At 71.8% G+C, this 57671-nt stretch carries 42 protein-coding genes and 1 pseudogene (2 of these 43 cut by a window edge); 21 read left to right on the top strand and 22 right to left on the bottom strand.

Annotated features, from left to right (window positions below; genetic code table 11):
• Positions 1-2152: pseudogene (gene pta / locus QMF80_RS00920) on the bottom strand (phosphate acetyltransferase) (it extends 11 nt beyond the left edge of the window).
• A gap of 268 nt (positions 2153-2420) precedes the next feature.
• Here pta and QMF80_RS00925 point away from each other — a divergent pair.
• Complete coding sequence (locus QMF80_RS00925) at positions 2421-3446, top strand: ATP-dependent 6-phosphofructokinase (protein ID WP_283448634.1); 1026 nt, start codon at positions 2421-2423, stop codon at positions 3444-3446.
• A 227-nt stretch (positions 3447-3673) separates the two neighbouring features.
• On the opposite strand, the gene QMF80_RS00930 is transcribed toward QMF80_RS00925, so the two are convergent.
• Positions 3674-4297: an XRE family transcriptional regulator gene (locus QMF80_RS00930; RefSeq protein WP_502962734.1), complete on the bottom strand. Its 624-nt coding sequence runs from the start codon at positions 4295-4297 to the stop codon at positions 3674-3676.
• 395 nt (positions 4298-4692) lie between these two features.
• Here QMF80_RS00930 and QMF80_RS00935 point away from each other — a divergent pair, with 395 nt between their 5' ends.
• The gene (locus tag QMF80_RS00935; protein WP_283448637.1) at positions 4693-5091 is read left to right on the top strand and encodes a MerR family transcriptional regulator; all 399 of its coding nucleotides are present in this window, start codon (positions 4693-4695) and stop codon (positions 5089-5091) included.
• A gap of 57 nt (positions 5092-5148) precedes the next feature.
• Positions 5149-5508, top strand: coding sequence for a thioredoxin family protein (locus tag QMF80_RS00940; RefSeq protein ID WP_283448639.1), 360 nt, complete (start codon positions 5149-5151; stop codon positions 5506-5508).
• On the opposite strand, the gene glgB is transcribed toward QMF80_RS00940, so the two are convergent.
• The 4 genes from glgB to QMF80_RS00960 all read right to left on the bottom strand — a co-directional run bounded on the left by glgB (position 5498) and on the right by QMF80_RS00960 (position 13154).
• Positions 5498-7786 carry a 1,4-alpha-glucan branching enzyme gene (glgB, locus tag QMF80_RS00945; protein ID WP_283448641.1) on the bottom strand — a complete coding sequence of 763 codons (2289 nt, stop codon included), beginning with the start codon at positions 7784-7786 and terminating at the stop codon, positions 5498-5500. The two genes, QMF80_RS00940 and glgB, sit on opposite strands and share 11 nt — an antisense overlap.
• Positions 7783-9267, bottom strand: coding sequence for a maltokinase N-terminal cap-like domain-containing protein (locus tag QMF80_RS00950; protein ID WP_283448643.1), 1485 nt, complete (start codon positions 9265-9267; stop codon positions 7783-7785). Before QMF80_RS00950 ends, glgB begins: the two co-directional genes overlap by 4 nt.
• 183 nt (positions 9268-9450) lie before the next feature.
• Positions 9451-11166 (bottom strand): maltose alpha-D-glucosyltransferase, encoded by a 1716-nt coding sequence (gene treS / locus QMF80_RS00955; RefSeq protein ID WP_283448645.1) that lies wholly within the window; start codon positions 11164-11166, stop codon positions 9451-9453.
• Positions 11163-13154 carry an alpha-1,4-glucan--maltose-1-phosphate maltosyltransferase gene (locus QMF80_RS00960; RefSeq protein WP_283448646.1) on the bottom strand — a complete coding sequence of 664 codons (1992 nt, stop codon included), beginning with the start codon at positions 13152-13154 and terminating at the stop codon, positions 11163-11165. Before QMF80_RS00960 ends, treS begins: the two co-directional genes overlap by 4 nt.
• Before the next feature lie 451 nt (positions 13155-13605).
• On the opposite strand from QMF80_RS00960, the gene glgP reads away from it, so the two are divergent.
• A complete protein-coding gene (gene glgP / locus QMF80_RS00965; protein WP_283448648.1) occupies positions 13606-16254 on the top strand; it encodes an alpha-glucan family phosphorylase in 2649 nt (882 codons plus the stop codon).
• A gap of 99 nt (positions 16255-16353) precedes the next feature.
• Here glgP and QMF80_RS00970 read toward each other — a convergent pair whose 3' ends face one another.
• Positions 16354-17370, bottom strand: coding sequence for an Lrp/AsnC family transcriptional regulator (locus tag QMF80_RS00970; protein WP_283448650.1), 1017 nt, complete (start codon positions 17368-17370; stop codon positions 16354-16356).
• Between the two features lie 171 nt (positions 17371-17541).
• On the opposite strand from QMF80_RS00970, the gene QMF80_RS00975 reads away from it, so the two are divergent.
• Entirely contained in the window at positions 17542-19089 is a 1548-nt protein-coding gene (locus QMF80_RS00975) for an MFS transporter (RefSeq protein ID WP_283448652.1), read from the top strand.
• A 169-nt stretch (positions 19090-19258) separates the two neighbouring features.
• Positions 19259-20071: a hypothetical protein gene (locus QMF80_RS00980; RefSeq protein ID WP_283448654.1), complete on the top strand. Its 813-nt coding sequence runs from the start codon at positions 19259-19261 to the stop codon at positions 20069-20071.
• On the opposite strand, the gene QMF80_RS00985 is transcribed toward QMF80_RS00980, so the two are convergent.
• Together QMF80_RS00985 and QMF80_RS00990 are read right to left on the bottom strand one after the other, a co-directional pair.
• Positions 20017-21567, bottom strand: a complete 1551-nt coding sequence (locus QMF80_RS00985) for a nitronate monooxygenase (RefSeq protein WP_283448655.1) — start codon at positions 21565-21567, stop codon at positions 20017-20019. The genes QMF80_RS00980 and QMF80_RS00985 overlap by 55 nt on opposite strands.
• A 234-nt stretch (positions 21568-21801) precedes the next feature.
• Positions 21802-24069 carry a M4 family metallopeptidase gene (locus QMF80_RS00990; RefSeq protein ID WP_283448656.1) on the bottom strand — a complete coding sequence of 756 codons (2268 nt, stop codon included), beginning with the start codon at positions 24067-24069 and terminating at the stop codon, positions 21802-21804.
• A 380-nt stretch (positions 24070-24449) separates the two neighbouring features.
• Between QMF80_RS00990 and QMF80_RS00995 the strand changes: the two genes are divergently transcribed.
• Positions 24450-25925 carry a sugar transferase gene (locus tag QMF80_RS00995; RefSeq protein WP_283448658.1) on the top strand — a complete coding sequence of 492 codons (1476 nt, stop codon included), beginning with the start codon at positions 24450-24452 and terminating at the stop codon, positions 25923-25925.
• Positions 25926-25943: 18 nt separating this feature from the next.
• Here the strand turns inward: QMF80_RS00995 and QMF80_RS01000 are convergent, their stop codons facing one another.
• Positions 25944-26933, bottom strand: a complete 990-nt coding sequence (locus tag QMF80_RS01000) for a GDP-L-fucose synthase family protein (RefSeq protein ID WP_283448659.1) — start codon at positions 26931-26933, stop codon at positions 25944-25946.
• Between the two features lie 146 nt (positions 26934-27079).
• On the opposite strand from QMF80_RS01000, the gene gmd reads away from it, so the two are divergent.
• The 3 genes from gmd (at position 27080) to QMF80_RS01015 (ending at position 31924) form a co-directional block, all read left to right on the top strand.
• On the top strand, positions 27080-28093 hold the full coding sequence (gmd, locus tag QMF80_RS01005; protein ID WP_283448662.1) for a GDP-mannose 4,6-dehydratase: 1014 nt from the start codon (positions 27080-27082) through the stop codon (positions 28091-28093).
• 248 nt (positions 28094-28341) lie between these two features.
• The gene (locus QMF80_RS01010; protein ID WP_283448664.1) at positions 28342-31122 is read left to right on the top strand and encodes a CBM96 family carbohydrate-binding protein; all 2781 of its coding nucleotides are present in this window, start codon (positions 28342-28344) and stop codon (positions 31120-31122) included.
• Positions 31123-31249: 127 nt separating this feature from the next.
• Entirely contained in the window at positions 31250-31924 is a 675-nt protein-coding gene (locus QMF80_RS01015; protein WP_283448666.1) for a hypothetical protein, read from the top strand.
• Between the two features lie 67 nt (positions 31925-31991).
• Here QMF80_RS01015 and QMF80_RS01020 read toward each other — a convergent pair whose 3' ends face one another.
• Together QMF80_RS01020 and QMF80_RS01025 are read right to left on the bottom strand one after the other, a co-directional pair.
• Positions 31992-33116: a glycosyltransferase gene (locus QMF80_RS01020; protein WP_283448668.1), complete on the bottom strand. Its 1125-nt coding sequence runs from the start codon at positions 33114-33116 to the stop codon at positions 31992-31994.
• Between the two features lie 10 nt (positions 33117-33126).
• Complete coding sequence (locus tag QMF80_RS01025; RefSeq protein WP_283448670.1) at positions 33127-33666, bottom strand: WcaF family extracellular polysaccharide biosynthesis acetyltransferase; 540 nt, start codon at positions 33664-33666, stop codon at positions 33127-33129.
• A 75-nt stretch (positions 33667-33741) separates the two neighbouring features.
• Between QMF80_RS01025 and QMF80_RS01030 the strand changes: the two genes are divergently transcribed.
• On the top strand, positions 33742-35262 hold the full coding sequence (locus tag QMF80_RS01030) for a hypothetical protein (protein WP_283448671.1): 1521 nt from the start codon (positions 33742-33744) through the stop codon (positions 35260-35262).
• A 179-nt stretch (positions 35263-35441) separates the two neighbouring features.
• On the opposite strand, the gene QMF80_RS01035 is transcribed toward QMF80_RS01030, so the two are convergent.
• From QMF80_RS01035 to QMF80_RS01045, 3 genes are read right to left on the bottom strand one after another with little or no spacing between them, the layout of a single operon-like run.
• Positions 35442-36689: an MATE family efflux transporter gene (locus QMF80_RS01035; protein ID WP_283448673.1), complete on the bottom strand. Its 1248-nt coding sequence runs from the start codon at positions 36687-36689 to the stop codon at positions 35442-35444.
• The gene (locus QMF80_RS01040) at positions 36686-38452 is read right to left on the bottom strand and encodes a lipopolysaccharide biosynthesis protein (RefSeq protein WP_283448674.1); all 1767 of its coding nucleotides are present in this window, start codon (positions 38450-38452) and stop codon (positions 36686-36688) included. Before QMF80_RS01040 ends, QMF80_RS01035 begins: the two co-directional genes overlap by 4 nt.
• Positions 38449-39654: a glycosyltransferase family 4 protein gene (locus tag QMF80_RS01045; RefSeq protein WP_283448824.1), complete on the bottom strand. Its 1206-nt coding sequence runs from the start codon at positions 39652-39654 to the stop codon at positions 38449-38451. The genes QMF80_RS01040 and QMF80_RS01045 overlap by 4 nt, the downstream gene beginning before the upstream one ends.
• A 172-nt stretch (positions 39655-39826) precedes the next feature.
• On the opposite strand from QMF80_RS01045, the gene QMF80_RS01050 reads away from it, so the two are divergent.
• A complete protein-coding gene (locus QMF80_RS01050) occupies positions 39827-40321 on the top strand; it encodes an FAD synthase family protein (RefSeq protein WP_283448675.1) in 495 nt (164 codons plus the stop codon).
• Here the strand turns inward: QMF80_RS01050 and QMF80_RS01055 are convergent.
• The gene (locus tag QMF80_RS01055) at positions 40302-41024 is read right to left on the bottom strand and encodes a CDP-alcohol phosphatidyltransferase family protein (RefSeq protein ID WP_283448676.1); all 723 of its coding nucleotides are present in this window, start codon (positions 41022-41024) and stop codon (positions 40302-40304) included. The genes QMF80_RS01050 and QMF80_RS01055 overlap by 20 nt on opposite strands.
• Before the next feature lie 154 nt (positions 41025-41178).
• Positions 41179-43506: a glycogen debranching protein GlgX gene (gene glgX, locus QMF80_RS01060; protein WP_502962728.1), complete on the bottom strand. Its 2328-nt coding sequence runs from the start codon at positions 43504-43506 to the stop codon at positions 41179-41181.
• Positions 43507-43703: 197 nt separating this feature from the next.
• On the opposite strand from glgX, the gene QMF80_RS01065 reads away from it, so the two are divergent.
• The 8 genes from QMF80_RS01065 to QMF80_RS01100 all read left to right on the top strand — a co-directional run bounded on the left by QMF80_RS01065 (position 43704) and on the right by QMF80_RS01100 (position 53441).
• Positions 43704-44891, top strand: a complete 1188-nt coding sequence (locus tag QMF80_RS01065; protein WP_502962735.1) for a L,D-transpeptidase — start codon at positions 43704-43706, stop codon at positions 44889-44891.
• A gap of 142 nt (positions 44892-45033) precedes the next feature.
• The gene (locus tag QMF80_RS01070) at positions 45034-47205 is read left to right on the top strand and encodes a choice-of-anchor A family protein (RefSeq protein ID WP_283448678.1); all 2172 of its coding nucleotides are present in this window, start codon (positions 45034-45036) and stop codon (positions 47203-47205) included.
• Positions 47206-47387: 182 nt separating this feature from the next.
• Positions 47388-48086: a L,D-transpeptidase family protein gene (locus tag QMF80_RS01075; protein WP_283448679.1), complete on the top strand. Its 699-nt coding sequence runs from the start codon at positions 47388-47390 to the stop codon at positions 48084-48086.
• A 128-nt stretch (positions 48087-48214) separates the two neighbouring features.
• Positions 48215-49456 (top strand): L,D-transpeptidase, encoded by a 1242-nt coding sequence (locus QMF80_RS01080; RefSeq protein ID WP_502962729.1) that lies wholly within the window; start codon positions 48215-48217, stop codon positions 49454-49456.
• Between the two features lie 87 nt (positions 49457-49543).
• Positions 49544-50311 carry an enoyl-CoA hydratase/isomerase family protein gene (locus tag QMF80_RS01085; protein WP_283448682.1) on the top strand — a complete coding sequence of 256 codons (768 nt, stop codon included), beginning with the start codon at positions 49544-49546 and terminating at the stop codon, positions 50309-50311.
• A 274-nt stretch (positions 50312-50585) separates the two neighbouring features.
• Positions 50586-51089 (top strand): ATP-binding protein, encoded by a 504-nt coding sequence (locus QMF80_RS01090; RefSeq protein WP_283448683.1) that lies wholly within the window; start codon positions 50586-50588, stop codon positions 51087-51089.
• A 388-nt stretch (positions 51090-51477) separates the two neighbouring features.
• A complete protein-coding gene (locus QMF80_RS01095; RefSeq protein WP_283448684.1) occupies positions 51478-52257 on the top strand; it encodes a polysaccharide deacetylase family protein in 780 nt (259 codons plus the stop codon).
• On the top strand, positions 52254-53441 hold the full coding sequence (locus QMF80_RS01100; protein ID WP_283448686.1) for a YncE family protein: 1188 nt from the start codon (positions 52254-52256) through the stop codon (positions 53439-53441). Before QMF80_RS01095 ends, QMF80_RS01100 begins: the two co-directional genes overlap by 4 nt.
• Positions 53442-53575: 134 nt before the next feature.
• Here the strand turns inward: QMF80_RS01100 and QMF80_RS01105 are convergent, their stop codons facing one another.
• Together QMF80_RS01105 and QMF80_RS01110 are read right to left on the bottom strand one after the other, a co-directional pair.
• Positions 53576-54802: a cytochrome P450 gene (locus tag QMF80_RS01105; protein ID WP_283448687.1), complete on the bottom strand. Its 1227-nt coding sequence runs from the start codon at positions 54800-54802 to the stop codon at positions 53576-53578.
• Positions 54783-55589: a tRNA-dependent cyclodipeptide synthase gene (locus QMF80_RS01110; protein WP_283448688.1), complete on the bottom strand. Its 807-nt coding sequence runs from the start codon at positions 55587-55589 to the stop codon at positions 54783-54785. Before QMF80_RS01110 ends, QMF80_RS01105 begins: the two co-directional genes overlap by 20 nt.
• Before the next feature lie 253 nt (positions 55590-55842).
• On the opposite strand from QMF80_RS01110, the gene QMF80_RS01115 reads away from it, so the two are divergent.
• Positions 55843-56055, top strand: a complete 213-nt coding sequence (locus QMF80_RS01115) for an EF-hand domain-containing protein (protein ID WP_283448690.1) — start codon at positions 55843-55845, stop codon at positions 56053-56055.
• Positions 56056-56098: 43 nt separating this feature from the next.
• Here QMF80_RS01115 and QMF80_RS01120 read toward each other — a convergent pair whose 3' ends face one another.
• The 3 genes in view from QMF80_RS01120 to cbiQ are tightly spaced (at most 9 nt apart) and all read right to left on the bottom strand, a layout consistent with a single transcriptional unit that may run on beyond the window.
• Entirely contained in the window at positions 56099-56656 is a 558-nt protein-coding gene (locus tag QMF80_RS01120; protein WP_283448691.1) for a PadR family transcriptional regulator, read from the bottom strand.
• A gap of 9 nt (positions 56657-56665) precedes the next feature.
• Positions 56666-57541 carry an ATP-binding cassette domain-containing protein gene (locus QMF80_RS01125; protein ID WP_283448692.1) on the bottom strand — a complete coding sequence of 292 codons (876 nt, stop codon included), beginning with the start codon at positions 57539-57541 and terminating at the stop codon, positions 56666-56668.
• A protein-coding gene (gene cbiQ / locus QMF80_RS01130) for a cobalt ECF transporter T component CbiQ (RefSeq protein WP_283448693.1) crosses the window boundary here: on the bottom strand, positions 57538-57671 show its 3' portion. It continues 616 nt past the right edge of the window; only the last 134 of its 750 coding nucleotides appear in the window; the start codon falls outside the window, past its right edge; it ends in the stop codon at positions 57538-57540. The genes QMF80_RS01125 and cbiQ overlap by 4 nt, the downstream gene beginning before the upstream one ends.

Below are 57671 nucleotides of genomic sequence, written 5' to 3' on the forward strand. Positions count from 1 at the left end.
CCGGCTTGGTCTGGGCCTGGATCGCGGTGATCGCCACGGTGGTGACGATGTCCTGGACCAGTGCCCCGCGCGAGAGGTCGTTGACCGGCTTGCGCAGGCCCTGCAGGACCGGGCCGACCGCGACGGCGCCCGCGGAGCGCTGCACGGCCTTGTAGGTGTTGTTGCCGGTGTTCAGGTCCGGGAAGATCAGTACGGTCGCCCGCCCGGCCACCTCGGAGCCCGGCAGCTTGGTCGCGGCCACGGACGGCTCGACGGCGGCGTCGTACTGGATCGGGCCCTCGACGGCCAGGCCGGGGCACCGCGCGCGGACGAGCTCGGTGGCCTTGCGGACCTTGTCGACGTCCGCGCCGGAGCCGGAGGTGCCGGTGGAGTACGAGAGCATCGCGATCCGCGGCTCGACGCCGAAGGCGGCGGCGGTGGCGGCCGACTGGACGGCGATGTCGGCGAGCTGCTCGGCGTTGGGGTCCGGGTTCACGGCGCAGTCGCCGTAGACGAGGACCTTGTCGGCCAGGCACATGAAGAAGACCGAGGAGACGATGGACGCCTCGGGCTTGGCGCTCCCGTCGCCCGCCGCCACCCCGCCTGACGCTCCCCCAGACTCCGTCCGGGGGGACCCCCTGCGCGCGGCTGCGTTGGTCTTGATGATCTCGAAGGCGGGGCGGATGGTCGCGGCGGTGGAGTGCACCGAACCGGAGACCATGCCGTCGGCCAGGCCCTCCTGGACCATCAGGGTCCCGAAGTAGTTGACGTCGGTGACCACGTCGTTGGCCAGCTCGACGGTCATGCCCTTGTGGGCGCGGGCCTTGGCGTAGTACTCGGCGAACCGTTCCCGCAGCGGGGAGGTGGCCGGGTCGATCAGCTGCGCGGCCGAGATGTCGATGCCGAGGTCGGCGGCCTTCTTCAGGATCGCCTGTTCGTTGCCCAGCAGGGTCAGGTCGCACACGCCCCGGCGCAGCACCACGTCGGCGGCGCGCAGCACCCGGTCCTCGGTGCCCTCGGGCAGCACCACCCGGCGCCGCTCGGCGCGGGCCTGCTCCAGCAGCTCGTGCTCGAACATCATCGGGGTGACCCGGGTGGAGCGGGCCACCGAGATCCGGTCGCGCAGCTCGGCGGTGTCCACGTGCCGCTCGAAGAGGCCGAGCGCGGTCTCCAGCTTGCGCGGGGTCGCGGAGTTCAGGCGGCTCTGCAGCGCGAAGAGTTCGGCGGCGATCGGGAAGCTGTTGCCCGCGACGGAGACCACCGGGGTGCCCGGCGCCAGCTTCGAGGCCAGGGTCAGGATGTCCTAGCCGGGGCGCTCGCCCAGGGTCAGCAGCACCCCGGCGATCGGCGGGGTGCCGGAGGTGTGCGCGGCGAGCGCGCCGATGACCAGGTCGGAGCGGTCCCCGGGGGTGACGACCAGGCAGCCCGGGGTCAGGGCGTTCAGGAAGTTCGGCAGCATCGCGCCGCCGAAGACGAAGTCCACGGCGTCGCGGGCCAGCCCGGCCTCGTCGCCGAGCAGCACCTCGCCCCCCAGCGCCCGGGTGATCTGGGCGACCGTGGGCGCGGCGAGGGTCTTGTCGTCCGGCAGGACGTAGCAGGGCACGGGCAGCCGGGCGGTCAGCCGCTCGGCTATCACCTCGCGGTCCTCGGCGGCCACCCGGTTGACGACCACGGCCACGACCTCGCAGCCGAGGCTCTCGTAGGCGCGGTAGGCGTTGCGGGTCTCGGCGCGCACCGATTCGGCGGTCTGCTTGGTGCCGCCCACGACGGGGACGACGACCGCGCCGAGTTCGTTGGCGAGGCGGGCGTTGAGCGCCAGTTCGTCGGGGAGGTTGGTGTCGGCGTAGTCGGTGCCGAGGACCAGCACGACCTCGTAGTCGCGGGCCGCCCGGTGGTAGCCGTCCACGAGCTGGGAGACCAGTTCGTCGGCGCCCTTCTCGGCGAGCAGTGCGGAGGCCTCGTGGTACTCCATGCCGAAGGCGGTGGAGGGGTCCTGGTCGAGCCTGTAGCGGGCTTTGAGGAGGTCGAAGAGCCGGTCGGGTCCGTCGTGCAGCAGGGGGCGGTAGACACCCACCCGGCCCGTCTGGCGGGTCAGCAGCTCCATGAGGCCGAGCTCGATGACCTGTCGGCCGTCCCCCCGGTCGATGCCGGTCACGTACACGCTGCGCGTCACGCGTGCTCTCCGTCCATGTTCGGTCATTTTACCCATTTAGTACGGGCTTGCCCTCTTGACAATACCTCTGCTGATGGATAGGGCACCCGCCAGGAAAAGGGCCCGTCCGTAAGGGTCCAAAGGCCTGACGGGGGGCACGGCTGGTAGCGCGCCCCGCTCGCGGCCCGTGGAACAATCGGACAGGCTTCATCAATACGCCCTTCATATGTACGACGGTCCGCCCGCACGCGGACCGTCAGGTACGACCAGGAGCAGGAGACACAGCACGATGCGTATCGGAGTTCTCACCGCAGGCGGCGACTGCCCGGGCCTGAACGCTGTCATCCGGTCGGTCGTACACCGTGCCGTGGTCGGACACGGCGACGAAGTCATCGGCTTCGAAGACGGCTTCAAGGGCCTCCTCGACGGTCATTACCGCCCCCTCGACATCAATGCCGTCAGTGGCATTCTGGCGCGCGGCGGAACGATTCTCGGCTCAGCCCGGATGGAGCGCGCCCGGCTGCACGAAGCCGCCGAGAACGCGGCGGAGCTGGCGCAGCGGTACGAGCTCGACGCGCTCATCCCGATCGGCGGCGAAGGCACCCTGACCGCCGCCCGGATGCTCTCGGACGCGGGCATGCCGGTGGTCGGCGTACCCAAGACCATCGACAACGACATCTCCTCCACGGACCGCACCTTCGGTTTCGACACCGCCGTCATGGTGGCCACCGAGGCGATCGACCGCCTCAAGACCACCGCCGAGTCCCACCAGCGCGTGATGGTCGTCGAGGTCATGGGCCGGCACGCGGGCTGGATCGCCCTGGAGTCCGGCATGGCCGGCGGCGCCCACGGGATCTGCCTGCCGGAGCGCCCCTTCGAGGTGGACGCCCTGGTGAAGATGGTGGAGGAGCGGTTCGCGCGCGGCAAGAAGTTCGCGGTCGTCTGTGTCGCCGAGGGCGCGCACCCGGCCGAGGGGTCCATGCCGTACGAGAAGGGCGCGATCGACCAGTACGGTCACGAGCGCTTCGCCGGGATCGGCAACCGCCTGGCCGTCGAGCTGGAGCGGCGCCTGGGCAAGGAGGCCCGCCCGGTCATTCTCGGCCACGTCCAGCGCGGCGGCACCCCGACGGCCTACGACCGCGTCCTCGCGACCCGTTTCGGCTGGCACGCGGTGGAGGCCGTCCACAACGGCGCCTTCGGCAACATGACCGCCCTGCGCGGCACCGAGATCGTGATGGCCCCGCTGGCCGAGGCCGTCACCGAGCTGAAGACCGTCCCGGACGACCGGATGTACGAGGCCGAGTCGGTCTTCTAGTGCCGCGTCGGGCAGTGTCTGCCCGTCAAGGGCGCGTGCCGGACGCCGCGACGCGGCGAACGTTGCCCGACGCGGCACCAGGAACGCGGCCCGCGGCCCCGGTCCTCCGGCCGGTCCCACGGGACCTGCGTCCCCGGTCCCGCCGCCGAAAGGCCCCGATCGAGTCCTCCTCCGGGGACCCGGCCGGGGCCTTTCGCGCGTGCAGGCCGCCGACGGGCGGCTCGTGGCTACCGGCCCTCTTGGACCAGGCCCCAGAAGCGGTCCACGATGTCCGCCAGGAACTCGCGCCCGGCGTCCCCGCTGCCCGCGTCCCCGCCCGCGCCGCCCCAGCTCAAGGTGGCCACCATCCGGGACTGGTAGTCCTGGTGCAGCAGCTCCAGGGCCCGCTCCAACTGGGGCTTGGCCACCGGGAGCAGCTTGGCCAGCGGTTTCACGTACGCCTGCCAGCGCGTCGTCACCGCGTTGCGCAGCAGCTCCGCCAGCTCGTCCTGCTTGCCGGTGGCGGTCACGAACTGGGCGGCCGTCAGCCCCAGGACCTGGGCGAGGGTGCTGGACTGGCGGTCGTTGCCCTTCCAGCGGCCGGTGTCCTCCATCTTCTGGTAGGCACCGGCCTCCAGCCCGATCCGCCGGGCCAGCTCCTCGGGCGCGACGCCGCGCGCGATGCGGTGCTCCCGCAGGGTGACGGGCTCGGCCAACAGCTCGGCGGGGGAACACCACAGCACGCCCGCGAGGGCGGTCAGTTCGGCCGAGTTCGGCGGGATCTCGCCCCGCTCCCAGGCCATGACGGTCTCGGGAGCGACGAGCAGTCCGTACTGGGCGCGCAGGCCGTAGGCGACGTGGCCGGGCGCCATGCCCAGGGCAGCCCGCAGGCGGCGGGCGGCGGGGGCATTGAAAGGGGGGCTGGAGTGCACGAGCCACACCGTAGGAGCCGAAAGGGGTTGGCGACTACAGACCGTTCAAACAAGCCCACAACTCGTAGGATCCTCCTACGATGTTCGGGTATTACGTCCGGTTTTTGGGCGACCGTCCGGTAATCGGATAGTGCGAAGGCCCAAAAACAGGGGTCTGGTTCAAGCCAAGCCTACGCGCCCTTCCGAAGTGAAACCCGTCACACCCCGTCACGTCTCATGAACCACTTCAGCCACACCGTCGTGAACCAGACGGGGGCCCTCGTACACGGGGGTGACGAGGGCCCCCGACACCCCTCCCTTGCCTTGACGTCGGCGTCAACCCTTACGGTCGGCCCATGCGAATCGGCGAACTGGCGGAGCGGGCCGGCACCACGACCCGGGCCCTGCGCTACTACGAGGACCGGGGGCTGCTGCCCGCCCGGCGGACCGGCAACGGGTACCGCACCTACGGCGAGGACGACCTGCGGCTGCTGCGCGAGATCCGGGTGCTCCAGGACTTCGGCTTCGAGCTGGAGGAGACCCGTCCCTTCGTGGACTGCCTGCGCGCCGGCCACCCGGCCGGGGACGCCTGTCCCGCCTCGCTCGCCGTCTACCGCCGCAAGCTCGCCGAGCTGGACGGGCTGATCGGCAGGCTCGCCGATGTGCGCGACCAGGTCGCGCGGCAGCTGGCGACCGCCGAGGAGGCCGCCGGTGAGGCGGCCGCCCCGCGCTGCGAGACCACCGCCGGAAACTGACGGCCCGCGGCGGCCGAGGACGGCCGCCGGTACCCGAACGAACAGGGGGAGAAGAAGATGCTGCACGCCCAGGGAGTGGACGAGGTGACCGACGCGACCTTCGCGGCGGAGGTGCTGGCCGAGCGCGGGCGCCCCGTGCTGGTCGAGTTCACCGCCGACTGGTGCGGGCCCTGCCGCCAGCTGGCGCCCGTCCTGTCCGCCATCGCCGCCGAGGAGTCCCACCGCCTGAAGGTGGTGCAGATCGACGCGGACAGCAACCCCGAGACCATGGTCACGTACGGGGTGCTGTCCATGCCCACCCTGCTCGTCCTGCGCGACGGCGAACCCGTCAAGACCCTCGTCGGAGCCCGCGCCAAGCGCAGGCTCCTCCAGGACCTGGAGGAGCACCTGGCACCGGCCCCTCAGGTCACGGCCTGAACCACACCGTCGACAGCGGCGGCAGCGTCAAGCGCAGACTCGCCGCCCACCCCTGCGCGGGCACCGGCTCCGGCCGCAGCGGCCGCAGGTGCCGCACGCCGCTGCCGCCGAACCGCTCCGCGTCCGTGTTGAGCACCTCCTGCCACACCGGTACCTCCTCGGGCACCCCGATCCGGTACCCGTGCCGCACCACCGGCGAGAAGTTCGAGACCGACAGCAGCTGCGAGCCGTCCACCGCGTAGCGCAGGAAGGCGAAGACGTTGTCCTCCGCCGCGTCCCCGGCCACCCAGGCGAACCCCTCCGGCACCGTGTCCCGCTCCCACAGCGCGGGCGCCGCCGCGTAGGCCCGGTTCAGCTCGCCCACCAGGCTGCGCACCCCGCGGTGGTCGTCGGCCGCGGCGTACGAGGAGTCCAGCAGCCACCAGTCCGGCCCGTGCGCCTCCGACCACTCGGCGCCCTGCGCGAACTCCTGCCCCATGAAGAGCAGTTGCTTGCCGGGATGGGCCCACATGAACCCCAGGTACGCCCGGTGGCAGGCCCGCTGCTGCCACCAGTCCCCGGGCATCTTCCCCACCAGTGAGCGCTTGCCGTGCACCACCTCGTCGTGCGAGATCGGCAGCACGTAGTTCTCGCTGTAGGCGTAGACCATCCCGAAGGTCATGTCGTGGTGGTGGTACTTGCGGTGCACCGGCTCGTGCGCGACGTAGCGCAGGGTGTCGTGCATCCAGCCCATGTTCCACTTCAGCCCGAAGCCCAGCCCGCCCGAGTCGGTCGGCCGGGTCACCCCCTCCCAGGCCGTGGACTCCTCGGCGATCGTCACCACGCCCGGGCAGCGCCGGTAGACCGTCGCGTTCATCTCCTGGAGCAGCGCCACCGCGTCCAGGTTCTCCCGTCCGCCGTGCTCGTTCGGCGTCCACTCGCCCTCGGCGCGCGAGTAGTCCAGGTAGAGCATCGAGGCCACCGCGTCCACGCGCAGCCCGTCGATGTGGAACTCCTGGCACCAGTACACGGCGTTCGCCACGAGGAAGTTGCGGACCTCCTTGCGCCCGTAGTCGAACTCCAGCGTCCCCCAGTCCGGGTGCGCCGCCCGCTGCGGGTCGTGGTGCTCGTACAGCGGCCGCCCGTCGAACTCCGCGAGCGCCCACTCGTCGCGCGGGAAGTGCGCGGGGACCCAGTCGACGATGACCCCGATCCCGGCCCGGTGCAGGGCATCGACCAGAGCGCGGAACTCGTCGGGCGTGCCCATCCGCGAGGTCGGCGCGTAGAAGCCGGTCACCTGGTAGCCCCAGGACCCGCCGAAGGGGTGCTCGGCGACCGGCATCAGCTCCACGTGGGTGAAGCCCAGCTCCTTCACGTACGCCGGGAGCTGCTCCGCCAGCTGCGGATAGCTCAGCCCGGGCCGCCAGGACGCCAGGTGCAGCTCGTACACCGAGAACGGCGCCTGGTGCGGGGGCCGCAGGCCCCGGGTCGCCATCCAGTCGGTGTCCTGCCAGGTGTAGTGCGAGGCCGTCACGATCGACGCGTTCGCGGGCGGTACCTCGGCCCGGCGCGCCATCGGGTCGGCGCGCACCGTGTGGCTGCCGTCCGGCCGCGTGATGTCGTACTTGTACAGGGTGCCCTCGCCCACGCCGGGCAGGAACAGCTCCCACACCCCGGTCCCGCCCAGCGAACGCATCGGGTAGGCGACCGCGTCCCAGTACGAGAAGTCACCGGTGACCCGGACCCCCTGGGCGTTCGGCGCCCACACCGTGAACCGGGTCCCGGCGACGCCCTGGTGCTCCATCGGCTCCGCGCCGAGCGCCGTCCACAGCTCCTCGTGCCGGCCCTCGCCGATCAGGTGCAGGTCCAGCTCGCCGAGCGCGGGCAGGAAGCGGTAGGGGTCGTGGACCTCCACCTCGTCGCTGTCGTAGGTCACCAGCAGCCGGTAGTCGGGCACCCCCGTGAGCGGCAGCAGCCCCGAGAACAGCCCGTCGCCCTCGTCGATCAGCTCGGCCCGCAGCCCCTTGGCGACGATGGTGACCGCCTTGGCGTACGGCCGCAGCGCGCGGAAGGCCACGCCGCCGCGCTGGGTCCGGGCGCCCAGCACCGCGTGCGGATCGTGGTGGCGGCCCTCCAGCAGCCGGGCCCGTTCGTCGGAGCCCAGCGGGGGCGCGGGCCGGACCCCGTGGGGCGGGGTGGCCCGCCGGGCCCGGGGGGCACGCGGTTTCTTCGCCGTTTCCGGAGTGCCGGCGGCGGTGGTCGGGCGGGACGTCGGCGACGGCTGTCGGGCGGCGCTCACGTGTGCGGCCTCCTAGGGGGCTGCTCGCGGGGGAGGGAGGAGAGCTGTTCGATGAGGGCGGAGGAGTCGGACGCGGGCGGCGGCAGGCGGTGCGCCGGGCGCTCGCGTTCGGACAGCCGCCGGACGGCGGCCATCGGGACGTGCAGCCAGTCGGGCCGGTGGCGGGACTCGTAACGGGCCTCGTACACCGCCTTGTCGGTCTCGTAGGCGCGCAGCAGGACGGGGTCCTCGCGCGGGTCGCGGCCGGTCGTACGGGCGTAGCCCTCGCAGAAGGCGGCCCGGCAGGCATCCGCCCACGAGGGGGCGAACGGCCGGTGGGAGCGTGCCGCGTAGTCGAAGGAGCGCAGTATTCCGGCGATGTCGCGCACCGCCGGTTCCGGGCGGCGGCGGTCCGCCAGCGACCGGGCGGGCTCGCCCTCGAAGTCGATCAACGACCAGCTGCCGTCGAGGGTGCGCAGCGTCTGGCCCAGATGCAGGTCCCCGTGGATGCGCTGGGCCGTGACCCCGGCGCCGCGCGAGGAGGCCAGCGCGTCGAAGGCGCCGCGCAGCCCCGCCTCGTACGGGCGCAGTGACGTCACCTCACGTGCGGTGGCGGCCAGCCGCGCGGTCATCCCGGCCGCGAGTCTGGCCGTCTGCTCGGGGCCCAGCGCGACGGTCGGCAGGGCGTCGGCGAGCGCGCTGTGGACCTCGGCCGTGGCCCGGCCCAGCGCGTGCGCCTCGGTGGTGAAGTCGGCGCCCGCGCCCAGGCGGCGCAGCGCGAGCTGCCAGCCGTCGTCGGAACCCCGCAGGTAGGGCTGCAGGACACCCAGGGTCAGCGGCTCGGTCCCGGGCAGTTCCGCCTCGTACCAGGCGACCGGGGCCGGGACCCGCGCGCAGCCCGCGGCGGCCAGCGCCCGGGGCAGCTCCAGGTCGGGGTTGACCCCGGGGCCGACCCGCCGGAACACCTTGAGGATGTACGAATCCCCGTAGATCAGAGAGGTGTTGGTCTGCTCCCCGGACAGCGGCCGGGGCGCGAGCCCGGCCGGGATCAGCGTGGCCGGGTCCCGGTCGAAGCGGAGCGGACCCAGCGTGCCGGGGGAGCGCAGCCGTTCCAGCAGCAGGGCCGCGAGCCGCGGGTCGCCGAGGCCCTCGTACACGGCCTGACCGGCGTACGGGCCGTCCTCGGCGCGGCCGATCAGCGCGGGCGCGAGCGCGGGCGGCAGCTCGGGGCGGACCCCGAGCAGCAGCTGGTAGCAGTCGCCGTCCACGTCGAGCAGGAGATGCAGCAGCCCCGGGGAGGAGCCGGGTGGGAGGAGTTCGGCCGCCGAGACCGGGCGCAGGACGCCGATCGCGCGTCCCTTGCCCGCGAACCAGCGCTGACGTGGCAGCCAGGCCCGCAGCAGTGGTTCGAGTGCGCCGAGCCGGTCCGCGGATCCCGTACGGCCGGGCGCCGGGCGGCCGGAACGGCCCGCCTGGCTCCGGGTGGATGCAGCCTCCGACATGGCATCGCGTCCTTTCCCCGGGGCCGTCAGACTGCGCAGAGTGTCCCGGATGGTGACTGTTCCTGTCCGGTCGTGTGTGCTGGTGTCGGGTCAGGATGATCCGTACAGGGCGGCGATTGACCCATTCGCCGCCCGCCGCGGTGCATTTGGTGAGGCCGTGCGTCGTTCGGTTCCCGAGGGCCGCTACGGCTCGGCCCGCAGCCGGAACCAGTAGAAGCCGTGCCCGGCCAGGGTCAGCAGGTACGGCCACTCGCCGATCGGCGGGAACCGCACGTCACCGGTGAGTTCCACCGGCACCCGCCCGTTGAACGACCGCAGGTCCAGCTCCGTCGGCTGTGCGAACCGGGAGAAGTTGTGCACGCACAGCACCAGGTCGTCCGGCTCTCCCGCCTGGGAGGGGGCCTCCCGCAGGAACGCCAGTACCGCCGGGTTGGACGACGGCAGTTCGGTGTACGAGCCGAGGCCGAAGGCGGGGTTCGCCTTGCGGATCTCGATCAGCCGCCGGGTCCAGTGCAGCAGGGACGAGGGCGTGGACATCGCGGCCTCGACGTTGGTCACCTGGTACCCGTAGACCGGGTCCATGATGACCGGCAGGTTGAGCCTGCCCGGATCGCACGAGGAGAAACCGGCGTTGCGGTCCGGGGTCCACTGCATCGGGGTGCGGACGCCGTCGCGGTCACCCAGCCAGATGTTGTCGCCCATGCCGATCTCGTCGCCGTAGTAGAGGATCGGCGAACCGGGCAGGGACAGCAGCAGGGCGGTGAACAGCTCGATCTGGTGCCGGTCGTTGTCGAGCAGCGGGGCCAGGCGCCGCCGGATGCCGATGTTGGCCCGCATCCGCGGGTCCTTGGCGTACTCGGCGTACATGTAGTCGCGCTCTTCGTCCGTGACCATTTCGAGGGTCAGCTCGTCGTGGTTGCGCAGGAAGATGCCCCACTGGCAGCGGGCCGGGATCTCGGGGGTCTTGGCGAGGATCTCGGAGACCGGGTAGCGCGATTCGCGCCGTACGGCCATGAAGATCCGCGGCATCACGGGGAAGTGGAAGGCCATGTGGCATTCGTCCCCGCCCTTGCTGTAGTCGCCGAAGTAGTCGACGACGTCCTCGGGCCACTGGTTGGCCTCGGCGAGCAGCACGGTGTCCGGGTAGTGCGCGTCGATCTCCGCCCGGACCCGCTTGAGCAGGGTGTGGGTGCGGGGGAGGTTCTCGCAGTTGGTGCCCTCCTCGGCGTACAGGTACGGGACCGCGTCCAGGCGGAACCCGTCGATGCCGAGGTCGAGCCAGAAGCGCAGGGCCGAGACGATCTCCTCCACCACGGCCGGGTTCTCGTAGTTGAGGTCCGGCTGGTGGGAGAAGAACCGGTGCCAGAAGTACTGCTTGCGCACCGGGTCGTAGGTCCAGTTCGAGGACTCCGTGTCGACGAAGATGATGCGGGCGTCCTGGTACTGCTTGTCGTTGTCGGCCCACATGTAGTAGTCGCCGTAGGGCCCGTCCGGGTCCTTGCGCGACTGCTGGAACCACTCGTGCTGGTCGCTCGTGTGGTTCATGACGAAGTCGATGATCACCCGCATGCCGCGCTGGTGCGCGGCGTCGACGAACTCCACGAAGTCGGCGAGGTCGCCGAACTCGGGCAGGACGGAGGTGTAGTCGGAGACGTCGTAGCCGCCGTCGCGCAGGGGCGAGGCGAAGAACGGGGGCAGCCACAGGCAGTCGACGCCGAGCCATTGGAGGTAGTCCAGCTTGGCGGTGAGCCCCTTGAGGTCCCCCACGCCGTCGCCGTTGCTGTCGTGGAAGGAGCGGACGAGGACCTCGTAGAACACCGCCCGCTTGAACCAGTCGGGATCGCGGTCCTTGGCGGGGGTGTCCTCGAAGAGGTCGTGGACGGGATCGTTGATCATCATGAGGTGGGTGACCCTCCGGTGAGCGGGGACGGTCGCAGAGCGGCAAGTACGTGCGCGGGCGTACGCCCCGGTTCCAGCCGCACGTAATTCGCCCTGCCCCAGTGATAGGTCTCGCCGGTGAGCTCGTCGCGCACCGCGAGGGACCCGTGCCAGTCGAGGCCGAGTACCGGCATGTCCAACGAGACCGTCGCCTCCTGGGTGTGGTGCGGGTCGAGGTTGACGACCACCAGTACGGAATGGGATCCGCTGTGCTTCGAGTAGGCGATCACCTGCTCGTTGTCGGTGGTGTGGAAATGAATGTCCCGCAGCTGCTGGAGCGCCGGATTGCGCCGCCGCAGCCGGTTGAGGGCGGTGATCAGCGGGGCGATGGTCCGGCCCTCGCGTTCGGCGGCGGCCCAGTCGCGCGGGCGCAGCTCGTACTTCTCGGAATCCAGGTACTCCTCGCTGCCCTCCTTCACCGGGGTGTTCTCGCACAGCTCGTAGCCCGCGTAGATCCCCCAGGTGGGCGAGAGGGTGGCGGCCAGCACCGCCCGGACCTCGAAGGCGGGACGGCCGCCGGTCTGCAAGTACTCGTGCAGGATGTCCGGCGTATTGACGAAGAAATTGGGCCGCATGCAGGAAGCCGATTCACCCGACAGCTCGGTGACGTATTCCGTGAGTTCCCGCTTCGTATTGCGCCAGGTGAAGTACGTGTACGACTGCTGGAACCCGATCGCGGCGAGCGCGCGCATCATGGCGGGCCGGGTGAACGCCTCCGCCAGGAAGATCACGTCGGGATCGCTCTTGTTGATGTCGGCGATCACCTTTTCCCAGAAGACCACCGGCTTGGTGTGCGGATTGTCGACGCGGAAGATGCGTACGCCGTGGTCCATCCAGTACCGCAGGATGCGCAGGGTCTCCTCGACGATTCCGCTCATGTCGGTGTCGAAGTGGACGGGATAGATGTCCTGGTATTTCTTCGGCGGGTTCTCGGCGTAGGCGACGGTCCCGTCCGCGCGGTGGCGGAACCACTCCGGGTGCTTCTCCACCCACGGGTGGTCCGGGGAGCACTGGAGCGCGAAGTCGAGGGCGATCTCCAGGCGCAGCTCCCGGGCCCGGGCGACGAAGCGGTCGAAGTCCTCGATCGTGCCCAGCCCGGGGTGGACGGCGTCGTGCCCGCCCTCGGTGGAGCCGATGGCCCAGGGCACGCCCGGATCCCAATCCCCCGCGGACAGCGTGTTGTTGGGGCCCTTGCGGTAGGTGCTCCCGATCGGGTGGATCGGGGGCAGGTACACCACGTCGAAGCCCATCGCGGCGACGGCCGGGAGCCGCTCGGCGGCGGTCTCGAAGGTGCCGCTGACCGGGGCCTCGCCGGGCACCAGCACCGCGCCCTCGGAGCGCGGGAACAGCTCGTACCAGGAGCCGAACAGGGCCCGCTTGCGCTGGACGAGCACGGCGAGCGGCTTCGAGGCGCTCACCAGCTCCCGGTAGGGCCTGCGGGCGAGCGCGGCGTCGGCCTCGGGGGTCAGGGCCGCTGCCAGCCGCAGTGCGGCCGGGCGCTCCTCGTCCCGCATGATGTCGGCGGCGGCCAGCACGGCCTCGCGGCCGCCCCGTTTGGGGATCTTCGCCGCGGCCCGCTCGTACAGCTCGGCGCCCTCCAGCAGCATCAGCCCGGCATCGATCCCGGCCGGAACCTTGATCGCCGCGTGCGCGCGCCAGGTCGCGACTGGATCGCTCCAGGCCTCGACGGTGTACGTCCACCTCCCCTCGGTGTCGGCGGACACCCTGGCCCCCCACCGGTCGGTGCCGGGCGCCAGCTCGTACAGCGGCACGGGCGCACGCGCCCGCCCGCTCGGATCTCGCAGCACCACATGAGCGGCGAGCGCGTCGTGCCCCTCGCGGAACACGGTGGCGGAGACTTCGAAGACCTCGTCCACGACCGCCTTGGCGGGTCTGGCGCCGCAGTCGACGGCAGGGCGGACGTCCAGCACGGGAATGCGACCGATCATGATGGGATCACCTGGGGGCAGTTCGCAGGGCTCGGTGACAACGGTCCAGCCGATGGCGTTCCGGCTGGTTGTGCACGCTCTGTTCGCTCTGTTTCTAGCCGCTCAGTGGACGGCTGGGCTGCGGGCATGGCCGCTCCTGTCCGCGTTCACTCGGGTGGCGGGAGGTCGGGCGGGGGCTGTGCCGTACGCGGTGCGCGCTGTTACCCGGGGAGCCCTGCCCACTCTTCGGCCGCCCAATCCGCACGCTCGGTCAACTACTCGTACGTAGGGGCGAGGAAGCGCCACCGTGTCCGCCCGTGGACCCTGATGCCCCGTCACGCCGCGCCCCGCACGGGAAATATGCCGCTCGGCGGACACCGGGCGGGGGTCGCGCTAGCCTTCCCGGGGTGATGCGCGGGTGCACAGCGTGGTGCGGCCGCTCCGATGCGTAAGCCCCTGCGAAGGTGGACACGTGAAGGCTATCCGTCGATTCACCGTGCGCCCTGTCCTGCCGGAACCCCTGCTGCCGCTGGCCGATCTCGCGCGCAACCTGCGCTGGTCGTGGCACGGGGAGACCCGCGAACTCTTCCAATCCGTCGACCCCGAGGGCTGGCTGGCCGCCGGAGGTGATCCCGTCCGGCTGCTCGGGGACGTGCCCGCGGCCCGGCTGGAGGAACTGGCCCGGGACCGCAGGTTCCTGCGACGCCTCCACGCGGTCTCCGCCGACCTCGACGACTACGTGAACGGCGACCGCTGGTACCAGGCCCAGGAGAGCGGAGCCGAGCTGCCCGCGGGCATCGCCTACTTCTCGCCGGAGTTCGGGATCACCGCCGCCCTGCCGCAGTACTCCGGTGGCCTCGGGATCCTGGCCGGTGACCACCTCAAGGCCGCCAGCGACCTCGGCGTCCCGCTCATCGGCGTCGGCCTGCTCTACCGGCACGGCTACTTCCGCCAGTCCCTCTCCCGGGACGGCTGGCAGCAGGAGCACTACCCGGTCCTCGACCCCAACGAGCTGCCCGTCTCCCTGCTGCGCGGCCCCGACGACACCCCCGCCCGGGTCACCCTGTCGCTGCCCGGCGGCCGCTCCCTGCACGCGCACATCTGGCGGGCCCGGGTCGGCCGGGTGCCGCTGCTGCTCCTCGACTCCGACGTCGAGGACAACGACGCCGTCGCCCGCGAGGTGACCGACCGGCTCTACGGCGGCGGCAGCGACCACCGGCTGCTCCAGGAGATGCTGCTGGGCATCGGCGGGGTGCGGGCGGTCCGGACGTACTGCGCGCTCACCGGCCACCCGGCCCCCGAGGTCTTCCACACCAACGAGGGGCACGCCGGTTTCCTGGGCCTCGAACGCATAAGGGAACTGGCGGGCGAGGGCCTGGCCTTCGACGCGGCCGTCGAGGCGGTCCGGGCGGGCACCGTGTTCACCACCCACACCCCCGTCCCCGCGGGCATCGACCGCTTCGAGCGCGGCCTGGTCGCCCGGCACTTCGCCGACGGCGGGGAGCTGGCCGGGGTACCCGTGGACCGGATCCTGGAACTGGGCGCGGAGAACTACCCGGGCGGCGACCCCGGGGTCTTCAACATGGCCGTCATGGGCCTGCGCCTGGCCCAGCGCGCCAACGGGGTCTCCACCCTGCACGGCGCCGTCAGCCGCGGCATGTTCGCCGGACTCTGGCCGGGATTCGACCCCGCCGACGTCCCCATCACCTCCGTCACCAACGGCGTGCACGCCCCCACGTGGGTGGCCCCCGAGGTGGTCCGGCTCGGCGCCCGCCAGATCGGCGCGGGCCGCACCGAGGACGCCCTGTCGGTCGGCGGATCCGAGCGCTGGGACGCCGTGGCCGACATCGGCGACCAGGACATCTGGGACCTGCGCCGGGTGCTGCGCGAGCAGCTCGTGCAGGAGGTCCGCGACCGGCTGCGCGCCTCCTGGCGCCAGCGCGGGGCCGGGGACGCCGAACTCGGCTGGGTGGACTCCGTACTCGATCCCGACGTGCTGACCATCGGGTTCGCCCGCCGCGTCCCCTCCTACAAGCGCCTCACGCTGATGCTGCGCGACCCGGACCGGCTGCGCCGTCTGCTGCTGGATCCGGACCGGCCCGTACAGATCGTCGTCGCGGGCAAGGCGCACCCGGCCGACGACGGCGGCAAGCGGCTCGTCCAGGAACTGGTGCGGTTCGCCGACGACCCCCGGGTGCGCCACCGGATCGTGTTCCTGCCCGACTACGGCATGGCCATGGCGCAGAAGCTCTACCCCGGCTGCGACGTGTGGCTGAACAACCCGCTGCGCCCGCTGGAGGCGTGCGGGACCAGCGGGATGAAGGCCGCGCTCAACGGCTGCCTCAACCTCTCCGTCCTGGACGGCTGGTGGGACGAATGGTTCGAGCCGGACTTCGGCTGGGCCATCCCGACCGCCGACGGCTACGGCACCGACGAGGACCGGCGCGACGACGTGGAGGCCAACGCCCTCTACGACCTGATCGAGCACCGGGTCGCCCCCCGGTTCTACGACCGGGCCGGGCGGGGCGCGCTGCCCGTGCGGTGGATCGAGATGGTCCGGCGCACCCTCGTCTCGCTGGGGCCGAAGGTGCTCGCGGGGCGCATGGTGCGGGAGTACGTGGAGCGGCTGTACGCCCCGGCCGCCCGCTCCCACCGCGCCCTCACCCCCGATGCGGCACGGGAACTCGCCGCCTGGAAGGGGCGGGTCCGGGCGGCCTGGCCGCGGGTCGCCGCCCTGCACGTGGAGGCCCTGGCCGCCGGGCCCGCGGGCCCGGTGGGCGGGACCGCCGAGCTCGGGGCCACCCTCACCCTGCGGGTCCAGGTCGCGCTGGACGCCCTCGGGCCCGACGAGGTCGAGGTGCAGGCCGTCGCCGGGCGGGTGGACGCGCAGGACGTCATCGGCGAGGCGCGGACCTTCCCGCTGAAACCCGCCGCCGGACCGGACCTGGAGGGCCGCTGGCAGTACGAGGGCCCGCTCGCGCTGGACCGTACGGGGCCCTTCGGCTACACGGTACGGATCCTGCCCGCCCACCCGCTGCTGGCCACCCCCGCCGAACTCGGCCTGGTGGCCGCTCCGGTGGACCCCGCGACCGGCGTCGGATCCGGGGTGGTCATGCGCTGAGGCGTGCGGCGGCCGTCAGGGACCGGCGGTCGGTGACCGGGCTTCAGGGGCCGGCCGTCAGGGGCCGGCCGTCAGTGACCGGCCGTCAGTGACCGGCCGTCAGGGGGCGGGCGGCGGATCCACCAGCCGCCCGTCCTCCACCAGCATCCCGGCCCGCTTGATGTTGCGCAGGGTGGGGATCACCTCGACCTGCTGCACCCCGGCCACCGCGCCGACGCGCTCGGTCAGGTACGTGTAGAGCGCGTCGGTGTCCCGGCACACCACCACCGCGAACAGGTTCGCCGCCCCGGTGACCGCGGCCGCGAACGGCACCTCCGGGTGGCCGCCGATCGCGGCCCCGGCCTCCGCGAGCCGGGCGGGCGGGACCGTGATCAGCAAGGTCGCCTCGGTCTGGTACCCGAACATGGCGGGTACGGTCTCCACGTCGAAGTAGACCGCGCCGAGGTCCCGCATCCGGTCGAGCCGGCGGCGGGCCGTGGACTCGGACAGCCCGCAGGCGCGGGCCAGCTCGGGGTAGCCGGCCCGGCCGTCCTGGCCCAGGACCGCCAGCATCGCCAGCTCCGCCTCGTCCAGGGCGTACCGCTCCGACGGCGGGCGCGCGGGCGCGCCCGGGGCGGCGGGCCGGGTCATCGCCTCGATCTGGCCGGGACGCAGCACCGCCAGCCCGGACCAGGCCTCGGGCCCGCCCATGAACGTACGCAGGATGGTCTGCGCGGTGATCCCGGTGACCCGCCGGGTGCTCGGCAGCTTGTCCAGCAGCAGCCCGTCGCGCTCCCGCCGGGTCCGGGCCTTGGTCATGCAGTGGATCTCGGTCCCGCCCGAGGCGAGCTTCACCCAGGCGATGTCCGGGCGCCGGGCCAGCGCCCCGGCCACCGCGAGCGCCGCGTCCGGGGCGCACTGCACCCGCAGCCAGGACTCGAACAGGCCGACCCGGCTGCCCAGCGGCAGCCCGACCACGCGCATCAGCCCGGTGGTGCGCAGCTTGCGGTAGCGCCGCACCACCGTCTGGTCGGAGACCTCCAGCACCTCGGCGAGATGACTGAAAGAGGCCCGTCCGTCGATCATCAGGGCCTGGATCAGCGCTTGGTCGAGCGGGTCGAGTTCCACCGGTTCCATGATTTCCATCATCCCAGAGCCACCGATGGGGGAAATCCGGCACCGGAGCACCGCTGGGTGGGGGATCGGGGGGCCGGGATGCGACCTTGAGGACACCGGGAGCCAGAGCCCCGGCCGCCGGACTTCCGCCCCTCGCGGCCCCGGATCCAGATCTGCCCAAGGAGTACCCCCATGCGGAAGTGGCTGCCGCTGACCGCGGTCTGCCTCGGCGCGTTCATGCTGCTGGTCGACGTCACGATCGTGACCGTCGCCCTGCCCGACATGGCCACCGGCATGTCCACCGGCTTCTCGGGGCTCCAGTGGGTGATGGACATCTACGCCCTCGCTCTCGCCGCGCTGCTGCTCGGCGCGGGCTCGCTCGCCGACCGGATCGGCCGCCGCCGCGTCTACCTCGGCGGCCTCGTGGTCTTCGCCGCCGCCTCGCTCGCCTGCGGGCTGGCGGACGGCCCGGGCGCGCTGATCGCCTTCCGCGCCGTGCAGGGCATCGGCGGCGCCGCGATGTTCGCCACCACCATGGCCCTGCTCAGCGCCACCTACCAGGGGCGCGACCGCGGGATCGCCTTCGGCGTGTGGGGCGCGGTCAACGGAGCCGCCGCCGCGGCCGGACCGATCATCGGCGGACTGCTCACCGAGCACTTCGGCTGGCGCTGGATCTTCTACATCAACCTGCCGGTCTGCGCCCTCGCCGTCCTCGTCACCCTCAAGGCCGTCGCCGAGTCCCGCAATCCGCACGCCAAGGGCCTGGACCTGCCCGGCATGGCCACCTTCACCCTCGGCGCCGGGGCCGTCACCTACGCCCTGATCCGGGTCGGCGAGAACGGCTGGATCTCCGCCACCACCCTCGGCCTGTTCGCGCTCGCCGTCCTCGCCTTCGCCGCCTTCGTCGTGGTGGAGCTGCGCACCGAGCACCCGATGCTGGACCTCACGCTCTTCCGCGGCCCCGTCTTCGTGGCCGTGATGGCCGCCGGGCTGCTGCTCTCCGGCGCGGCCTTCTCGTACCTGATGTACACCTCGCTGTGGCTCCAGTCCGCCGAGGGCATGAGGCCGGTGGGCGCCGGGCTGGTGCTGGTGCCCATGAGCCTGGCCGCCTTCGCGGTCTCCGCCGTGGCCGGACGGCTGCTGCACGGGCTCTCCCCCCGGCTGACCATCGGCGGCGGGCTGCTGCTGATCGGCGTCGGCGCGCTGCTCCAGGCCCTGACGCTGGACGCCGGTGACGGCTGGTCCGCGCTGGTCCCGGGGCTGGCGGTGACCGGTGTCGGCGTGGGCATGGCGACCCCGGCGCTGGCCGCCACCGCGATGGGCGCGGTGGCCCCGGCCCGCGCGGGCATGGCGGGCGGCGCGCTGAACACCGCGCGCCAGCTGGGTACGGCCCTGGGCATCGCGGTGCTCGGCGCGGTCTTCCACTCCGGCCTGGTCTCCGGACTCAGCGGTACGGCGGACGCGCGCGGCACGGCGGACGCACTGGCCTCCGGCGGGGCCGGGCGGCTGCTGGGCGCGGCTCCGGCGGGCGGGGCGCGCGAGGCGGTGGCGCACCTGGTGGACACCGCCTTCGCGAGCGGACTGCGGGAGACCTTCCTGGTGTCGGGCGCGATGGGACTGCTCGGCGCGGTCCTGGTGTTCGTCCTGGTACGGAGCACTCCGGCGCGGACCCCCGCGGCGGGGGCGGGCGCCGCGGTGATCGCCCAGGCGAGCGGGGAGCGTACGCCCGTACGACCCTGACGTCCGTCCGTACGACCCTGGGTGCGTCCGGGTCAACCGTCCGGCCCTGTCGGGTGAACCTTCGAACGTACTGAGCATGGCGACCCCTTCCGGTCGTCCCGTCCGCTCCTACGCTGCCCGCGGATGCCACCGGACCCGGTATCCGCGGACCCCGAGAAACGGACTCCTCATGCGTCTTCGCACCACCACCGCCGCTGCGTTCGTCGGCGCGCTGGCCCTCGTCCTGCCGATGGCGGGGCAGTCACTCGCCCAAGACAACGACGGGCGTCACCACACGCTCGGTGAGTTGCGCTACAAGATCGACGGTGACGGCGACTGGGAGGAGATCCATCCGCCGGAGAACGACACCTGCTACCGGCTGACCGGGACCGACGGGGACCAGGCCGCCTACCGCGTCGAGAACGACACGCACTCGCTGGCTGAGCTGTACGAGGACGAGAGCTGCGGCGGCCGGGTGCAGCGGACCCTGAACCCGTGGGATTCGGCGGGCGGCCTGGAGGTGCGCTCGGTCTACTTCAAGCCGTCCCGCCACCACGGTGACGACGACCGCCACCACGGGCGCCGCGACCGTGACGGTGACGGACGCCGCGACCGTGACGGTGGGGGGCGCCGCGAGCAGGGCGGCCGCGACGAGCAGAGCCGTCGGGACGAGGTCCCCTCGGAGTCGGGCGCGCCCGAACAGGCCGCTCCGGAGCAGAGCCGCCCCGACCAGGCCCCGGAGCAGGGACCGGCCCCCGACGAGGGCCAGGCCCCCGACGAGGGTCAGGCCCCGGACCAGAACCAGGCCCCCGAGCAGAACCAGGCCCCGGACCAGAACCAGGCCCCGGACCAGAACCAGGCCCCGGACCAGCAGCGCGACGAGCAGCAGGGCCGCCCCGAGCAGGGCATGGAGCCCGGCGCGGACGAGGGCGGCCGTCCCGACCGGGATCAGGGCGCCGAGGCACCCGACTTCCTCGACTCCGTGCTCCGCTCCGTCGGCTGATCGCCGGCTGAACCACTGACGGTGCGGGCGCCGGGGGCCAGCCAGGCCACCACGTCCGCCGCCGTATAGGGGGAGGCGTCCGGGGAGAGCTCCGGCAGGAACGACAGGTCCTTGCCGATCGTCACCAGCGGGGGCTCCTCCCGGCCGCCCGGGCGTCGCTGGGCCATGCCGATCGTGGCGAGCAGCCCGTTGCACAGGCACCGCCTGCCCTCGGCGTCGGCCGCCTCGCCGCCCTTGCGGACGTACGCCGCCACCGGCTCGGCCGCGCACCGGTACACCAGGCCGCGCGGGCCTCGTACGGTCGTGCGGAGGAAGCCCAGGTCGCAGACCCGGCGCCGGGCGGACGCGATCTCCGGATCGGAGACCGTGCCCGCCAGCTCCGCCACCTTGAAGGGGAAGGCGGTCGGGGAGGCGTCCGGGTCGTTGCGCACCACCAGGGCGCCGTCGCGGGCCCGGCCCAGTACCCGCTCCCGCAGGTGGCGGGCCATCCCCGACTCCTCGCACAGCGCGAAGGCGCTGCCGACCTGCACCCCGGCCGCGCCCCGGGCGCGCGCGGCGGCCAGCGCCCGCGGCGAGGCCTGGCCGCCCGCGAGCCAGAACGGCAGCCCCAGCGCGGCCATCCTGGCGAGATCGGGGTGGTCGCGCGGCCCGTAGACGGGCTCGCCGGACGCGTCCAGGGTCAGCGGCCCGCGCGGCGGGGCGCTGTGGCCGCCCGCCGAACTGGTCTCGATGACGAAGCCGTCGGGCCGGGTGGCCGCGTCCCGGGCGAGGTAGGCCGCGAGCACCGGCAGCGACACGATGGCCAGGACCCGCGGGCGGCGCAGCGGCCCCGGCAGGTGCCCGGCGAGCAGTGCGGCGGGGTCGAAGAGCAGGTCCAGGGGCTCCTCGTCGCCCTCGACCCGGATCCGGCTGACGACGGGCTCGCAGCGGGCGAGGCGGGTGGCGAGCGCGGGGATCTGGCCGGGTACCCCGGCGCCGACGCAGACGTAGTCGGCGCCCGCGAGGACCGCGCCGAACATCGCGGGCGCGGTCGCGAGCTGGATCTTCTCCAGGTAGTTGACGCCGACGAGGCCGTCGTGGCCCTCCTTGGCGAGCCACACCTCGACGAAGTTCCCCAGCACGGTGAGGATCTCGGCCTGGCCGCCCCCGGTGGCGCGCAGTCGCGGGGTGGTGCGCATCGGGGCGCCGTCCTCGGCCGGGCCGTCCGCGCGGAAGTAGCGGTCGAGCGCGGCCCGGGCCAGCTCGGGCACCGGGAAGGCGGCGAGCGCGCGGCGCGCGTGACCGCCGGGGTCGCCGGTCTGCAGGACCCGGGCCAGCACCACGTCCAGGGCGGTGCCGGACACCACGCCGAGCTGGCCCGTACGGGCCACCGCGCGGGCGAGGCGCCAGCCGGAGACGCCGACGCCCATGCCGCCCTGGATCAGCCAGGGATGGCCGGGCGCGGCGTGTGCGGGGGACTCGGCTTCGGCGTGGGGCTGCTGTGCTGTCGCGGGCATGTGCGTGCGTCCGTCCGTCCCGGTGCGGGTACCCGAACCTACGGTTGCGTAGGTTCGCTCCCGCTCAGTGTGGACCCGCCGGGGACGGCTGCCGGGCGCCGAAGGTCCCGCACCCGGGAGGCGCAGGTCCCGTGCGGCAACGGACGTACGGACATGGGACAGGGCCGCCCGGGGAGGTTTCCTCCCGGGCGGCCCCGTGTCAGGTCAACTGGTGTTCATCTGCCCCGGTGGGGGTCAGAAGGTGAGCTTCCAGCTGTTGATGTAGCCGGTGTCAGCGCTCGCGAGGTCCGCGACGCGCAGCTTCCAGACACCGTTGGCGACCTCGGAGGAGGCGTCCACGGTGAAGGACTGGACGATGTTGTCCGCGCTGCCACCCGTGCGGTTGCGCAGGTTGTAGACGGAGCCGTCGGGGGCGACCAGGTCGACCTTGAGGTCACCGACGTAGGTGTGGACGATGTTCACGTCCACCTTGAGGGTGCTCGGGGCGTTGCCCGAACGCGACACGGTGATCGGCGACTCGACCGTCGAGTTGTCGTTGATCGTGTAGTCGGCCGTGTTCTCGAAGACGTTCTGCTGCGAGGTGCCGACGGTCCAGGTGAAGGCCGCCGTCCCGGTCTTGCTGGCGGAGTCGGTCACCGTGACGGTCACGTTGGACGTGCCCGCGGTGGTGGCCGTACCCGAGATCAGACCGGTGGAGGCGTTGATCGACAGTCCGGCCGGGAGGCCGGTCGCCGCGTAGCTCAGCGCGCCCGGGTTGCTGCTGGTCGCCTGGACCTGCAGGTTCACCGCGGTGTTGATCTGGGTGTTCTGGTTGGCGATCGGAGTGACCGAGACACCGCTGGGGGCGGGACGCGATCCGACGGCGATGCCCGCCCAGGCGTTGGCCACGTTGTTCCACGTGGTCGAGCCGGAGCCGTACAGGTCCGCCGCGGCCTGGAGGGTCGCGGTGCGGGCGGCCGCGTAGTTGGTGTTCGACTTGAAGTAGCCGACCGTCAGGGCGCGGAACCAGATCTTCGCGGCGGCGTCGCGGCCTATCGCGGTGACCGGGAGGTTGTCCGAGGTGGGCGAGTTGTAGCTGACGCCGTTGATGACCTTGGCGCCGGAGCCCTCGGACATCAGGTAGAAGACGTGGTTGGCCGGACCCGACGAGTAGTGCACGTCGAGGCCGCCGAGGCCGGAGTACCACGAGTCCTTGGACCCGCCGTCCTTGCTCGGCTTGTCCATGTAGCGCAGCGGGGTGCCGTCGCCGTTGATGTCGATCTTCTCGCCGACGAGGTAGTCGCCGACGTCGTTGGCGTTGTTGGCGTTGAACTCGACGGCCGACGACATGATGTCGGAGGTCGCCTCGTTCAGGCCGCCGGGCTCACCGCTGTAGGTCATGTTGCCGGTGACCGAGGTGAGACCGTGGGTCATCTCGTGCGCGGCGACGTCGATCGAGGTCAGCGGGTGCGTGTTGCTGGTGCCGTCCCCGTACGTCATGCAGAAGCAGGAGTCGTCCCAGAAGGCGTTGACGTACGCGTTGCCGTAGTGGACCCGGCTGTAGGGGGCCACGCCGTCGTTGCGCAGGCCGTTGCGGCCGTGCACGTTCTTGTAGTAGTCCCACGTCAGCTGGGCGCCGTAGGCCGCGTCCGCACCGGCGGTCGCGCGGTTGGAGGCGGCGCCGTTGCCCCAGGTGTCGGAGGTGCTCGTGAAGAGCGTGCCGGTGCCGGAGCTGCCGCCGTTGAGGTCGTAGGTCTTGTGGCCGCCTCGACCGGCGTCGGTCAGCGTGTAGTTGCTGCCCGACTGCGAGGTGCCCAGGGTGACCTGGCCGCTGTACATGGTGTTGCCGATGCCCGACTCGATCTTCTGCCACTCGGTGATCTTCGCGCCGGTCTTGGCGTCGGTGATCACGTGCAGCTCGCTCGGGGTGCCGTCGCGCTGGACACCGCCGACGACCGTCTCGTAGGCGAGGACCGGGACGCCGTCGGCGGCCCAGACCACCTTCTTGGCGCCCTTGGCGGCCTTGACGTCCTTGCCGCCCGCAGCGGACGCGGCGGAGAACGCCGTGCCCTCGGCAGCGGTCGGGGTGACCGCGGCGGTGGTGTCGACCTTGATCTCAGCGTTGGTGGCCTTGGTGACGCTCTTGGTGACGCCGCCCTTGGCGTGGACGGTCAGGTCACCGCCGAGCACCGGCAGGCCGCCGTAGGTGCGCTCGTAGGTCGTGTGGGTGGTGCCGTCCGCGTCCTTCACGACGTCGCGGACGATCAGCTTCTCCTGGTCGCCGAGGCCGAGGGCCCTGGCAGCCTGCGCGGTGGTCGAGTTGGCCTCTGACAGGAGCGTCGCACGCTCCGAAGCCGTCAGCTGGTAAGCGGCCGCGCCCGGGTTGGGCTGAGCGGCGGTGCGGGCCTGCGACGCGGTGGCGTCGGCGGAGGCGGAACCGGTCTGAATGCCGACGGCCAGCAGGGCAGCTGCCGCAACAAGAGCTCCGGCCGCAGTGGCACGCCGGTGGGGGGTGGGACTCAACGCAGACTCCTTCTGCAAGGGGGTTCCGGACGGCTGGGTGGGCCTCCGGGCAGAACAGGCTGGTGCGCAGAACGGATCGAACAGTGCCAGCTGCGGGCGTGGATGTCAGGGGCGCGTCAAAAGGTTGGCCAGAAACGGTCCGTTGTCCGAAGAGACGCGTCCGCTATACGAACCGTTCACCAAAGCGCGCGCGGTAAGCGCGGGACATCCGGAACCCGGGATACCACCCGTTAACAAACGGGCAACGAGAGGCCTCGTTAACCCAAACGGCATTTACCGTACGGGTGTTTGTCGTACTGTTTCCCGGTGCGACAGATGTCCGTTGCCAGGGGAAGCCACGGACATGCGCCACCGTCATAGTCCACGTGCCAGGGGGGCCCATGAGGCATGTCTATTTTCCTGCGCAAAGAGTGGCCAGATCAGCTCAGGGGACAGCTGTGCCCGAGCGACGACTTGGTGACAAGGCCCGTTGGTACCTGCCCGCAGCGCTGACCGCGGACCTCGTCGGCGCGGCCGTGCCCGTCGGTCTGGTCTTCGAGGCCGCCGAGCAGGCCCGTCCCGTCTATTGCGCGCTCGGCGCCGCCTTCGCGTGGGTCGCCGTACAAGCCCTGCGGCGCCGTTATGCGTCCCGGCTGCTCGGAGAATCGCGCGGTGTGCTGTCCGTCCTGCACGACTGGCTGATTCTCATTGGTGTGCTCGCCGTGACCCGCGTGGTGACCGACGAGAGCACCCCCCGGATGGCCGCCCTCGGCGCCCTCCTGCCCGCCCTGCTCGTCACCGTCGCCTGCCACAAGCTCACCTACCGCCACCTCTCCGCCGCGCGGCGCGAGGCCCAGGCCGTCAGCCGGGTCCTGGTGATAGGGGAACCCAGCACCGCCGAGGACGTCATCGCCCACCTCGCCGCGCGCACCGACCATCCGTACGTGGTCGTGGGCGTCGTACCGGTCGGTCACGGCGCCCTCCTCGGGGGTATTCCGGTGGCGGCCCGGCTGGCCGCCGACATGCCCGCGATGCCCGGCGGCGACGCCGAGGCCGTGCTCGGAGCGGTCCGCAGCCACCACGCCGACCTGGTGCTCGTCGCACCCGGCGCGCGGATGGCGGGGGAGCGGGTGCGCCGGGTGGCCTGGGCCCTGCACGACGCGGGTCTCGAACTCGCCGTGTTCCCGGGACTGGTGGAGATATCCGTCAAGCGGCTGGAAACCCTGTCCGCGGGCGGGCTCGCCGTGCTGCGGATCGCGCCTCCGGTCAGCCGGGGCGTCCAGCCCGTGCTCAAGTCCGTACTGGACCGGACGGGCGCCGCGCTGGGACTGCTCCTGCTGTCCCCGCTCTTCCTCGGTCTGATCCTGGCGATCCGCTGCGGCTCTCCGGGGCCGGCCTTCTACAGCCAGCGCCGGATCGGTCGCGCCGGCGTCCCGTTCGTCATGTGGAAGTTCCGCACGATGGTGGTCGACGCCGATGCCCGCAAGGCCGAGCTGACCGGGGCCAACGAGAACGACGGACTGATGTTCAAGATGCGCCGCGACCCCCGGGTGACCCGGATCGGCCGATTGCTGCGCCGGACCTCGCTCGACGAACTCCCGCAGCTGGTCAACGTACTGGCCGGGGACATGTCGCTGGTCGGCCCGCGCCCGCCGCTGCCCGAGGAGGTGGCGAAGTACGACCAGGTCGAGGTGCGCCGACTCGCCGTGCGCCCCGGGATGACCGGGCTGTGGCAGATCAGCGGACGGTCCGACCTGTCCTGGGACGAAACGATTCAGCTCGATCTGCAGTACGTCGACAACTGGTCCTTCACCAGCGATGTCGACGTCGTCGCCCGTACGTTCCGCGCCGTCGTCGACGGCCGCGGAGCGTACTGAGGAGCCCTGCGGATGCGATCAGTTGCCTGCGGGGGAGTCCGTGAGGGAGTCCGCGCGGGAGTCCGTGAGGGAGTCCAGCCACCACCGGTAGGTGGACGTGATGCCCTCGCGCAGTCCGATGCCCGGCTTCCAGCCCAGCGACGTCAGCCGGGTCACGTCCAGCAGCTTGCGGGGGGTCCCGTCGGGCTTGGACGTGTCCCAGGCGAGCCGCCCCTGGAAGCCGGTCACTTCGGCGACCGTCTCGGCCAGCGCCCTGATGGTGAGGTCCTCACCGCAGCCGATGTTGACCGGCTCGTCCCCGTCGTAGGAGTCCAGCAGCACCGCGCAGGCCGCCGCCAGGTCGTCCACGTGCAGGAACTCCCTGCGCGGGGTGCCCGATCCCCACAGCACGACCTCGTCGCGGCCCTCGGCCGCGGCCTCGTGGAAGCGCCGGATCAGGGCGGGCAGCACGTGCGAGGACTCCAGGTCGAAGTTGTCGCCCGGACCGTAGAGGTTCGTCGGCATGGCCGAGATGTAGGAGGCCCCGTACTGCTTGCGGTACGACTGCACCTGGACGATGCCCGCGATCTTGGCCAGCGCGTACGCCTCGTTGGTCGGCTCCAGCGGGCCGGTCAGCAGCGCGTCCTCGCTGATCGGCTGCGGGGCCAGCTTCGGGTAGATGCAGGACGACCCGAGGAACAGCAGCCTGCCGACCCCGGCCCCGTGCGCACCGGCGATCACGGACAGCTGGATCTTGAGGTTGTCCTCCAGGAACTGCACCGGGTAGGTGCTGTTGGCCATGATGCCGCCGACCTTGGCGGCCGCCAGGACCACGGCGTCGGGGCGGACGTCCCGCAGGTACGCCGCGGTCGCCGCGGCGTCGCGCAGATCGAGGTCCGCCCGGCCCCGGGTGAGCACCTCGTGGCCGTCGGCGGCCAGTCGCCGGGCGACCGCCGAACCGACGAGACCGCGGTGTCCGGCGACGAAGACGCGGGCGTGCGGGGGCAGGAGCGGCAGCGAATTTGTCATACCGGCGATGATGCCAGTCCGGCACGACCCGGGGCGCCGGTACCCGCCACCCCCACCGGCACAATGTCCCGGGCCGCCCGGCCCGGACCGCGACAGCACGTCACAGCACACCGCACCGACAATCACACGACATCCAGGGGACCCACATGGGCAAGACCGCACTGATCACCGGAGTCACCGGGCAGGACGGCTCGTACCTCGCCGAGCTGCTGCTCTCCAAGGGCTACACAGTGCACGGGCTCGTGCGGCGGTCGTCCAGCTTCAACACCGAGCGCATCGACCACGTCTACCAGGACCCGCAGACCGCCAACCGGTCCTTCGTGCTGCACCACGCCGACCTCTCGGACGGCGTCGCCCTGGTGAACCTGCTGCGCGACATACGCCCCGACGAGGTCTACAACCTCGGCGCCCAGTCCCATGTCCGGGTCTCCTTCGACGCCCCGCTCTACACGGGCGACGTGACCGGCCTCGGCGCACTGCGGCTGCTGGAGGCGATCCGGGCCAGCGGCGTGGACACCCGTATCTACCAGGCCTCCTCCTCGGAGATGTACGGCGCCACCCCGCCCCCGCAGAACGAGGGGACCCCGTTCCACCCGCGCAGCCCGTACGGCGCCGCCAAGGTCTTCGCGTACTGGACGACGGTGAACTACCGCGAGGCCTACGGCATGTTCGCGGTCAACGGCATCCTCTTCAACCACGAGTCCCCGCGCCGCGGCGAGACCTTCGTGACCCGCAAGATCACCCGCGCGGTCGCCCGGATCAAGGCGGGCCTCCAGGAGAAGCTCTACCTCGGCAACCTGGACGCCGTACGCGACTGGGGCTACGCCCCGGAGTACGTCGACGCGATGTGGCGGATGCTTCAGCAGGACGAGGCGACCGACTACGTCGTGGCGACCGGGGTCGCCGCGACCGTCCGCGAGTTCGTGGAGGCCTCCTTCACGCACGCCGGTCTCGACTGGAACGAGCACGTGCGCTACGACCCCAAGTACGAGCGCCCCAGCGAGGTCGACGCCCTCATCGGCGACGCGAGCAAGGCGCACGAGCTGCTCGGCTGGAAGCCGACGGTGCTGGTCCAGGAACTGGCCCGGATCATGGTGGACGCCGACGTACGCCAGGTGCAGGACCAGTTGGCGGGCGCAACGGTCCGCATCGACCGCTGACGTGCTGTAACTCCGCGCCATTCCCCTACAGTTTGCCGTGTTCCGGTCATGCCCTTCAGGGGGTGACCGGGGCATACCTGCCGTATGTCTGTATCGCACCCTCCATCCTGAAGCCTGTTGATTCCAAGTTGGTAAGCAATGGGTCAAGAGAGGTGACCGGGCTTCAGGTGCGGCCTAGTCTGCGCCAGTACATATGGCTGTTCTGATAGTTCCAGCCATTCAAAACCGGGCGATGCCCTGGGGGGCCCATGCGTAGATCCAGAGGGCTGACTGCTGCCCTCGCCCTGTCACTGGTCGGTGCCGGCGCCGGAATAGGTCTGGTGCTCATGCCCCAGGCCTCCGCCATCACACAGCCTGTGGCATTCACCGCCGATGCCCTGCCGACCTGGCAGCCCAACGGCACCGTCTGGGCCATGGCCCAGACGAACGGCACCGTCTTCGCCGGTGGCACCTTCTCCACCGTCCGCCCGCCCGTGAGCGCGGGCAGTGGTTCCGAGCAGGAGGCGGTCAACTTCGTCGCGCTCGACGCCGCGACGGGCAACCCGACCGACTGCAAGCTCAGCTTCACCGTCGGCGACGGCACCGCGACGGTGCGCGCGCTCGTCGTCTCCAAGGACGGCAAGACCCTGTACGCGGCCGGCTACTTCGGCGCCGTGAACGGGACCCAGGTCGCCAGCCTCGCCGCGATCGACATCGCGACCTGCGCGCCCAAGCCCGCCTTCCACCCGAGCTTCCCCGCCACCGTGCGCGCGCTCGCGGTCACCGACGACACCCTGTACGCGGCCGGTGACTTCTCCACCGTCGAGGGCCAGACCCGCGAGCGGTTCGCCGCGGTCGACGCCACCTCCGGTGCACTGAAGGCCTTCACCGCGAACGCCGACGAGCCGGGCCGCGCGATCACGGTCACCCCGGACGGCCAGAACGTCCTCCTGGGCGGCGACTTCTTCTCGGTCAACGGGTCCAACACCCACGCGCTGGCCGTCGCGAACGCCACCACCGGCGCCGTGGTCAAGACGTACGGCACCATCCCGAGCAACTCGGTGGTCAAGTCGATCGCCACCGACGCGACCGGTTTCTACACGGGCAACGAGGGTTCGGGCGGCGGCGTCTTCGACGGCCGCATCGGTCTGAACCTCAGCGACTTCAACGAGAAGTGGCGCGACCGCTGCCTCGGCGCGACCCAGTTCGTCCTGCCCTACGACGGAGTCCTCTACAGCTCCTCGCACGCGCACGACTGCTCGCTCGTCGGCGAGTACCCGGACGGGCGCCGCCACCACCTGCTGGCCCAGCCCACCAACTACCAGGGCACACCCCCCGCCCCGGTCGACGGTTTCGTGGCCAGCCCCCGCAAGCTCGGCTGGTTCCCCGACACCAACGACGGCCTCGGCGAGGGCATCGGCCCGCGCGTCATGGCCGTCGCGGACAAGGGCGACACCAAGTACATGTGGGTCGGCGGTGAGTTCACCACCGTCAACGGCGAGGAGCAGCAGGCTCTGACCCGCTTCGCGTCCAACGGCGACGTCGGCGCGCCCACCACCCCGGTGGCCAGCGCCGCGAGCGTCAAGCCCGGCGAGGCCCAGGTCCGCTGGCGCACCAGTTACGACGAGGACGACAGCAAGCTGACGTACCGGATCTACCGGAACGGCTCGGCGAACCCGATCCAGACCATGACCGCCGACTCCCTGGAGTTCGAGCGGCCCCAGGCCTCCTGGGTCGACACCACCGTCAAGCCCGGCCAGTCCTACAGCTACCGGGTGACCGCGACCGACGAGGCGGGCAACACCAGCGCCCTGTCGCCGAACGTCTCGGTGACCGTCCCGACCTCCGTCCAGTCGTACCCGAACCAGGTCCGCGCCGACGGCGCCAACCTGTACTGGCGCTACGACGACACGGTCAGCCCGTACGTCGCCGACTCCTCGGACGGCGGCAACACCAGCGGCATCCAGCTGAACGCCCCCGCCCTGCGCCAGACCCCGGGCGCGGTCTCCGGCACCAGCACCGCGATGGGCTTCAACGGCACGAGCCAGCAGGTGTACAGCGACCACCGCCAGTCGGTGGGCAGCTCGTACTCCATCGAGACCTGGTTCAAGACCAACACCTACCGCGGCGGCAAGCTGGTCGGCTTCGGCAACAACACCGACCGCAGCAGCGGTACGTACGACAAGCAGATCTACATGACCAACACCGGTCGGCTGGTCTTCGGCATGTCGAACGGGTCGGCCCGGACCGTCTCCACCGGTCTGTTCGACACCTTCAACGACAACAAGTGGCACCACGTGGTCGGCACCCAGGGTCCCGGTGGCATGACCCTCTACGTCGACGGCCAGAACAAGGGGTCGCTGAACGTCTCCGCCTCCACCCCGTACAACGGCTACTGGCACGTCGGCGGTGACAACCTCTCCGGCTGGCCCAGCCGCCCGACGAGCAACTTCTTCGCCGGTCAGATCGACGAGACGGCCGTCTACCCGAAGGTGCTCACCCAGGCCCAGGTCAAGAGCCACTTCGACCTGGCGAAGGCGCCCACCGACACGGTCTCCAAGGTCTCCGCGTCCGAGGACACCTACATCAACCAGGGCGCGCCCAGCACCGCCTACGGCGCGTCCACCTCGCTCGCGGTGCGCGGTACCTCGGCCTACGAGACGTACCTGCGCTTCAACCTCCCGGCCGCCCCGGCCGGACAGGTCCTGAAGGCCGCCTCCCTCCAGCTCAAGACCAGCACCCAGACGGGCGCCGGCACCACCGACACCGTCAACGTGGTCCCGGTCACCGGTACCTGGAGCGGCGCGGCCACCACCTTCACCACCAAGCCCACCCTGGGCACGACCGTGCTCGGCTCGGTCGCGGGCGTCCCGGACGGTTCCGCCGTCCAGAACGTCGAGCTGGACACCACCGCGCTCACCGCGGTGCTGGGCGGCAGCTACAGCATGGCCCTGACCAGCGCGGGCACCGACCCGCTCTGGCTCTGGTCCGCCGAGTCGACCGCTACGGACGCCGTTCCGCAGCTCGTGCTCACCTTCGGCCCGAAGTAACCGCGGCCGGATGAACAGGGGTGCGGGGCCCGGCACACCGCCGGGCCCCGCACCCGTCTGCACGGCCCGTCCCACCACGGCCCGTCCCACCACGGCCCGTACCACCCAGCACCACGGGAGCCACCTGATGTACCGACGCTCCGCAGCGGCAGCGGTCCTGCTGGCCGCCGCCCTGACGCTGACCGCCTGCAGTTCGGACGCCGATCCCGAGACGGCGGGCGGCGGCAAGGCGAAGCCCCCGGCCTCCTCTTCCGTCCCGGACCCGGCGGACTCCGCGTCCGCCACCGCGCCCCCGGCGGCCAAGCCGACCGGCCCGGTGCTGCCGGACGCGAAGCTCACCCCGGCGACGGGCAGCTTCACGGACAAGGAGAAGAAGTACCTGAGCGGCCGCGTCCCGGAGAAGATGGACCCGGCCGCGGTGCTCCAGAACGGCCAGGAGTCCTGCCAGCGGGTGCAGCGCACCGCCAAGCACGACAAGGACGCGGCGATCGGCTCCATCATCGCGGGGGAGATCCCGGCGGCGAAGGACGCGATCCCGGCGCTCTGCCCCGATCAGCAGCCGGTGCTGACGGCCGCCCTGACGGGGTTCCCGGACGGCACGCGCACCTCGCCCGCGCCGGGCTCGTACCGCGCGCTGACGCAGAGCACCACGTGCACGTGGGAGGCGAAGGGCAAGGACGGCGGCGCCCTGGCCTCCGGCCCGGAGACCGCGCCCAAGGCGGGCGACAAGATCGTGGCGAAGGTCCCGGCGGGCACCGCGGAATTCGTCTCCGCCGGCTGCTACGCCTGGATCCCGGCCTAGTGCCGCGTCGGGCCGCCGGCGTGTGAGGCACCCCCGGAGGGTCCACGAGGTGCGTCGGGCCGGCGGGCTAGCGTGCTCGCAGGGCCCGTTCGTAGACCGACAGGACCGTGTCCAGGACCCCCTCCATGGAGAAGGACTCGGCGGCCAGCTTGCGGGCGGCCAGCGAAGCCGCCCCGTTCACCGCCGGGTCCAGCAGCTCCAGCACGGCCTCCGCGACTCCCTCCGGGCCGGGCGCCACGGCCCGGCCCGCGCCCGCCGCCGCGATGTCGCGGGCCAGGCCGTTGGAGTGGGTCACCACCACCGGTACGCCCACGGACAGGGCCTCCAGCACCGACATCGGGAACGGCTCGTCCACCGACGGCAGCACGTACACGTGCGCCTGTCGCAGCTCTGCCAGCACCTGCTCGCTGGTCAGCGCCCCGGGGATGGTCATCCGGCCGTCCAGCCGCATCGTCGTCATCCGGTGGAACACGGCCCCGTACTCACCCTCGTCGGGCCCCGCCACCACGTACCGCGCGTCCGGCACTTGCTCCGCGACCAGAGACGCCGCGTTCACGAAGTCCACCGGACGCTTGCGCTCCTGGAGCCGCGCCGAGTACAGGATCCGCGGCGGCCCCGACAGCTCGGGCCGCGCCTCCTGCGCCGGTACGCCGTTCACCAGGCGCACCGTGTTGCTCAGTCCGGCCCCGCCGGCCACCGCGTCCAGGGCCTCCCGCTCGTGCGGGGTCAGGTACAGCACCGCGTCGGCCCCGCGCAGCAGCCGGCGTACCGCCACCGCGTCCAGGACCTTCGCCAGCAGCTTCCCGCTCGGGTCGACCATGCCGTGGGTCTGGAGCACCAGCGGCTTGCCCGCCCGCAGCGCGGCCAGCGCGATCGGCAGGGTCACCAGGTCGCGGGCCAGGTGTACGTGGACCAGGTCGGCCCCGCGCACCAGCCGCCCGGCCGCCGCCAGCAGCGCGGGCGAGGTCATCCCGCTGAACCCCAGCGGCAGCAGCCGCTTCGCCGGATACAGCCGGGCCGGCACGCCCTCGACGTCCGTCGGCCAGGGCTCCTCGAAGCCCTCCCCGAGTGCCAGCAGCGACGCCTCGTGCCCGCGCTCCCGCAGCCCCTTGGCGAGGTTGAGGGCGACCCGGACCGGCCCCCCGAAGGCATGCGTGGGGGAGTGCAGGGTGACGGCGTGCAGAACTCTCACGGCTGGGATCTCACTTCGGTTCCTCGACCGGGCGGCGCGTGCCGTCCGCGGTCTGCAGCGTCAGTTCGGGCAGGTCCTTGTGGACGACGGCCCCCGCGCCCGCCACCGCGCAGCGCCCCACGGTCACCCCCGCCAGCACGGTCGCCCGCAGGGCCACCCACGCGCCGTCCTCGACGGTGATCGGGGCGTTGCGGTAACGGAAGTCGGCGGCGCGGTGGTCGTGCGAGCCGGTGCAGAGCAGGGCTTCCTGCGAGACGCACACGTGCGCGCCGATGGTCACCGGCTCCAGGTTCAGCAGCCAGGCGCCCTCGCCGATCCAGGTGTGGTCGCCGACCGTGAGTTTCCACGGCCACAGCACCCGCACCTTGTGCCGGATCAGTACGCCTTCGCCGATCTGTGCGCCGAAGGCGCGCAGCAGCGCGACCCGCAGCCGGGCCGGACAGAACCAGGCCATGAACACCGTGTTCATCACGGCGAACCAGAGCGCCTGCGTCAGCAGACCGCGCCCCTTGTCGTATCCGGCCAGCGTGAAGGCCGGGAGATCGCGCACCGAAGTACCCCCCACTCCATCCCCGTCGGGTCAGACTAGACTGCGCGCGGACCAGGCACAGGGGGCGGGGGCACAATGGCAACAAACGTACGCGGACCCATATCCGCGCCCGCCGCGCCCCCCGCCCCGCACCCGCACGAGGAGCCGGGCCGCTGGGGCCGGGTCACCACCCCGCGCACCCTGCTCTCCCGCGCGCTGTCGGTGCCCCTCGCCATCGGTTTCACCGTCTTCCTGCCGCTGTTCGTGGCCTCGCAGTCCGGTGCGGGCGCCCATGACGCGGCGTTCTGGCTCCAGTTGGCGCTCACCATGTACGCGGGCGCCCGGCTCTCCGCGATGGTCCTCACCAGCAGGCGCAAACTGCTCCAGGGCTCCTTCTGGCTCTTCGTCTACATGGCGATGGGGGTGGCCCCGCTCGCGCAGGCCGTCCTCGGGCAGGTCCCGACGCCCGTCGTCGGCCCCCGCTCCGACCTCACCGTGGCGATCGGGCTGGTACTGCTCGGCTGCACCGCCTTCGATGTGGGCGTCCTGCTCGCCCGGCACCGGCCGTCGGGGCGTGCGGGCGGCTCGCAGCGCGAACCCCGGCCGGTCATGACGCACCACCGGCGCCTGCAACTGCTCACGCTGCTCGCGTTCCTGTGCAGTGCGGCGTTCATCATGAAGCTCGGCGGCCCGGCGGTCTTCTTCAGCAGCCGCCAGGAGATCATCGCGGGCATCCAGGAAGCGGGCGTCTCCACCGACGGCCAGGCGGGGCAGGCCTTCCTGCGCGGCTTCGGCACGGTACCGGCGCTGCTCGCCCTGCTCTGCTACACCCGCTGGCTGGTCACTTCGGTGCACGCCCGCCGCAGGCCGTCCGTGATCGCGGTGTGGGCCGCGCTGGCGGCCCTCAACATCGTGGTCAACAACCCGATCTCGAACCCGCGGTACTGGTTCCTGACGGTCATGTTCGCGCTGCTGTTCACGGTCTTCCCGGTGAGCGCGGCGATGTACCGGGTCGCGCTGTCGATGGCCGTGGTGATCGCCCTGCTGGTCTTCCCCTTCGCGGACCGCTTCCGCTACGACGAGAAGAACTACAAGCCGGTCGAGACGACCTCGTTCCTGGAGCCGATGGCGCTCAAGGACTACGACCAGATCGGCATGTTCGCGAACACCATCACCTTCTCGAACTCCGGCCCGGGCCACTTCTACGGGCGCCAGCTGGCCGGATCCGTCTTCTTCGCGGTACCGCGCTCGGTGTGGCCCGGCAAGCCGAGGGACACGGGCGTGATGGTGGGCCAGTGGATGGGCACGGTCAACACCAACCTGTCCTCGCCGATCTGGGCCGAGCTGTGGCTGGACTTCGGGCCGCTGGGGATGGGGGCCGGGCTGCTGGCGATGGGGTACGCCGCCGCGCGGGTGGACCGGCGGTACGCGAAGCGGGCCACGCGGCGGGCGCCGCCGGGGAGCCTGATCTCGGTGGTGGTCCCGCTGGTCGCGGGCTACTCCTTCATCCTGCTGCGGGGGCCGCTGCTCCAGGCGTCGGGGCGGGTGGCGATCGCGGCCCTCTGCCTGGCCCTGATAGCCACCCACCGCCAGGACCGCAAAACCACCCTCCGCTAACGCCCCGCGGGTCAGCCCCGGCGCCCATGTCGGCCTCGCCGGCGTTTGAGGCGCCCCCGGAGGGTCCACGAGGTGCGCCCGGCGTCGGACCGGTAGGTGCGTGCCCGCGGCCCGTGCTGCCTTCGGCGGGCCCTCAAGCGGGCAGGCTGGAGTCGGCCGGGCCGGGGGGTGGTGGGCGCTCAGGCGGTCGGCAGGCCGGGGATGGCCGGGGCCGGGGTGGACGGGGCCGCCGGGCCCGCCGGGGCGGACAGGCGGGAGACCCGCAACCAGGCGGCCGCCGCCTTGAGGACCGAGCCGGCCGCCAGGCCCCAGGCGGCGCCCTGCGCCCCCCACCCGGCGTAGCCGACGAGCAGGAACACCACGGACAGCACCGAGAACACCACCTGCACCGAGAGCGTCGCCTTCGGCGCCAGCACCCGCAGGGTCAGCAGGGCGCAGGTCCCCAGCCCCATCGCCGAGTACTGCGCCCCCGTGGCCGGAAGCAGCGCCGCCGCCGAACCCCAGGTGTCGCCGAGCAGTTGACGGCCCAGCCGGTCGGGCAGCAGGTACAGGACGGCGGCCCACGCGGCGCCGAGCAGCGCCAGGCCCAGCCCGAGCGCGGCCGTCGTACGGACCACCCCCCGCTTGCCCCCGCGCCGCGCCAGCATCGGCGGCCCGAAGGCGTTCGCGGAGTTGAACAGCACGTTCAGCGGCCCGAAGAGCGTGGTCGCACCCCGCAGCGCACCGACCGCGAGCGGGGTCGCGAACACGCCGAGCCCGAGCACCGCCAGCTGGCTGGACCCGTTGCCCACGGCGAACTCGACCACGAAACGCTGCCCGAGGTGCCCCCGGCGCAGGTACGGCCGCAGATCGGCCCGCGCCCCCCGCACGTACGGCCGCAGCAGCACCAGGCCGAGCGCGAGCGCCGGGAGCGCCGAGACGCCCCACACCAGCACCAGCCGCCCCGGTGCGGCCCCCGACGGCTGGAGCAGTAGCGCGCTCACCACGCACAGAAGCCTCAACGCATCGGCGGCCAGGGCCCGTTCGGGCGCGTGCAGCGCCGAGAAGCAGTACCGCAGCCCGTCCTGGACCAGGACCAGCGGCAGGACCGCCCCCAGGGCCAGGAACGCCCAGCCGTTCGCCCCCGGGAGCAGCAGGCCGACCACGGCCAGTGCCACACCCACGATCAGCGAGGCGGCCCCGGTGAAGGCCACCGCCGACCGGCAGACCGCGCCGATCCGCTCGCCGCGCTCCAGGACGACGCTCTGGCCGACGTACGCCATGTTCAGCCCGAGCAGCACGCTGAAGGTCACGTAGACCATCGAGAAGGCGGCGAAGCCGGACGTGGTGGACAGCCGGGCGGCCAGCACCAGCACCAGGATGTTGGTGGCGCTGGCCGCGGCCTGGTCCAGCACCGAGGAGACCGCGGCGAGGCCGCGCCCGCTCACCTCTGGCCCGTGCGGACCGTGCGCAGGGCGACCGTTTCGCTGCCGTCACCGGGGATGTGCTGGTCCGGTTCGGCCGGTTCGGCCGACTCGGTACGGGCCGCCGGGGTGGTGGCGGGGGCGGGGGCCGCCGGGGGCGTCGCGGCCGCCGGGGTCGCCCCCTTGGACTTGGACGTGGACCGGCCGCGCTTGTCGCCCGGCAGCGGACCGTGCAGGACCGCGCCCAGCACGGTGCCGCCCGCGCCGCTGATCAGCTCGCGGATCCGGGACAGGTCGGTGCGGTGCACGGCGCGCGGGTCGCAGACGACGAGGACGCCGTCGACCCGGTCGACGAGGGCCAGCGCGTCGGCGTAGGACAGGACGGGCGGGGCGAGCACGACCACGGTGGAGTTGGGGGAGTCCGCCTCCGAGATCAGCCGGGTCGCGCGCGGGGTGGTGAGTGCGCGGGCGACGTTGCGCACCCGCTCGCCGGGGATCAGGTCGAAGGCGCCCGACTCACCGGCGTCCACGACGAGCTGGCGCCCGTCGGGCCAGTCGGACTCGGTGGGCCCGGGGTGTCCGCCCTGGGCCGGTCCGCCCGGCATCTGGCTCCAGCGGGGCCGCCCGCCCGCGTCGGTGGGCAGCTGGCTCGCGAGCAGCGGCGTCCGCAGGTCGGCCTCGATGAGCAGGACGTCCTTGCCGGTCTCGGCGAAGGAGGCGGCGAGGTTCACGGCCACGGCGGCGGCGGTCTCGCTGCTGCCGCGCGGGGCGACCACGAGCAGCCGCCGCCGGTCGGCGAAGCGGGAGTCGTAGGCGAGCCGGAAGGCCACCGACCGGTACTCCTCCGCGAGCCTCGGGTCGGCCTCACCGGCGGCGAGCAGCGGCCCGCCGCCCGTCTTGTCGCGGGGCAGGTTCCCGAGGACGGGGGCGCGCAGGGCGCGCGAGACGTCCCCGTCGGAGCGCGGCGCGGGGTCGAAGACGAGGCGGACCCAGGCGGCCAGCAGGCCGAGCGCGAGACCTACGGCCGCGCCGAGCGCGAGCGACATGACGATGCCGGGCCCGTCGGGCTGGGTGGGCACCGTCGCGGCGCTGGTGACCCGGCCGGGGGTCATGTCGAGGGCGTCGAGCTTGGCGATGTTCCCGTTGAGCTGGCCGACCTTGCTCTGCAGGTCGGTCCGGGAGGAGTACGCGGCGTCGCGCGCGCTGCCCGCGGGTATCTGGGCGATCTGCTTGACCAGGTCGTCGAGCTGCTTGGCGACCGGGTCGCGCTGGTCCTTGTAGCTCTTGACCATGGCGTCACGGGTGACGTCGAGGGCGTCGCGCCGCTTGAGCAGGTACGCCTCCGTCATCGCGTTGGCGCGCTTGGCGGCCTCGGTGGGCGAGCCGGAGGTGTAGGTGAAGCGCAGCACCATGGTCTGCGGCGGGTTGGTGACCTGGAGTCCGGAGCGCAGCGCGGCGAATCCGCTGTCCTTGACCCCGAGCTTCTTCGCGGCCTCGCCCGCGATGGAACTGCTGAGCGCGACCTGGCGTTCGGAGCCGATGTTGATCGCCTTGTCGGGGGCGATGCTCGGGTTGAACGGGTCGTCGGTCGGGGTGCGCAGGACCACGTCGGCGGTGGCGACGTAGGTGTCGGCCGTCGATATGCCGAGGTACACACCGCCCAGCAGGCCGATGCCGATGCCCACGCCGATCAGCCTGCGGTAGCGCAGGAGCTGACGGAACTGATCTCTGAGGAGATCGGGTTCGTCCTCGGCCGGGACCGCTGCCGGGCGGTTCGTCTCGATCACGGCCGGGGACCCCCAAGTGCTTCGTCTATCAGTGCGTCGATGCGGGCGAGGCCCGCTTCCCGGCTCAGGTGAGCCGCCACGTGGCGCGGACCGGCCGCGCCCAGCGCGTCCGCCCCCCGCGGATCCTCGGCCAGTGCGCGTACGGCCTTCAGCAGCGCGCCCGGGTCTTCCGGTGCGACGAGCACCCCGGCTCCCGAACGCTCCACCTCCTGGGCGGTGCCGCCCTCCGCCGCCACGGAGGCGATGACGGGCCTGCCCGCCGCGAAGTAGGAGGTGAGCTTGGACGGCACGCTCATGTCGAGTACGGCCGCGTGCTGCGTGACCGCGAGCACGTCCGCCGCCGCGAGGATATCGGGGAACTCGCCGTCGGCGGCAGGGGGGATGATGTCCAGGTTCGGTACGTCCGCCGACAGGTCGGCCAGCGCCCCCCGCTGGCTGCCGTCGCCCATGAGGACGAAGCGGACGGAGGGGTCCAGCCGGGCGGCGCCGACGAGGACTTCCAGGCCCTGCTTGAGGCCCATGTTCCCGGAGTGCAGCACCACGGTCTGACCGGGGGCCCAGCCCAGGTGGGCACGGGTCTCACCGCGCGGCTTGGTGGGGGCGGGCACGTGCGACCAGTTGGGCACGACGCGGATCCGCTTCGGGTCCACGCCCATGCCCACGACGCGGTCCACGAAGGTCTCGTGGATGACGCCGACCAGGGTGGCGCGCTTGAGGGCGTACGCCTCGGCCCTGGCGGCGATCACGGCGGCCTTGTCGCCGCCGCTGATCCCGCTCTGCGCGGCGGCGGCCCCCATCAGGTCCTGGACGACGGGGACGTACGGCACCTTCCAGCGGGCCGCGAGCCGGGCCGCGAGCACACCGCCCGCGAGGCTGGGCATCTGGGCGAGGACCGCGTCCGGCTTCGGCATCCGGGGCGGGGCCACGGCGCCGTGCAGCAGGATCGATCCTTCGAACAGGGCCCGGGTGACAGCGCTCTGGCGCGACGGGACGGTGTGCGCACGCCGGTGCACGGTCACCCCCGCGCGCTGCTCCGTGCGCCTGAGCGCCCCCTTGTACTCCGGTTCGAGAGACCAGGAGGGGTAGTGCGGCATACCCGCGAGAACATGGGTATCGTGGCCGATATTCGCCCAGTGCTCTGCGATTTGAGTGGCGTACGGGCCAATACCCGCGTGCTCGGGAGCGTAATTGGTGGAAACCAGCAGCAGGCGCCGGTGACCGGATATGGACACTGAACGTCCCCTTCCCCCCAGGTCGATGCGCTGCACACCCTAATCGTTCACCCGCACGGCGCGGAACGTGCACGCTATTGTCTGCTAATCCGCCGCGCCGGGGGGCGCGGCTTCTGGGGGGTAACAGATGACGGAGCAGGACATGTCCGAACTTGGCGCGCCCGCACGCAGGCCCTACCGGGTCGGCTACGCGCCGGGTGCCTACGATCTGTTCCACATCGGGCATCTCAACATCCTTCGGCACGCCCGTAGTCAGTGCGACTACCTGGTGGCCGGAGTGGTCTCCGACGAGATGGCGGAACTCGCCAAGGGGCGGCGCCCGATGATCCCGCTCGTCGAGCGGCTGGAAATCGTCCGCAGCGTGAAGTACGTCGACGCGGCTTTCGTCGAGACCGTCCCCGACAAGGTGGAGACGTGGAAGCAGGTCCGCTTCGACGTGATCTTCAAGGGCGACGACTGGCGCGGAACGCCCAAGGGCCGACGGCTGGAAGAGGACTTCGACGCCGTCGGCGTCGACGTCGTCTACTTCCCCTACACCGTGCACACGTCCAGCACCCAGCTGCGCCGGGCCCTGGACGCGCTCGCCGCCCCCCTGGGCGTACCGGCGGGTGTCCCGCTCACCGTCGAACTGCGCTGAGTTCCCGGAACCACTTCGCGAGGAACGCCAGCAGGAACAGCACGGCCACCGCACCCAGGCCCGCGTAGGCCCACCGGAACATCGCCCCGCCGCCCAGCAGCAGGAACACCAGGCAGAACACCCCGTAGTCCACCGGCAGCAGCGCGACCGCGCGCACGGTGGAGGGCGCGGCGGCGGGGCTCCCCGGAGCCGCCTTGGGCTTGAGCTTCTCCGTCAGCAGTCCGCCGAAGAAGGTCACCACGGCCGCGAACTGGAAGCCCAGCGGCACCAGCAGCCAGCCGTCACCGGCGGTCCCGTACTCCTCGGGGAACCGGTAGAAGGCGAGCAGCACACAGGTGTGCAGCGCCGTCAGCTTGGCGCAGTCCACGACGTGGTCGAGCCACTCGCCCGCCGCGCTGCCACCGCCCCGCAGCCGGGCCAGCTGCCCGTCGGCCGAGTCGAAGGCGAAGCCGACGGCGAGCGCCGCCCACACCGCGATCCCGAGCCCCCACGACGGCGCGACGAGCGCCACGGCGCCCACGGCGGCGAAGCTGAAGGCGGCGCTGACCAGCGTCACCTGGTTCGGGCTCAGGCCCAGCGCGTACGAACCCGCGGCCAGGTAGCGCCCGGCCGGCCGGTTCACGAAGCGGGAGTACAGGGACACCCCCTTCGCCGACTTCTGCGCCCCGCGCAACTCCCGTAGCGCGGTCCCGACACTCGCCATCCGCACAGCCCCTTCGACGTCCCCGTTGGAACGCGTGCGCAGCAGCACGCGTGTACGACGGGACATCATCGCAGGGCGGAGCGGAGCCGCCGCGGCCGTTGGCCGGAAAGCCCCCGGGGGCTTTCCGGAAACCCGGCGCGCGGCCCCCGCCCGCTCAGGCCACCACCCGCAGCAGCACCACCGACCGGGCCGGAACCGTCATCGGTCGGCCGCCCCGGTGCCGCGCCCCCGGCGCCGCCGCCTGCTCCTCCCGCGAGGTGTCCAGCACCACCTCGTACTCCTCCGCCCACGGCGCCCCCGGCAGCGACCACGCCACCGGCCGGTCCCCGGCGTGCAGCAGCGCGAGGAAGCTGTCGTCGGTGATCTGGCGCCCCCGCTCGTCCCGCCCCGGGATGTCCCGCCCCGACAGGTACAGACCCAGTGCGGCGGCGGGCGCGTACCAGTCCCGCTCGGTCATCTCCGCGCCGCCCGGGGTGAACCACGCCAAGTCCCGCAGCCCGTCCGTGCCCTCGGCCCGTCCCGAGAAGAACGCCCGCCGCCGCAGCACCGGATGCTCCTGACGCAGCCGCACCAGCCGGGCGGTCAGCGCGAACAGCTCCCGCCAGACCGGATCCTCCAGCAGCGACCAGTCCACCCACCCCGTCTCGTTGTCCTGGCAGTACGCGTTGTTGTTGCCGCCCTGGGTCCGGCCGAACTCGTCGCCCGCCACCAGCATCGGCACCCCCGTCGACAGCAGCAGCGTGGTCAGGAGGTTGCGCAGCTGGCGCCGCCGCAGCGCCGCGACCCGCGGATCCGTGCCCTCGGGCGGATCCCCCTCCACCCCGCCGTTCCACGACCGGTTGTCGTTCGTACCGTCCCGGCCGGCCTCGCCGTTCGCCTCGTTGTGCTTGCGCTCGTAGGACACCAGGTCGCGCAGGGTGAAACCGTCGTGCGCGGTCACGAAGTTCACCGAGGCGTACGGGCGCCGCCCGCCCCACGCGTACAGGTCGCTGGACCCCGACAGCCGGTACCCCAAATCCCGTACGTCGGGCAGCGCGCCGCGCCAGAAGTCCCGGACCGCGTCCCGGTAGCGGTCGTTCCACTCGGTCCACAACGGGGGGAACGCGCCCACCTGGTAGCCCCCCGAGCCCACGTCCCACGGCTCCGCGATCAGCTTCACCCGCCGCAGCACCGGATCCTGGGCGATCACCGCCAGGAACGGGGAGAGCATGTCCACGTCGTGCATCGAGCGGGCCAGCGCCGCCGCCAAGTCGAAGCGGAAGCCGTCCACCCCCATCTCGGTCACCCAGTAGCGCAGCGAATCGGTGATCAGCCGCAGCACGTGCGGGCGCCCCGCGTGCAGGGTGTTCCCGCAGCCGGTGTAGTCGGAGTAGCGCCGCTGGTCGTTCTGCAGCCGGTAGTAGCCGCGGTTGTCGATCCCGCGCAGGGACAGCGTGGGACCCAGCTCGCCCGCCTCCGCCGTGTGGTTGTAGACCACGTCGAGGATCACCTCGATCCCCGCCGCGTGCAGGGCCCGGACCATCCGCTTGAACTCGCCGACCTGCTGCCCGGTGGTGCCCGAGGCGGAGTACCCGGCGTGCGGGGCGAAGTAGCCGACCGAGTTGTAGCCCCAGTAGTTGCGCAGGCCCCGGCGCAGCAGGTGGTCCTCGTGCGCGAACTGGTGCACCGGCAAGAGCTCCACCGCCGTCACCCCCAGCGCGGTCAGGTGCTCGATCGCCGCCGGATGCGCCAGCCCCGCGTAGGTGCCGCGCAGTTCCTCGGGGATCCCCGGGTGGCGCATGGTGAACCCGCGCACGTGCAGCTCGTAGATGACCGAGTCCGCCCACGGCGTCTTGGGCCGCACGTCGTCGGCCCAGTCGTCGTCGTCGTGGACGACCACCCCCTTCGGCACGAAGGGCGCCGAGTCCCGGTCGTCGCGCACGGTGTCCGCGATGTACTGCTGCGGCCAGTCCCGGACGTGCCCGTACACCTCGGGCGGCAGGGTGAAGTCGCCGTCCACGGCCCGGGCGTACGGATCCAGCAGCAGCTTCGCCGGGTTGTAGCGGGCCCCCGTCCAGGGGTCCCAGCGCCCGTGCACCCGGAACCCGTACCGCTGCCCCGGGCGCACGCCCGGCACGAAACCGTGCCAGATCTCGTGCGTCAGCTCCGTCAGCGTGCACCGGGTCTCGGCGCCGCCCTCGTCGAACAGGCACAGCTCCACCGACTCCGCGCCCTGCGCCCAGAGCGCGAAGTTGGTGCCCGCGGGTCCGGCGCCGATGGTCCGGCCGGTCCGGTAGCGGGCCCCCAAGGGGTGCGAGGAGCCGGGCCACACCATCGGCGCCGGGCGGGTGGGCGCCCGTACCGGAGCCGCGGCGGGCTCCCTGACCTGCGTGTCCGCCCGGCCGTTCACCGGTCCTGCGGACCGGCCTCCGGACCCGACGTCGATCGTGCGCTGGGCGTGCGGAACGGATTCCACCGCCTCGTCCTCGGCTGCGCTCGTCACTGCACGCCTCCACGGCTCCTGGGTACCTGCGGGGGAGGGAAGGGGGCTCCGGCGTCCCTGCCGCAGCCCGTCCCCGTCCGGTCCTTCCCACTGTTCTGCCCGGAACCTGGGCCACACTCACGTTTCCCCTGGACGGCACGGTCGTTGGACGCACCGTGAGACTTGTGAAGAGGCGGGCACGGGCGGGCTTGGCCGCCATGGCGGCATGGGCGGCCCTGACGGGCGCAGCGGTCGGATGCACTGCGGGAGGGGGCTCTCCGGTGGAGATCCAGCTGCCCGGGAAGGCCCGGTCGCCCCAAGAAGCCATCCGGGTGACCCCGGAGGACAACGCCAAGGGAGTACCGGCCGAGGGGCCGCTGACCGTGCACGTGCCCGAGGGCCGTCTGGAGCGGGTCGTGGTCACCAAGGTGGAGGACGCGCAGGAGGAACAGGTACCGGGCTCCATCGACCCCGACGGCCTCAGCTGGCGCCCCGACGCGGCCGCCGGGCGGCTCGCGCTCGCCGCCAAGTACACGGTGGACGCGGTCGCCGTCGACGGCCACAACCGGCGCCAGGCCCGGCACACCAGCTTCACCACCTACGTCCCCGAGGAGCGGTTCATCGGCTACTTCAAACCCGAGAACCGCTCCACCGTCGGCATCGGGATGATCGTCTCCTTCAACTTCAACCGGCCCATCAAGAACCGCGCCGAAGTCGAACGGGCCATCAGCATCACCTCCGACCCGCCGGTGGAGGTCACCGGCCACTGGTTCGGCGACGAGCGGATCGACTTCCGGCCCAAGGAGTACTGGAAGCCCGCCACCGAGGTCACCGTCGACATGAAGCTCCGCGACATCGAGGGCGCCCCCGGCTCGTACGGGGTGCAGAGCAAGACCGTCCGCTTCACCGTCGGCCGCAGGCAGATCTCCACCGTGGACGCGGCCGCCCACACCATGGAGGTCCGCCGGGACGGAGCGCTGCTCTCCACGGTCCCGATCAGCGCCGGGGCACCCAAGAACACCACCTACAACGGCAAGATGGTGGTCAGCGAGATGTTCGACGTCACCCGGATGAACGGCCAGACCGTCGGCTTCGGCGGCGAGTACGACATCCCCGACGTCCCGCACGCCATGCGGCTCACCGCCTCCGGGACCTTCCTGCACGGGAACTACTGGGCCAGCCCCGACACCTTCGGCGCCACCAACACCAGCCACGGCTGCATCGGCCTGCGCGACAACAAGGGCGGCGGCTCGGACACCCCGGCGGGCTGGTTCTTCGACCGCACCCTCGTCGGGGACGTGGTCGAGATCGTGAACTCCCAGGACAAGACCGTCGCCGCCGACAACGGCCTCGGCGGCTGGAACCTCTCCTGGCCGGACTGGATCGCGGGCTCGTCGCTCGGATGAGCACGCCGATGACGGCCCGATCGAGTGATTGTCGGACCGTAATGCCGTAGCGCGGAGTGTCGGTCCGTCCGGCGCGCCGCAGCCTTCGCCCAGCCTGACCGTGCCGACAGCGCAGGCAGCGGCAGGCAACGGACGGAGCGTCATGTCAGCACGGAACTGGACCCTCGGGCTCGCGATCGGAGCCGTACTGGCCTCCGGGGCGCCCGTCGCCCTGGCGGCGGGCCCCGGAGGCGGGCCCGGGGGCACGGCCGGACGGACCGCCGCGCGGGCCGCCGCACCGCTGCCCGGCGGCCTCGGTCCCTGCGTCGGCGCCCTGTGCCCCAACCCGTTCCCGCAGATCGGCACCGGCGCCCCGGTCGGCCGCGACGAGGCCGTCAGCATCTTCGTCGGCGGTGACTTCGACGTCCGCGAGCGGGCGGCTGAGGCCGAGGGCAAGGTCGTCGTCATCGGCAGCTTCGACCAGGACAAGTCCGCCGCCGCCGGACAGGCGTACAACATCGGCGTCGTCGGCGCGGGCTCCCTGGTCCCGCCGCCGAACGGCTCCGACTTCCTCACCACCGGCAAGAACGTGAACATCGCCGCGGGCGAGCGGCTGATCTCGGACGGCGGCGTGGTCCGCCACGCGGGCACCGCCCCGGGCGCCGGGCGGGTCACCGGCCCACTGGCGAAGGACGCGGGCGCGGTCGCCCCGTACACGGAACTGCGCGACCAGCTCGACTTCGCCAGCAAGTGCTACGCCTCCAACGAGGCGGGCGGGGAACGCACCCCGACGGGCACGGCGCGCAACGTCGCCGGGACGGTCCTCTTCACCGGCGACAACACCTCGAAGCTCCAGGTCTTCAACGTCGACTTCGACCTGGTCAATGGCACCAACCGCGGAGCGGTCGGACTGCGCTTCGCGAACATCCCGGCGGACGCCACCGTGCTGGTCAACATGCTCGGCACCAGCCGCACCATCAACACCTTCAGCGGCAACATCGTCGACGGCACCGACAGCTTCAACGCCCTGCGCACCCGGCTGCTGTGGAACTTCCCGGACGCCACGACCGTGGACCTGAGGGGCAGCGGCCAGTTCCAGGGCAGCGTCCTGGTCGGCACGCGGACCTCGCGGACCACCGTCACCCTCCCGGGCATGAACGGCCGGTTCTTCACCACCGGCAGCCTCACCCACACCAGCCTCGAGGGTCTCGGCGGCGGTCAGGAATTCCACTCCTACCCCTTCAACGGCGACCTGCCGGGCTGCGGCACCCCGGTGGTCACCGGCAAGGTGTCCGTCCTCAAGCAGGACGCGGAGGGCAAGGCGCTCGCCGGGGCGAAGTTCGAGCTGTGGGAGGAGACCAACGGGACGAACGGCCTCCAGAGCGCGGGACCCGGCGCCGACACCAAGGTCACCGGCTCGGACTGCACCACGACCACCACCGGCCCGTGCGAGCAGACCGTCGGCGTCGGCACCTTCTACTGGCGCGAGACCGCCGCCCCCCACGGCTACGAGCTGCCCGCGAACCCGGTCGGCAAGGTCGTGCTGACCAAGGAGAACGCCACCGCGGGCGTCCGCGTGACGGCCGTGAACACCAGGACCCCGGTACCGCCCGCCACCGCCAAGGTGGTGCTGTGGAAGACCGACAAGTCCACCGGCGTCGCGCTGCCCGGCGCCCGCTTCGAGCTGTGGAAGGAGACCAACGGCAGGCCCCGGCTCCAGACCGCGGCCTCCGGCGGCACGGCCGCGGACACCAAGCTCCCCGGTGACTGCGTGACCGACGCCCAGGGCAGCTGCACCGTCGAGCTGCCGATCGGCGCGTCGTACTACTGGCGCGAGACCGGCACCCCCGAGGGGTACGAGCGTCCCGCCCAGCCCGTCACCGAGTTCGAGCTGGACGAGGACGACGTCGCGCAAGGCGTCGTCCTCAACGTCCCGAACCAGAAGAAGCCCGGGTTCGAGGGCGCGATCAAGGTCCTGAAACTGGACGCGAAGACCAACCGGCCGCTGCGCGGCGCGGTGTTCGAGGTCTGGAAGGAGACCAACAACACCAAGGGCCTCCAGCGGCGGGGCATCAACGCCGACGAGAAGGTCAAGGACGGCTGCGCCACCGACCGCCAGGGCGTCTGCACCTTCACCCCCCTCTCCGAGGGCTACTACTACCTGGTGGAGACGGCCGTCCCCGAGGGCTACAAGCTCCCGCTCGACGGGGTGACCGGACCGCTGCACCTGGACGAGCGCACCCCCGGCAAGCTGTACGTGCAGCGCCTGACCAACGAGCGCGACGACCAGGGCAAGGGCAAGGGCGGCCGGGAGCCGAGGAGCCCGCGCGGCTGAGCCCTCCGACCGGCTCGGCCCTCCGACCGGCTCGGCCCTCCGGCCGGATGAGCACGGCGCGGGTGCGCCGGTGGGGTGACCCCGTCACCGCATCGGCGCACCCGCGCGCGCCGTATCCCGGCGGCCCGGCTTAGCTGACAGCGGCGGCCCGGCAGGCGGGCCACCGCTCTCAGGAGGCGGCCATGGCGACAGGCGCGATACGCGGGGCGGTGGTGGTGGCGGTGGTGGCGGCCGCGGTACTGGCCCCGGCGGCCCGGGTCCCCGCCCCGGCCGAGGCGGCCCCGGCCCCCTGCACCGCCCGTACCGGCCCCTACCAGCGCGAGCTGGAGGAGTACCTGCACCGACCGGTCGACGGGGTCCAGTCGCCCGCCGACTGCGCCGCCATCCGCACCTTCCAGCAGGCCCAGGGCCTGCGGCGGTCCGACGGCTACCCGGACCTCGCGACCTACCGCACGATGGTCGCCGTACAGGCCCGCCCCAACCCCAACGCGGCCGGTCGCTGCCCGGTCCGCCCGCACCGGGTCACCTGCGTGGACATGGACCGCCAGCTGCTGTGGGTGCAGCGCGACCGGGAGGTCGTCTTCGCGCCCGTACCGATCCGCACCGGCCGCGACACCGAGGAGACCCGCCCCGGCTGGCACGAGGTCTACTGGCGCAGCGAGGACCACCACTCCACCCTCTACGAGAACTCGCCCATGCCGTACGCCCAGTTCTTCGACGAGGGCCAGGCCATCCACGGCCACGTGGGGGACCTCTACGACTACAGCGGGTCCGCCGGGTGCGTGAACCTCGCCGTGCCCGACGCGGCCCGCCTGTGGGACCTGCTCACCGAAGGGGACGCCGTGTACGTCTGGGGCGTGAAGCCCGGCACGGACGACTGACTCACCCCAGCTCACAGCCTCTTGGAACGGAACGGTGACACTTCCGTTCCCGTTCGTGATCCCCCCGTGTGATTACCTTTTCGACAGCGCGCGACTGCCCGTGCGCGGGGGACATGGGGAGAACAAGAGTGAACCTGCAGCCCATTGGCGGCCGCTTCCGCACCGGCCTGCCGGCCCTGCTGCTCGGAGCGGCCCTGCTGCTCACGACGGGGTGCGGTGCTTCGGGTGACAACGGCGGAGGCGGCGGCAGCGGCGGGGCCGACGGCAAGGGCGGCGCCGCGAGCGGCAGGACGACCGGCACCGAGGCCTCTCAGGCGATGGTCACCGTCAAGCCGGACGACGGCTCCAAGGAGGTCGCGACGAGCGGCGTCCTGAAGATAACCAGCACGGGCGGCAAGCTCACCACGGTGACGGTCGCCGACACCAAGGGCAACGCGGTCGAGGGGAAGCTGGCCGCCGACGGCGCCAGCTGGGAGCCCGCGCGCAACCTCGGGTCGGCCACCGAGTACAAGGTGCACGCCGTCGCCAAGGACGGCTCCGGACACGAGTCCGCGAAGGACACCACCTTCACGACGCTCACCCCGACGAACACCTTCGTCGGCCACTACGTGCCCGAGGACGGCGAGACCGTCGGCGTGGGCATGCCGGTGTCGATCAACTTCAGCCGCGGGATCACCAACCCCGAGGCCGTTGAGAAGGCCATCACCGTGACGGCCGTGCCGCCCGTACCCGTCGAGGGCCACTGGTTCGGCAACGACCGCCTCGACTTCCGCCCGGAGAAGTACTGGGCCGCGGGCACCAAGGTCACCGTCAAGCTCGCCCTGGACGGCGTCGAGGGCCGCCCGGGCGTCTACGGCAAGCAGACCCGTACGGTCTCCTTCACCGTCGGCCGCTCCCAGGTGACCACGGTCGACGCGAGCGCGCACCAGATGCAGGTGGTCCGCGACGGCCAGGTACTCAAGGACGTCCCCATCACGGCGGGCGGTCCCTCGACCACCACGTACAACGGTCAGATGGTCATCAGCGAGAAGTACAAGGTGACCCGGATGAACGGCGCCACCGTCGGCTTCGGCGGCGAGTACGACATATCCGACGTCCCGCACGCGATGCGGCTGTCGCAGTCCGGCACCTTCGTGCACGGCAACTACTGGGCCTCCTCGGACACCTTCGGCTCCGAGAACGTCAGCCACGGCTGCGTGGGTCTGCGGGACGCGCGCGGCGCCGGTGACGACGACATGCCCGCCGCCTGGTTCTTCAACGAGTCACTGATCGGCGACGTGGTGGTCGTGAAGAACTCCAAGGACAAGCAGATCGCCCCGGACAACGGCCTCAACGGCTGGAACTTGGACTGGGCGGAGTGGATCAAGTAGCCCTCCCGCGTACGTGAACCAGGTGGCCCGGTGCTGTGACCCACAGCACCGGGCCACCTGCCGTTAACCACCGCTAACCTTCCCCGTATGACCATCTCTCTGGAAGTCTCGGCAGGCGTCGGCATCATCCGCCTGGACCGTCCGCCCATGAACGCCCTGGACATCGCCGCCCAGGACCGCCTGCGCGAGCTGGCGATCGAGGCGACGGACCGGTCCGACGTGCGGGCGGTCGTCCTCTACGGCGGCGAGAAGGTCTTCGCCGCGGGCGCCGACATCAAGGAGATGCAGGTGATGGACCACGCTGCGATGGTCGCCCGGTCCCGCGCCCTGCAGGACTCCTTCACCGCCGTGGCCCGGATCCCCAAGCCCGTGGTCGCGGCCGTCACCGGCTACGCGCTGGGCGGTGGCTGCGAGCTGGCGCTCTGCGCGGACTACCGGATCGCCGCGGACAACGCCAAGCTCGGCCAGCCCGAGATCATGCTCGGGCTGATCCCGGGCGCGGGCGGCACCCAGCGGCTGTCCCGGCTGATCGGGCCGTCCAAGGCCAAGGACCTGATCTTCACCGGCCGGATGGTCAAGGCCGAAGAGGCCCTGACGCTCGGCCTGGTGGACCGGGTGGTACCGGCCGCCGAGGTGTACGACCAGGCGTACGCGTGGGCCGCCACGCTCGCCCAGGGGCCGGCGCTCGCGCTGCGGGCCGCCAAGGAGTGCGTGGACGCGGGGCTGGAGGCGGACATCGACACCGGGCTGACCATCGAACGCAACTGGTTCGCGGGGCTGTTCGCGACGGAGGACCGGGAGCGCGGAATGCGCAGCTTCGTCGAAGAGGGGCCGGGCAAGGCGAAGTTCCTCTGAGTCCGCAGGGCGCGCGGAAGGCTGTGGGGGCCGCGGAAGGCCGTGTCCTCCCTGCGGGTGGATTAGCCAGGCCTTAAGGGAACCTTAAGGCGCGAGGGAGATCCACTCTGGGTGATGATCTCTCACCGCTAAGTCACCGCAGCTCAGCATGGGTACAGCGAGCTTCCGATTGCCCTCGGCATATGACAAGACGCCCCCCGGAATGAAGTGTTCCGAGGGGGCGTTTTCGCGCGGAACCGCACCGGGGGGCGCCTTCGCCCTCCATGATGGATCCATGGCGGGCCTGGAGGGTGTGGAACAGCCGCGGCGGCGCGACAGCGTCTCCGCCGTACGACTGACGGCGGCTCTTGAGGATGAACAGGGCCTGAAGGTAATGGAGTTGTACGGCAGCCCGGCCGACGGGGAGGTGACCCTGCCGTCGCTCCCGGAGTCCGCGGGCGTCGCCCGCCGCCTCACCCAGTGCGTGGCCCTGCGGCTCTGGGGGCTGTCCCCGCAGATAGCGGAGCACGCCGTACTGCTCGTCTCCGAGCTGGTCGGCAACGCGGTCCGGCACACCGGCGCCCGTTCCTTCGGGCTCCGGATGCTGCGGCGGCGCGGCTGGATCCGGATCGAGGTCCGCGACCCCTCGCGCGGGCTCCCCTGTCTGATGCCGGTGCACGAGATGGACACCACGGGCCGCGGGCTGTTCCTGGTCGACAAGCTCTCCGACCGCTGGGGCGCCGACCTTTTACCGCGCGGCAAGACGACCTGGTTCGAGATGCGGGTCTCGGACCGCTAGGCCGGACCCGCCCGACAACGCAGAAGCCCCCTGTCGCCGTAGTGGGGCGCTTCGGGGGCTTCATGGGTGGGCCGAGGATCGAAGGGGGTGTGATCCTCGGCCGCTGACTTCGCTCGGGTCAAAGGGGAAGTCGTGGTTCCGACTATGGCAGACGGCGGCCTGAACATCAAAAGTCCCGATTGGGACATAAGTATTCAAATCATAAGAGTTTCTAGCTAAATCTTAGGTGAGATGGGCCACTCGCCTCGTAATCAGTGCATAGGTATCGACCAATGCGCGTAAATCGTTGACCGCATAGGGGGTAGACCCGGAGGTGGGTCACTTCGGGTGAACGTCCCTAATTGGGTCAATCGTTATCTTCAGCGCCAACCACCCCTTAAATGGGCAGGTGCTCTGTTATCCAGACCGTCGTACGGCCCTGCGCGCCGGAGCGGCGGCCGCCGCTGGGGCCCTCACCGCCGCCTGCGGGACGGGCCGTCACGCGGCCCCGCCCGCGACCTCGCCCCCCGCCACCCGCCCGGCCGCCGCTCCCGCCGCGGCCCCCTCCCCGCGCCGCTTCCCCGGGCAGCCCGTGGAGATCGCCCACGGGGCCCGGGACAGCCCCAAGGTGGCGCTCACCTTCCACGGCAACGGGGACCCCGCCATCGCCCGCGCGGTGCTCGCCGAGGCGGAGCGGGCGGGCGCGCGGGTGACCGTACTCGCCATCGGCACCTGGCTCGACGCCCACCCGGAACTGGCCCGCCGGATCCTGGACGGAGGCCACGAACTCGGCAACCACACCCAGCGCCACCTCGCCATCAACGACCTGCCCGAAGCGGAGGCACAGGCCGAGATCACCGGCTGCGCCACCCGACTCAAGCGGCTCACCGGATCCATCGGCACCTGGTTCCGGCCCTCCCAGACCCAGTACGCGACCCCGCTGGTGCGCACCCTGGCCCAGCGCGCGGGCTACCCGCACGTCCTCTCGTACGACGTGGACTCCCTCGACTTCACCTCACCCGGCGCCGCGGCCGTCATCCGCAACGTCACCGGGCCGATCCTCGGCGGATCGGTGGTGAGCCTGCACTTCGGCTACGCGGACACGGTCGCCGCGCTGCCGCCCCTCCTCGAAGACCTCGCGCGCCGCACGCTGCGCGCGGTGACCACCACGGAGCTGCTGACCCCATGAAGACCAACCGCCTTCCCCGGAAGGCCACCGTGCTGCTCGCCGCCCTGGTCCTCGCCGCCCTGGCGGGCTGCGGAGCGGCCGACAAGGGCACGCCCGAGGCGCTCGGCTCCGGCGGGCCCGCCCGGCCCGTGAAGGCCGTACCCGCCGTCCCGCCGGGACTGGCCGGGATGCCGCCCCTGCTCGCCGCCGACGACGTGTACGCGGCCGACCGGCCGAACCAGCTCTCGCCCGTGGTCAAGGACTTCCCGTCCCGCGTCTACGTGCCGAACACCAGCTCCAACACGGTGTCCGTCATCGACCCGGCGACGTACAAGGTCATCGAGACCATCCCGGTCGGCGCCCAGCCCCAGCACGTCGTCCCCTCCTGGGACATGAAGACCCTGTGGGTGAACAACAACCGCGGCCACTCGCTCACCCCGATCAACCCCGCCACGGGCAAGGCGGGCGAGCCCGTCGAGGTGCACGACCCGTACAACCTGTACTTCACCCCGAACGGCAAGTACGCCGTGGTCATGGCCTCGATGGACAAGGAACTGGTGTTCCGTGATCCGCACACCATGGACCGCGTCAAAACCGTCCCGGTGACCTGTTTCGGCGTCAATCACGCGGACTTCTCCGCGGACGGCCGCTACTTCATCGTCTCCTGCGAGTTCTCCGGCGAACTCCTCAAGGTCGACACCGAGAAGATGGAGGTCGTCGGACAGCAGAAACTGCCTTTCGAGGGCGCGATGCCGCAGGACGTGAAGGTCTCCCCGGACGGCAAGACCTTCTACGTCGCGGACATGATGGCGCACGGCGTGTGGGTGCTCAGCGGCGACGCGTTCGACACCCCCAAGCTGCTGCCCACCGGAAAGGGGTGCCACGGTCTGTACGTGAGCCGTGACTCCAAGGAGATGTACATCTCCAACCGCGGCGAGGGCAGCATCTCGGTCTTCAACTTCAAGGAGAACCGCCTCACCAAGAAGTGGGACCTGCCCGACGGGGGCAGCCCCGACATGGGCGGCGTCTCCGCCGACGGCAAGGTCTTGTGGCTCTCGGGCCGCTACAACTCCGAGGTCTACGCGATCGACACGGCCAGCGGCAAGGAGCTCGCCCGGATCCCCGTCGGCAGCGGCCCGCACGGCCTCGCCGTCTACCCGCAGCCCGGCCGCTACTCGCTCGGCCACACCGGCATCTTCCGCTAGTGCCGTGACCGGGAAGGTGTACCGGGTCGGCCACAGCTAGGGCCGTGACCGGGAAGGCGCACCGCCGCCCGCACGGCACATGACGGTGCCCCGGAGGTCCGCCGACCTCCGGGGCACCGTACGTACGCGGCGGACTACCAGGCGACCGGGAGCCGCTCCGGAAGCCGCTTGATGAACCCCGTGCGCCACACCAGGTTCTGCGCGGGCACCGCGAGCCGAAGCTCCGGCAGCCGCTCGACCAGGACGGCCAGCGCGATCTCGGCGTGCGCGCGGCCCAGCGCCGACGCGGGGCAGAAGTGCCGCCCCGCGCCGAAGGCCAGGTTCGCGTTCGCGCTCTCGCGCTCCAGGTTCAGCCGGTCCGGGTCCTCGAAGGCCTCCGGGTCGAAGTTCGCGCCCTCAAGGAGTACGAGGACCAGCTCGCCCTCCTTGACCAGCACGTCCCCGACCTGGACATCGGCCATCGCGAGCCGCGGCAGCCCGTCACCCACGGACAGGTTCCAGCGCAGCAGCTCGTCCACCGCCCCGCCCATGCGCTCGGGGTGGGCGCGCAGGTACCCGATCAGCTCGGGCCGCTGGAGCAGCGCGAGGATCGCGAGCACCAGGAAGGCCGAGGTGGAGACCGCGCCCGCGCCGAAGAGCGAGACGGCGACGGTGGCGAACATGTCGTCGGTCAGGTGCGCCGACTCGGGGTCGGCCTCCTTCAGCTCCGCGAACTTCCCGAGGAGCCCCGTACGCTCCTCGGGGGGCAGCGCCAGCTGCGCCCGCAGCGCGTCGGAGAAGTACCCGACGTCCTTGTACCAGTTGAGGGCCGAGTCGGCGAAGGGCTCGCGCGTGGTCATGAACGCGACGTCCAGCCCCGACATCAGCCGCCGCCAGTCCTCGAAGGGGACGCCCAGCACCTGGCAGTGCAGGGCGGCCGAGAAGGGGTCGGCGAACCCCGCCCGGAGGTCCGCCGGGCCGCCCTCGGCGACGAGCTGGTCGATCAGTTCCCCGGCCCGGGCGGCCAGCCAGTCCTGGAGCCCCTTCTGGCGCGGGTTGAGCGCCTTCATCACGGCGTTGCGCAGCCCGGCGCTGTTGATGTTGCCCATGTTGTTGACGACCTCGGGCGGGATCGTCAGCGCGTACTGCCGGGGGACTCCGGCGTTCGCGGTGTCCTTGAGGCTGAAGCGCTCGTCCTCCAGCACCTGCTTGGCCAGCGCGTAGCTGCTCACCAGCCAGGCGGGATCGCCCGTGAGCGTGCGGACCTTGGCGACCGGCGCCTTCTCGCGCAGCCAGGTGCACTCCTCGGGGAGCACGTCGCCGCGGCGGGAGAGGGGGAAGTCGAGAAGGGGCTCCGTGCCCTCAAGCTGCTCGACGCTCATCGACGGTCCTTTCGCATGGTGCTGTGTGCGGGGAGTGCGGGGAGTGCGGGGTGGTCGTGCCCGGAGTGCTCGGCGCGCTCTGGGCGGTGTGCGTGCCGGCCTCGGGCCGTACGACGGCGTACGCCTGGTTGCGGGTCGCGCGCAGGCCCCCGCCGCGTGCGTAGAGGACGTCGGTCAGCGGCATCTTGACGTGGTAGGCCGCGACGGAGGACGGCACTCCGAGAATGCTCGGGGTGTCGACGAAGAACGGCAGCTCCGCGGCCATGTACGCAAAGCAGACCTGCAATTGCTCATCGGTGATGGATTCTCCTTCGGCGAGCTTCGACCCGACGAAGTGGAGTGCCATGTCCTCGCACCCCTTGCGGAATTCGTCATCGGTGTCCAAGAAATGCAGCACGCGTCGGTGCAGTAGTTCGTAGACCGGGTTGCCCTGGAATTCGGAGAGTGCTCTCACCCGGATCTCGGCGTCGTGCGGACCTGATTCCGCGACGCCTTTCAGGATCCGCCGCCGGACCGCTTTGATCTCCTTCGCGGCACGCTTCCCGGCGTGCTCCCGGGTGTAGCCGAACGCGGCGAACATCGCGTCCACGTGGAGGTCTGCGTACACGAAGTCGACCTGCGCGAAGCGGGTCGTGGCCCACTGGGAGAGGCTGGAGACGCGTTCGGCGGTGAAGTAGCTGTTACCAGGACTTACGCCGATCAACACATGGTCGCCATCTTCCCAGATGTGGCGGCAAGTGCGGGTGAAGGGCAGAACTTCGAATGATGCGTCAACTGTGATCGTCACCTGTGTGATCGCCCTTGTTGCCGCTTGTCCCTGGGAGCCCTGCGCTCCTGGTGTGGCGGCAATGTCGGTACGTTATGCGCTGATCCCGGAGCGTGACAAGTGGGGGCTTGATTTGTTGGCCGGAATTATTGCTTCCGCCGTACTCCGGGGTAATCGCATTTCTATCGACCGCTCGACCGGGACCCCGGGCGGGCGGCCGCTCCGCGGGCGGCTACCCTGAGCCGGTCAACAAGCACCAAGAAGGGGTGGACCCATGGCGGACATCGAGAGCGCGCGGGCGACGTTCGGCCGCTTCGACGCGGACGGCGACGGCTTCGTCACGGCCGACGAGTACAGCGCGGCCATGAAGGCGATGGGCGACGCCTACGTCACCGGCGCGGTCGCCGACGCGATCGTCGCGAACAAGGACGCCAACGGCGACGGCCTGCTGAGCTTCGACGAGTTCTGGGCCTCCCTGAACAAGTAGCCCGCACCCGCCTCCGCCCCGCCTGTCGCGGGGCGGAGGCGGATCAGGCGTCCGCCTCCGGGCCCCCGGCCAGCCGGTCCACCTCGGCCACCGCCTCCTCCAGCCAGCGCAGCCAGAAGGTCTCCAAACCGAGCCCGCCGTGCAGCACCAGCCGCCGCAGCCGGTCCTCGTCGGCGTCCCGGCCCGGCGGGAAGTCCCGCTCGTCGATGGCCTGGTACTTCGCCAACTGCCGCTTGTGCAGCTCCAGATGGCGCCGCAGCTCCGGCCCCAGCCCGGCCGCCCCGACGACCCCGGCCGCCCGGACGCGCAGCAGCAGCGGATCCCGGATCGGTTTGGGGTCCTGGCTCTCCCCGACCCAGCGGGCCAGCTCGGCGCTCCCGGCGGGCAGCACCTCGTACTCCTTGCGCTGGCCCCGTACGGGCTGCTCGCTGGCCAGCGCCCGGATCAGCCCGCTCTCCTCCAGCCGCCCCAGCTCCCGGTAGATCTGCTGGTGCGTGGCGGACCAGAAGTACCCGATCGACTTGTCGAACCGCCGGGTCAGCTCCAGCCCCGACGAGGGCTTCTCCAGCAGCGCGGTGAGGATGGCATGCGGCAGCGACATGCGGCCATCCTAGGTTCGCGCGGGAGCGACCACCGCGAGCCCGTCCCCGTCCCCGCCCGCCGGGTCGCTCCACGCGGCCAGTGCCTGCGGGGTGGTGGGGCCCGGGGCGTGGGCCGACAGGAGGCCCCGGGCACGCAGGAACGACGTGACCGCGGGTGACCAGGCCGCGCGCAGGCCCGCCGCCGCCAGCAGGCCGGGGTCCGCGAGGAGGGTGTGCGCCGGGCCGAGGCGGATGCCGGCCGGGGTCAGGACCGCCGCGTCGTCGGCCCACCGTACGGCGAGGTCCACGTCGTGCGTGGCCATCACCACCGTGGTCCCGGCCGCCCGCAGGCCCGCCAGGGCGTCCAGCAGCCGTTCCTGGCCGTCCGGGTCGAGCCCGGCCGTCGGCTCGTCCAGGATCAGCACCCGGGGCGCCATCGCCACCGCGCCCGCGATCGCGGCGCGCTTGCGCTGGCCGTAGGACAGCAGGTGGGTCGGGCGGTCCCGCAGCGAGGTGATGTCCAGGGCGTCCAGCGCCGCGTCCACCCGGGCCCGTACCTCCCCGGTCGTCAGGCCCAGGTTCATCGGGCCGAAGGACACGTCCTGGGCCACGGAGGCGGCGAAGAGCTGGTCGTCGGGGTCCTGGACCACCAGTTGGACGGACGTCCGCAGCCGGGTCAGTCCGGCCCGGTCGTAGGCGACCCGTGCGCCGTCCAGGCGCAGTTCGCCCGAACCCGGGCGCAGGCCCCCGCTGAGCAGCCGCATCAGGGTGGTCTTGCCGCTGCCGTTGCGCCCCAGCAGGGCCAGGGCGCGGCCCGGTGCGATCCCGAAGTCCACGCCGGACAGCACCTCCGGGCCGTCCTCGTACGCGTAGCCCGCGCCGGTCAGTTCCACCAACGGGTTCACAGGTACAGCCCTTTCAGTACGAGGGTGGCGGTGATCAGCGCGGCCAGCAGGGTCCCGGACGCGGCCAGGAACCGCCACGACAGGGCGCTCTCCGGTACGAGCACCCGCAGCGTGCCGTCGTAGCCGCGCC

This window comes from Streptomyces sp. G-G2, from assembly GCF_030063135.1.
Lineage (GTDB): Bacteria > Actinomycetota > Actinomycetes > Streptomycetales > Streptomycetaceae > Streptomyces.

Bases quoted from the DNA above. Each gene is read 5' to 3' on its own strand.
- QMF80_RS00925 (WP_283448634.1), top strand. From the start codon at position 2,421: ATGCGTATCGGAGTTCTCACCGCAGGCGGCGACTGCCCGGGCCTGAAC.
- QMF80_RS00930 (WP_502962734.1), bottom strand. From the start codon at position 4,297: ATGGCGCCCGGCCACGTCGCCTACGGCCTGCGCGCCCAGTACGGACTG.
- QMF80_RS00935 (WP_283448637.1), top strand. From the start codon at position 4,693: ATGCGAATCGGCGAACTGGCGGAGCGGGCCGGCACCACGACCCGGGCC.
- QMF80_RS00940 (WP_283448639.1), top strand. From the start codon at position 5,149: ATGCTGCACGCCCAGGGAGTGGACGAGGTGACCGACGCGACCTTCGCG.
- QMF80_RS00950 (WP_283448643.1), bottom strand. From the start codon at position 9,267: ATGTCGGAGGCTGCATCCACCCGGAGCCAGGCGGGCCGTTCCGGCCGC.
- treS (WP_283448645.1), bottom strand. From the start codon at position 11,166: ATGATGATCAACGATCCCGTCCACGACCTCTTCGAGGACACCCCCGCC.
- QMF80_RS00960 (WP_283448646.1), bottom strand. From the start codon at position 13,154: ATGATCGGTCGCATTCCCGTGCTGGACGTCCGCCCTGCCGTCGACTGC.
- QMF80_RS00970 (WP_283448650.1), bottom strand. From the start codon at position 17,370: ATGGAACCGGTGGAACTCGACCCGCTCGACCAAGCGCTGATCCAGGCC.
- QMF80_RS00975 (WP_283448652.1), top strand. From the start codon at position 17,542: ATGCGGAAGTGGCTGCCGCTGACCGCGGTCTGCCTCGGCGCGTTCATG.
- QMF80_RS00980 (WP_283448654.1), top strand. From the start codon at position 19,259: ATGCGTCTTCGCACCACCACCGCCGCTGCGTTCGTCGGCGCGCTGGCC.
- QMF80_RS00985 (WP_283448655.1), bottom strand. From the start codon at position 21,567: ATGCCCGCGACAGCACAGCAGCCCCACGCCGAAGCCGAGTCCCCCGCA.
- QMF80_RS00995 (WP_283448658.1), top strand. From the start codon at position 24,450: ATGAGGCATGTCTATTTTCCTGCGCAAAGAGTGGCCAGATCAGCTCAG.
- QMF80_RS01000 (WP_283448659.1), bottom strand. From the start codon at position 26,933: ATGACAAATTCGCTGCCGCTCCTGCCCCCGCACGCCCGCGTCTTCGTC.
- gmd (WP_283448662.1), top strand. From the start codon at position 27,080: ATGGGCAAGACCGCACTGATCACCGGAGTCACCGGGCAGGACGGCTCG.
- QMF80_RS01010 (WP_283448664.1), top strand. From the start codon at position 28,342: ATGCGTAGATCCAGAGGGCTGACTGCTGCCCTCGCCCTGTCACTGGTC.
- QMF80_RS01015 (WP_283448666.1), top strand. From the start codon at position 31,250: ATGTACCGACGCTCCGCAGCGGCAGCGGTCCTGCTGGCCGCCGCCCTG.
- QMF80_RS01030 (WP_283448671.1), top strand. From the start codon at position 33,742: ATGGCAACAAACGTACGCGGACCCATATCCGCGCCCGCCGCGCCCCCC.
- QMF80_RS01050 (WP_283448675.1), top strand. From the start codon at position 39,827: ATGTCCGAACTTGGCGCGCCCGCACGCAGGCCCTACCGGGTCGGCTAC.
- QMF80_RS01055 (WP_283448676.1), bottom strand. From the start codon at position 41,024: ATGGCGAGTGTCGGGACCGCGCTACGGGAGTTGCGCGGGGCGCAGAAG.
- QMF80_RS01065 (WP_502962735.1), top strand. From the start codon at position 43,704: ATGGCGGCATGGGCGGCCCTGACGGGCGCAGCGGTCGGATGCACTGCG.
- QMF80_RS01070 (WP_283448678.1), top strand. From the start codon at position 45,034: ATGTCAGCACGGAACTGGACCCTCGGGCTCGCGATCGGAGCCGTACTG.
- QMF80_RS01075 (WP_283448679.1), top strand. From the start codon at position 47,388: ATGGCGACAGGCGCGATACGCGGGGCGGTGGTGGTGGCGGTGGTGGCG.
- QMF80_RS01085 (WP_283448682.1), top strand. From the start codon at position 49,544: ATGACCATCTCTCTGGAAGTCTCGGCAGGCGTCGGCATCATCCGCCTG.
- QMF80_RS01090 (WP_283448683.1), top strand. From the start codon at position 50,586: ATGGCGGGCCTGGAGGGTGTGGAACAGCCGCGGCGGCGCGACAGCGTC.
- QMF80_RS01100 (WP_283448686.1), top strand. From the start codon at position 52,254: ATGAAGACCAACCGCCTTCCCCGGAAGGCCACCGTGCTGCTCGCCGCC.
- QMF80_RS01105 (WP_283448687.1), bottom strand. From the start codon at position 54,802: ATGAGCGTCGAGCAGCTTGAGGGCACGGAGCCCCTTCTCGACTTCCCC.
- QMF80_RS01115 (WP_283448690.1), top strand. From the start codon at position 55,843: ATGGCGGACATCGAGAGCGCGCGGGCGACGTTCGGCCGCTTCGACGCG.
- QMF80_RS01120 (WP_283448691.1), bottom strand. From the start codon at position 56,656: ATGTCGCTGCCGCATGCCATCCTCACCGCGCTGCTGGAGAAGCCCTCG.